We start from the raw sequence: 57,671 nt of genomic DNA on the forward strand, positions 1-57,671 counted from the left end.
GGCTGAAGGCAATCCAGAAAGCCGCAACCACAATGAGCCACCGGTAACTGGGGAATATCAACGCGAGCGCCGCCGCGAGCGCGCCAATCGTCGTTGAATGCCCGGACGGAAAACTGGTGAAGTCACTGTCGAGCGCCATGAAATCGAAATAAACGGGGCCCAGTTCCTCGTAGAGCTTGGGCCTCGCCCGCCCGAGGGACCATTTGAACACGATCGCCAGGATGCCGGTCGCCGCCACGGTGAAGAAGATGAACCCGGCATAGGTAAAAAGGACCCCAACCGTCATCCGCAGACGGAAAATCAGTTTTTCCGCATCCAGCGCCAGCAGGAAGAGACAGATCAGGCCGCTCGACCACAGAATCCAGTGGGCCTTGCCAAGATCCGTGAACGCATTGAAGGTCACCCAGTACTCGCCAGGCAAGGATCGAATCCACGGATAGGCGGGAATGTCGAATGCCAGAACCGCGATTCCGACCGTCAAGATGAGCACCGCCAGAATATCCTGCGGTCTCTGGCCCGGCCGCAGGGGATCGCAATAGCTGGCTGCCCGGCCCTTACGGTGAGAGATGGTTTGCCGGACACGGCGCATGTTGGCGCGCATTCGGGACGCAACGGTCTTCGCCGTTTCCAAAAGCCCAGTCTTGGTCTGCCGGCCTTCGTTCATTGCCCACCTTGTCTCGACGCATTGGTTGGTTGAGCGAGATAAAGACCGATATCGACTTGATCTCCGCCATTGATGTTGAGGCCCTGTACATTGCCAGCGGTCCTGGTTTCAAGACCGGCGGCCTCGGCAGCCTCCAAAAACGCCGCCTTTTCCCGGCTTTCTATGGCAGCAATGCGGCAGACGCCCGCGTCCAATCCCTCTTGAAGAAACTTCACCGCTTCCGCGTGATAAAGGATCCTTGTTCCGGTTCCTTGCAGGAAAATAAAACTGGGTTCGTGAAAACCGCGGATGGCGACCTGCGGGTCCGGACAGTCCGGGACCGCGTCAATGGCGGCTGCGAGACGCGGGCTTACCCAGATTGGCGTCAAGGCAGGCCCAACGAACCCCCAAAAGCCAACCATCATGAAGGCGCCGGCGGCAAGACTGGTGGCCACAGCCTTCATCGGCAATTCGCGCAGGATCTGGGAGGAGGCGGCAAGGGCCAGCACGGCCGCGATGGCTGACAGGACGGCGCCGGGCGGCGACGGCCATACCCCGAGCACAAAGGGACCCGCGAACGCCGCGATGGCGACCCCCACAACGGGCACCGCAAGCACGACGGCGGCGATCCGCCTCAACCCCTTTGAGCCAGCCGTTCCGGCCCCGTCGACCAGGGCAGCGGACACCGCGAGCGCCAGCGCAGGCAGGATTGGCATGGTGTAATGGGGAAGTTTGGTCGCAACCATCTCGAACACGACCCAGGTTGGCACAAACCAGGCGGCGGCGAAAACAACGAGCGGGCTTTTCCGTTCCCGCCAGATAGCCGGGGCCGCCAACAGCGCAAAAGCTGGCAGCGGCCAGAACACCGCGAACATGGCGGCCAGGTGGGTGAGTGGCGGCGCGCCGTGGCTTTCTTGCCCTTCCCCGATCTTTCCGATGAGATCCCGGCCGATGGCTTCGGCGAAAAACGCCCCGTCGGTTGCCAGGCCGATGGCGATGAACCAGGGGCTCGCCAAGGCGAGCATCCAGACTAATCCCAGAACCGGCGTGGCCGACTTGACCCACCGCCAGGAACGTCCGAGCAACATCAACCCGGCGACCGTGAAGCCGACCACCATCGGGCCGACTGGCCCCTTGATCAGAATGCTCGCCGCAAGCGAGGTCCACAGCACGAAAGACAGCCCCCACAAACGGCTTTCACCGTGGGTCAGCCAAATCCGGGCCAATGCCCCCTGGGCGAGTAGAATGGTCAACAGAAGCGCGGCGTCTGTTTTGGCCAGCCGCGCCTCGACACCCAGAATGATCGCAGCCGCCAGGAAAGAGCCAACCAGCAGGGCGCCCGCCGGCCCCATGAACGCCCGAGCAAGCCAGAAGCCCGCCAGTACGGCGAGAACCGCGCTGATCAAAGACGGAAGACGATAGACCCAAAGTGGACTTTGCTCCCCGCTGCCGATGGTCTTGGCCGCGACGGCCTGAAGCCAATAAATACCGACCGGCTTCTTGTGGCGTGCCTCGTCCTGGAACCGGATGTCCACATAATCGCCAGTCTCCAGCATCTGCTTGGTCGCCTGGGTGTAGCGCGGCTCGTCCCGATCCAGTGGGGGAACCGTCCATTGGCCCGGTACGAACATCACAAGAGCCAGGACCAACAGGAACAGCAGCGCGGACAAATCGTGTCCGAATAGCCGGATCCAAAGCGGCTTGTTAGCCGCCGCCCCGGACCGGGCAGGCTGGGTGTCGGCGGTTGCAGCGCTCGTATCCTGATCTGGGTTGGGCGTTTCGGTCGCGCTTTTTTCAGTCATCTGATTGGATCCGGCCTAGTCATTTCGCCACCCGGCCGCCACAGGCAGGTGCGCTGCTTCTCCTACATGAGCTTGCGGAAAAGGGAAACACACTCTTGTCTGCCCGGGTGGGTCCGCTATCGTCCCGGCGCGAACATTCCGGAGACATAACGGTCCATGACCCTGCTTGCCCAAATCACCGATCTTCATCTGCGGCCGCGCGGCCTCGCCTGCTACCGCGTCAGCGATACCAACATGTTCGCCGAACGCGCGGTGCATGCGCTTCTGGCTTTGCCGCAGCGCCCGGACGCCGTTATTGTGACCGGCGATCTGACCGACCGTGACGATCCGCGCGAATATGCGCTCGCCCGAACCCTTTTGGGGCGGTTGCCGATGCCGGTCTATGTCCTGCCTGGCAACCACGACAGTTCGGCGGGCATGCGGCAGTCTCTCCATGATTTTCCCGGGATCGTTGATCTCGAACCGGATCAGGGCAAAATCCACTACACGGTCGACGCCGGGGATCTCCGGATTGTCGGCCTCGACACGCATGTTCCCGGTCAACCCTACGGCGAACTCGGTTCCGCCCAGATCTCCTGGCTTGACCGGGTTCTGGGCGAAACGGAAAGACCCACGGTGATCGCCCTTCACCATCCGCCCGCCGCAACCGGGATCACCCATATGGACGATATCGGCTTGCGCGATACCGAAGCCTTCGCGGCCGCCGTCTCCCGCCATGCCCATGTCCAGCGCATTCTCTGCGGCCATGTTCACAGGCCGATCGTCACCAGCTTCGCAGGAACGATCATGACCCTGGCGCCAAGCACGGCGCATCAAATCGCCCTCGATTTCAGCCCTACCGCTCCGGCAATGTTCAACTTCGAGCCACCGGCCTATTTCCTTCACCAGCTTGGAGAGGGTGGAACGCTGACAACGCATCTGGCCTATATCGAGCATTTCCCTGGCCCCCATCATTTTTTCGCCGACGATGGCGTGACCTGGCCGGGAGATGAAGGCGCATGACAAACACTCGATCGATACCGGTCGTTTCCCGGCGCCTGCTGCTCGTTCTGGCAGGCATCACAGTGTTCACCTCCTGCAGCGCCCTGTCTCCAAGCGGCGACCTCACCGGCGCGGCCGAAATCACCACCGTGCCGGTCGACACCCAGGACCTCTTGCAGATGCTGAATGCTTATCGCGCGGCGCATGCCCTGCCCCCATTGCGCATCGATGGGACGTTGAACGTTGTTTCGCTCAGCATGGCGCGGCATATCGCCGAGCGCGATAGCATGAAAACCCGCGAGCATAGCCCTCAGGGCTTGTCCAACCGGTTGTCCGCTGCCGGATACCCGAACTATGCTGCCGCGGAAAACCTGGGCGCGGGCTATGCGAGCCTTGCGGCCGCTTTCGCCGGATGGCAGGGATCGGATGGGCACGACAAGAACCTTCTGAACCCCTATGTCACCCGGGCAGGCATCGGCAGAACCCGGCGCTCCAACGGCAAATGGCGCAATTTCTGGGTTCTCACCTTGGCCCGGCCGGAAGCTGACGGCAGACCGGTGCTCCGTTGATAAAGGTCAAAAAAAATGGCGGGCAAGAGCCCGCCATAAAGTGGTTTCCAGAGACCCCGAAGGGCTTTGGCAATCGCCAGTGAGACGAAAACTCAAAACTTGAGTAAAGTGCTCATGTTTTAATTACGCCCGGTTTCCAAGCCTGTCAACAGCCGCCTGTTTTCAAAATGGAAACGGACGGGCCTCATAGGCGGATTCGAACGCGGAACGGCGCACCGGATCTTCATAGACGGCGCCGGGATAAAGACGCTTCTTTCCGAAGCGCGCCTCCCATGAACAAAGCTGAGGTGAGACAACCTTCGCACAGGGCACTTTGATCTCGGGATGGGTCGCATCCAGAACCCAAAGGTCGATGCCAGCATCCAGGCAAGTCTCCATGAGGGTTTCGAACGAAAAGACCTGTTCCACCGAGGCCGGGCAAGCCATCGGGACGTGATCAAGACCAAGATCTTCGACAATCGATGTGGTCCGGCCGTAGGCCACCGCCCGCGAAACGCGGGGAGTGTTCCCCCGCGCGCTATCCCGTTGGGCCGCCCAGGTGGTCCATGCCTGGGCCTTTTCCGATTGCAGCATTTCACAGACTGCCGATCGCAAGGCCAGCGCAAAGCTCGGCGCGGCACAAACGCCGAGCGCAGCCATGTAACCGCCGCTGTCGCAAGAGAGGGACACGGCAACCTGCGCCGAAAGATCTGTCTCAAGGCGGTAGAACCGGGTCTGACGGGGCCGGGCTTTCAGGAAATCCGCTAAATAACTGCCCAAATATTTGGCAGAAATACCGGAATCAACCCCACTTATCCACAAGCGGTTGTGCCAGGCGCGCGCCATGGCATCGCGCTCCACCAGTTCCCATGTGGCACGCCGGACCGCTTCTTCAAAGGTGGTATAGACAGCTGCCCCGAGAGTGGAGCCGAAATCCGGCAGACCAGGTTCCCCGAGCGGATTTAGCAGCACACCAAATGCGGGCAATTGCGCTGTCCGCCCGGTCGCCAAATGGCGGACGGTGACCCGCGCTTCGGACAAGCCGTTCCAATCGATCTTGCCATCGGGCAATCGGAAGCCGGCAAAATGCGCGTTTCCCGCCCTGTGTTCCTGGGTTGGACTGAAGCCGAAAAATGGGCCGGCGGCCAGATCCTCAAGGTCGGAGCGGATCGGGAAGATCCGCGGGTCCCGGTTTTGCGGGAGACGGTACAAGCTGAGCCGTTCCGCCATTTCGCCGAGGCACGAGACCGCCGCCGAAACCTTGTCGCGCCCTTGCCCCCCCGCTGGCAACCACGCGGTTTCCATTCCCTTGGAATCGGCATTGCTGTGCGGTGCCTCGATCAACCCGGTACAAAGATGAACCGGCTCATCATCACCCGAGATCCGTTTCAACCTCGGCCGGCGGGAGGCCAGAAGCGGAGCAAACAATGTCAAGGTCTCATTCGAAAGCGTGAGCGCGGGCAGATAATTCTCGCCAGTCCGCCGCAGCAGGCCCACATCCAGAAGGCCGCTCAGGCACACCTGAGCTTCCGGCACTTCCCTTTGGGAAGGCACATCGAACATCTTGAAATAACCATATTGGTCCAATGCAATCGTCATAGATATTACTTCCCAGACAGAAATAGCAACCTGTAATTTTAACAATGACGAAACATACAAATACCCTTGATCATCGCCGCCAGTCAAAACATTCTCACCCTGCGTGGCAGGTAATAGACAAATTGATGCAGTAAATCAGCGTTTTTACTTGCCGCACCTCACAGATCGAAATCAACACGGAGAGCGGCCATGACAAGTATCCAAGACACCGAAACCATGTATCAGGTGGCGGAGAAGTTCGCGTCCATCGTCGAAAATGACCAGATGCGCGCTCAATTCGTCGGGAACCCGGCCGGGACACTCCCCGAGGCGGACCTTCCCAAAGACCTGACTGTCTATGCCGACACGGCGGACATGGTTCACCTGGTCGTGCCGGCGGCAGTCGACATGGACCGCATCGCCGCCCGGGACGAATCCTATTTCGAAGAACTAGGCAGAGCTGCCTTGGGCTTTTGTGCGTACCGCGATCTGCCAATCCCCGAGTGATCGATCACGGCCGCCGGCATCGCCGGCGGCCCGACCAGTTTTGGAGGCCCCATGGCCCGGTTCCCGTACTACCAAAACAACGTCAAGGACCTCGGACGGCTGCTCGCTCAAGCCTCAGTTGACCCGGAGTTTTATTCCATGCTCCACGCCGATCCGCAGGCGGCTCTTGCCGAAATCGGTTTGCCTGAAGAGACCGTGGCACTGATCAGCTTCAAAATCGTGAAAGCAGAGACGGACGCCCGTTCGATCACCCTCCCCTACAGGGTCGACAAAACGAAAATCAGGGGACGTGACCTCGCCTATCTTTCAGACATTTCCAAAGCCTTATCGGGCCACGGACCCAACTGAGCCTGTCAGCTGGGCACAGTCGGCAAATGGGCAGGTACCGCAAAGCCAATTCCCTCGTCGAATGCAGGGCCTCGACCATGCGCCTTGTGAACCCGCGTTGCCCTAGCCGCCGCGCACGACCGCCTCACGCACGCACAAGGCGCCCTGTTTGAAGCGCTCACGGACAAGCGGATCTTGAAAAAAGCAGATCCGTTCATCCCAGGGGTGATGAGGTTGAAGAAAAAACTCTTTCTTCTTGAACAAGTCCTTGTTCCGCTTGCGGTACAAGTCGAGCACAGACCCGATTTGATCCCCACGGTCCAGCGCGAAAAGACAGGCGACCCGGATAACAACGCCGATCAGTGTGCTGTTTGGCGCGCGCTCGATGTAGTAAAGAGCGGTCTCGTACTCACCATTTGCAAAATATATATTCGCAAGATACTCGTAAAAGACGCGGGGCAAACTGGATTTGATGGTTTGCGCCTTATCCGCGTAATATCTTCCCCCTTCCACATCGCCGGCAATGGAAAGACCTTCCGCGACCGACATCAGGTTCTCGGGCTCAAGAGAGCTCAAACGCCCAGCCTCTTCGAATGCCCTGCGCGCTTCCGGGTAGTGACCGGATTGCAAAAGAGCCCAGCCCATCATCCGCTGATTCATGGACTGCCAAGGGTCAAGACCAACGGCCTTTTCGGTGAGGGCAAGCACGGAAGCGACATCGACCATCTCGGCGCCCGACTTCGAAGGAAAATGCAGCCGATGTTTCATGTGGGATGAGGCCCTGGCCGCGTAAATGGGCGAAAAACTGGAGAACCGGGTTTCCAGATCATCCAGCATCCTGGATGCCCGTTCCTCCGATTCGGGTGTGAAATCCCACATGAGCCGGGAGACTTCACACCAGGTTGAAAAAGCGCTGGGCTTTGCCAGACTGCGGGCCGGGTCTTGAAGATGCGCCTGAATACGCCGGATGGCCTGTGCGGCGGAAACACGCACCTCCCCAGGCTTGGCCAGCATCTCATCCTCGAAAATGTCATGGAACAGAATACGGCCGCTGACCCGGTCCTCGAACTGGAAATAGACCCGCCTTTGCTCGTCATCATATCGAACGCGCAACATGTAGGTTCCGGCCCCCGGATCATCGACCCGGGCAAGGTTGGCGGACCCGGTGTCCAGCTCGACATCCGCCTGAAACAGGTCGACCATGCGCAAAGCCGACAGGCCCGCCAAAACTTCATCCCTGAGCGACGTGGCCGACCTGCTGCGTGAATTGCCCAGCCCCAAGGACGCAATCGAGACATGCGGCAGGACCATGGTTTCCGATACGTGCGCCCCGGTCTTGAACTGCGCCTGATCGGTGACCGGCGTCTTGGAACCGTTCAATTCTGGCAGGTTCTTTGGAATATCCTGCAACAAAGCCCGGGTTTCCGGTTCGGGTTCGGCATCCAGAAGCATTTTGAGTTCACGGGCACATGTCTTGTACTGTGCCACCGCCAACTCGCGTTGGCCGGTTTGCAGAAAGTGCCGGATGAGCACCCGGTGGGCCACTTCGGAGGAGGGGTCGATGGTGAGAAGAAACTGCGCACCAGCCTCCCTAAGACCGTCGGACCGCCGTTCCGGGTGATCGATCCGCCGCATCACATTCGCGGTGATCCAGGAGCACAACCGTTCACGATCAAGACGCAGCCAATCGCCGAAATTCGGATCTAGACTATCGAAATTACCGAGAAACTCGCCCCGCCATAGCCGCCGCGCATCCTCAAAGTCGGCTCTGCCGCCACGCAGGACCAATGCTTCAATGGTGTCAATGTCCAGTTCGAAGGCATCAGGATCGATCGAGACAAACTGGTTCCGCGCTTCGAAGAACGGCTTGCTGATATGCTTCTCGAGCGTCTTCACCTGCCGCAAGGCTTGCCGGAGGGACTGGGAAGCCCGTTCACGCGGAGCCTCACTCCAGAACACGTCCGTAAGCTCTTCCCGAGACACGGTATGGCTTGGGCTTCGGAGGAGATAGACCAGAAGCGCCAGAGACTTGCGGGTTTTCAATGTCACCAGGCCACCCGGTTGGGCGAAGAGGTTAGGCAGCCCAAGGCATTGAAGATACAATTGTCTTGTCATACAGATTGCGACCCAGCTTTACTTGGATGGCCGGGCCCCGCGAAGGGTCTGATCCGATCCTGACCGGCATGTTGGTTGCACGGTTGCCCTAGAAAACCTGCTATAAGAGTATCACGGTAATTTCACGGCTTATAGGGACTGTTTCTCCAACAAGAAGCCAAACAGCCGTTTGAGAGTAATCTGTAACACGGTGGGACCCAATAATGACCAGTACACGCGAAAAGCACACGCTCCCCTCTCTTGAGGCGGAAGATGCACAAGACAGCTTGAAGCGCATGATCTATTTCACCAAGCGGGAAGCCGAAAAGGATGGGCGTTCATTTTGCGCCTACTTCCTGGAAATGGCCCTGAACGCGCTCGAGGAAGACTCCGAAGAAATCAACGAGGCTGTGCGGTCCAAAATTGTCCGCCTGCCAATCGCTCCACAAGACAACGCCAGAAGCGCCTGATTCGCCGGGCGATCGGCAACAGCCTATCGGCCTACACGGACGGCCTTGACGGACGGCCTGGGGCACTTGTACGGAAGAGATGCATCGGCCGGGTTTGCGCACCAAGAGGCGTCCCGGCCGTTTTTCTGTGGACCCAAGCCCAAAAAACTGCCAGCCGCGCAACCAAAACGCAGCGGAAGAACTCGGTTGTCAGCACCGCAAGGGTTTGGAAAGGTTATGTCCGCCGCGCCGGTCAGACAAAACCAGATATCGACACGGGCGCTGTGTTCGGCAGAAAACAAATCACATTTCGGCGCACTTATGTTCAAGGTGCAACAGAGATAAAAGCTTCAACATTTCAATAATTTAATGAATTTTTGGCGACCCCGGCAGGATTCGAACCTGCGACCATTCGCTTAGAAGGCGAGTGCTCTATCCAGCTGAGCTACGGGGCCAGCTCCGGCGGAAGTTCTAGTTCAGCCAAGCGTTCGAGGCAACAGCATCTCTGCCCGAAATCTCTGGCCGGTTTCAAGCCATCCACCCCGACAGGACATATCCCGAGAGGCGGCGCTTTTCAGCCAAATCAAATCTGAGGTGTCGGGCGCTTGTTCAACTGCAGGACACGGGGTCTTTCCGGCCAATACATCGACGCTTCGCTAATGGGTCCAGGGCGCGCGACGGTTGAACTTGAAGTTGTCCGCGTAAGCGGCGCCGCGCACCTTCCGGTCATTGGAGGCATCGACGCGATGGGCGATTCCGTTCCGGCGGGCATAGGCGACAGCCTCTTCCATCGTCTCAAAATAGAGCCGGATCTGCTGTTTCATGTCCGCCGAGGAGGTATATCCCATCAAAGGCTCAATGCCCCGCGCCATTTCCGGCTCATAGTCGAGCACCCAGCGCTGCGTTTTTGCCTTGCCGGACTGCATTGCCGTCTTGGCAGGTTTGTAGATACGAGCGACCATGCCGTTGTGCCTTCTGACGTTTATCGCTGAGCGTGGTGTGTTGCGTCGGTTTTTCGATGGTTTTGCGCCCATGTCAATACGCAATGCGGGGCGTGCTGGCCCAACGCACCTCTAAGGCAACGGTTTACCACGCGGCGAAGTGCCCCCTTCCCTGTCCGCAGAGTTGAGTTAAAGTGTTGCGTATGCCACCGATTGCAGACTGGCAATCCCTGCGAAACTGTCCGGGCGGATAGGCCCAGCCTTTTGCCACCCAACGTGACCAAAGCCGATGCACATGCCCTTCCCATTCGACCGAAACGCCTATCATCACGAACATGAGCGCCCGAGGAATGAACGGCTTGTGTTCTTGAGGTCGGAGGCGGAAAGGCTGCAATTGGTCGACATGTGGGAAATGATCCTGACAGCCGACTACCAGGTGAGCGATATTGAAAAACTGGATTACGAGCGGCGCGAGGAATTTCTTGATGTGATTGAGCTTCTCGTGAAAGCATTCGACGCGTAGTTATAACCGCCACCCGAGGACCGCCGCCGTGCCAGTTGCCACTCAAAGGCCCGTTTTCCAGGAACTTGGAACCCAGACCATCGAAAAAGGTCTGGCCGATCCACTGTTGTCGGCTTTTTACGAGAGCATGATGTCCAGTGCCAACCTCGTGACGGACAAGTTGCGCGAACATATGCCCTACCTGAGCCTGTGCTCGGACAAGCTTGTTGGATGCGGGCCGCCACCGATATTCTATGTGGGGCGCCGGTCGAGCCAGAGACGGTTGTTCGGCGATGAATGGGCCCAACAACTCGGGCAGGCGCTGACCACCCCGGATCCGGATCTCGAATTTGCGTCTGCGGACGGATACCGTGCCGCGCTTGCCGGCAAGCCCTATTACGGCTACGCCCGCACCACCTTGCATTTCGAGAGCGGCCCGGTCGATATTGCTTTTGAGCGCCTGATCATGACCTTGAAACCTACGCCGAATTCGAACCGCCGGTTCTGCGCCTATTTTGGCGTTATTCAGGATCTTCAGGATCTGCGCTAACGATTGTCCGGGCAAGACCGATCAGATCCTGGCGTGTGGCATAGACCAACCAGTCGTCGGGACGAACATGCTCCGGCGGCGCGATCCAATGGGTGCCGCGCGGCACGAATCGCCGGTATCCCACCCGGATTCCGAATCCCTTCTCGGCGTTGCGGGCCGCCATTAATCCATAAAGGTAGTCCGGCGACCATTTCAGGAGGGAAACCAGAAACCCGAGCTGGGTCAAGGCCTCGGCCAGCCCCTTCCCTCTTGCGTCGCGCCGCAGCCAAAGATTGCCATGGTAGACGATCCGGCCCCGCATGAAGAATGCGTCATGGGCATGATCCTCCCCGAGTTGCGCTTGGTTCGATGGATCGACGAACATCCGTCTTTGCTGCTGCTGCCAGAACTCGCCCAAGCTTCGGTCCTTGAGGTTTTCCAGTTTGGCGGCCTGGACCGAAACCGGCTCGCCCGCGCGGTCCCACGCGCCGATCCAAAATGCCGAAGAACCGTGGAGATCGAAGAACCGGCTTGAAAAATCTTCCATCAGATACCGGTCTTCCGTCGCGCGGACCGTATCCTCGAAATACTCGAAATCGGTGCTTTCGCGCATGCTCAGCCCGGAGGCACGAATACGATCATACAAGCGGGCAATGGCCGTTGCGATTTCAAGCGTCACCTCACTGTCGTGATTGACCGGGACCACAGCCTGCCTTTTCCTCCAAAGCCTTGACGCCAAAAGAATCTCACCGGACGTGCAAGATGAACGGGTTACAGCTTCAGGAAAAGCCTTTATGGACCCGGTGCACATGAAAAAAGTGACAAGGTGAATGCAATCGTAAAAAGCTCAAAAACCGAAAACAATCAAGGCGTGCAGGGGCACATCGCTAGCTTCAACGCCTGGGCCGATCAAGATCGGGCAGGAATGGCCCAAAGACCCGCGGCGGATGGACTTGAAGTGGCATTGGGCTCTCAACGGGGCCGCTTTCCTGGCCCGCGATCCAAGACCCAATCGGTCCAGAGCCGCGATGGGCGCCGACGTGCGGGCACCGACGGCGAACGGAAGTCAATGAGAAGGAAGAAATGGTCGGGGCAGCAAGATTCGAACTTGCGACCCTCTGGTCCCAAACCAGATGCGCTACCAGGCTGCGCTATACCCCGATGCCTTGATTTGCCCGGGTTTAAAGGCCCGGGCAGGCGCCGTCAAGGGAGAACAAAGAGTGAAATTCTGGCATTTACGGACAAAGGATGACACAGGAGTACCGAAATAGTCCCGAAATCCGTTCCTGACATGTTCCAGATCAAGCGCAAATCGTGATGCGCATTATTTTGCGCACTCGCTTGACATCGCAGCTACAATGCGTATATATATACGCATAGCGGGGAACGAGACGCATGGAAACCAACAGCCGCAAGATCATCAGGAAGCTGGAGCAAGACGGCTTCGAACTTGTGAAAATCGCCGGCTCTCACCACAAATTCAAAAAGGGCAACCTGACCGTTACCGTGCCTCACCCAAAAAAGGATCTGCCGCTCGGCACCGTGCGGAGCATCTACAAACAAGCCGGATGGCTCTAAGCGAGGACAAGACCATGCGTTACTACATCGCCCTTGTGCATCAGGACGGCCAGAGCGCCTTCGGTGTTCAGTTTCCGGATGTTCCGGGCTGCTTTTCCGCCGCCGATGACATGAACGACCTGATCGCCAATGCGTCGGAAGCCCTCGCCCTTCATCTGGAAGGCGAGGGCCTGCCCGATGCCCGGCCGCTGGATGCGCTTCGGACCGATCCGGAGATTGCAGAAGAACTTGCGCGCGGCGCCTTTCTGGTCGCCGTGCCATACATCTCCCTGACAGGACGGACCGTCAAGGCAAACATCACCATGGACGCAGGATTGAAGGAAGCGGCAACCGCCGTTGCAGACGCACGCGGCCTCACCCTCTCCTCTTACCTCGCCGACCTCGCGCGGCGCGATATTGCAGGCAAGTGATGCAGGTGGGTTGGCGGATGGCCGGTTGACGCAGCGTTGGCGCGCTGCCGATCCCCCGCGTCACCGGGGAACCACGGATCATGGGTGAAGACCGCAAGCTGCTGACCTGGCGCCGGACTTGGGCCGACACGCCAAATGACGGGCTCGGCATACATCCGGACTGGCCGGACCTGAAAGCCAGGGTTTATCGACAGCCGGGCGGAAGCCGGTGGCTGTGGTTCGTCAATGAGATCGCCTTCATCGGGCGCGGGATCGAGGACAGCAATGACGCCGCGAAGTCCGCCGCAGAGGATGCGGCTGCCGCGTGGATGGAACGGCGCTAGGCGCCCCTCTAAATTTGGGTTGCAGATATCCGAACAAACTGCAACCTTTGAATTTAAAGAGAACTCACTTAAAACCTGCAGAAGCAATGGGGCTTGCAGTGCATTCTGATCTAGACAGCTCTCTCTCTACCTCGGCGGCCTACTCGCCGCCCTTGTTGCTCTGTCGAAGTTGCTTTTGGAGATCGGTGAGCGCCTGCATAAAGTTTGGATCAGTTATAGGACACATAAATCGAAATACATCATTTTTCCAACCGCTTCTAACATCGCACGTTACGGAGGGGTTTCAACCATTGAACAAAAAAAACGAACGTCAATCCATTCTTAATAGACAGATCAAAGCAGAGGTATCCCGTATTTATGTAACTATGATATGCTTCTGCTTTATCTTTACTATCATATGTTCTCGGATTTTATACTTTGCTGGGGTTTCCGACGGAATGCGCTAAAAGGGCATGCTCATCGGTCATCCAAAAACTAAAACATCAGAGAAGCGCATTTTTGATAAGCTTTATCAGACCCGCCGCCGCAACAGACTATGCTGCCCTATACCTTATCACTCCGAAACTCCGGAGCCCGCCCTGATCGATGGAGACCGGACCGCAGCCCCTTCCGCGATGCCTTTCTGGTCGGCAATTCCGGCGAGCACTTCCAGAACGTAAAGCGCGGGGCCGCGCGATGGGATAATCTCCTCGGAAAAAGGCGTCGTGGATTTGGCGATATGGCCGATCCTGCCGCCGCTCCGGATGAAGACGATGTCCAGGGACAACGGCGTGTTCTTCATCCAGAAATGCCGCTCGCCTTCATTTTCGAACACAAAGAGCATCCCATGGTCTTCCGCCATGTCGCGGCGGAACATGAGGCCCCGCGACCTGGCCTCTGGCGTCGCAGCCACCTCCACGGTGAACTCAAGCGGCCCGTCCGCCGTTTCGACAGTCAACACCTCGGTCGGCAGGTCAAGCGGCAGCGGATCCAGCGCACGGACGGGCTGCATCCATCCATGCCCCGCCACGAGGACAAGCGCAAAAACTTGCAAGAGAACCATCCGAAAAAGCGTCATGGGCCAATCCTGCGTGTATGAATTGGCACACCATGCCCGCATTTTTACCATGGGTCCAGACCCCAGACCCCAGATCCAAGGGCGTCCTGTCCGTAGCCGTTCGCGGGTTAATCCCTGTCAGGTTGAGGCGGCACACTCCAGCCTGAAGGCTGGGCGGTGCCCGCACTCTCAAATCGGAAGAGCAGGTTTTCGCGGCTCGATGGATTAAGTATCAGCTTCATCTTGTCAGAAGAAGCCCGGCGGACGCCGCCCAAGGCATTCCTCGGACACATCCTTTAAAAGCCAGCCGTTGCAGCGTTTAGTGGGATGCGGGGATATGGGTTCCGCTGCCGATCGGGCGGATTTCCGCAGCCATCTTGCCCTTGGGCCCGGTCCCGAAACGAACGAGCACTTCCTGACCCGGACGCAGTTCGGCAATCCCGAACCGGCGGAGCGTTTCCATATGAATGAAAATGTCTTCCGAATCTTCGCCCTGGGTCAGAAAGCCGAATCCCTTCACCCGGTTAAACCATTTGACGGTGGCCTTTTCGAACCCTGTCTCGGGCACAACTTGCACATGCGTGCGGGAGGGCGGAAGCTGAGAGGGATGCTGAGCCGTCGATTCGTCCATCGACAGGATCCGGAAGGCCTGCAGCCCGCGGGGCCGGTCGAGCACTTCGCAAACGACACGCGCACCCTCATAGGCGGTTTGGTAACCGTCCCGCCGAAGACACGTCACATGAAGCAGGATGTCCGTTTCGCCGTTGTCGGGCACAATGAAACCATACCCTTTTCCAACATCGAACCACTTGATCGTTCCGGCGATCTCGAAGACATCAACGGCGACATCGTCCGCTGCGGTTTCGAGTGCGCGGGCATCCGTTGCGGTTTTAACCCCCATAGCCAAATGTCCCGTGTCTGATCCGCACCAAATGTCAGCAAATGGCAAGCGACTCACCGACTGACTGATTCCTGAAGAAAAGGATAACATCCGCACCAAAGTCGAGAAGGATCTTTCTGGCGCTAACCACAGCCCATTTTCAGCCGGTCTCAGCTCAAACCGGAACACCGGCGAAGGATTCGGCGATCGGCGAACGGATGAGCATGTTCGCCAGGGGGTCGAGCGGTGTTTCTTCCCGATTGACAATCACCAGCTCCGCGCCCGCGTCGGCGGCCATGGCCGGCAAGGCCGCCGCGGGATGAACAAGCAGCGACGACCCGATCACGATAAACCGGTCACACCGCAGGCTGGCGGATGCAGCGCGGGACAGCTCGGCTTCCGGCATGGACTGCCCGAAACTGATAACCGCCGCCTTCAACAACCCGCCGCAAGCCTCGCAGCACGGACTGCGGCCGGTTTCATAGTGCGCACGCAAAGGGGCAATCGGTGCCGGCTTGCCGCAAGACAGGCATGTCGCGTAGGTGCTGTTGCCGTGGATTTCGATCAGGCGGGCCTCAGGTGTTCCGGCGCGCTCATGGAGCCCGTCGACATTCTGGGTGATGAGCAAATCAATCAGGCCTTCCCGGGCCAATCGGGCCAACGCGAGATGGGCGGCATTGGGTGTTGCGCGTTCAAAGAAGTCCAGCATTTCGAACCGCCGCTGCCAGTCTTCCAGACGGGCGTCTTCGCGCGTGAGAAAGTCCTGATATTGAACCGGCTGCCGGGTTGACCATATGCCGCCGGGAGACCGGAAGTCGGGAATGCCGGACTCCGTTGAAATGCCGGCGCCTGTCAGAACAAGGGTGCGTTCCCCGACACCGGCCTCGAAAAATGCCTTGAGAAAGGTTTGCGCCTCCCCGGAGGCTGTGATTTGTCTTGGCATCGAAATCCTTTACCGGACCTCCGGTCCGTTCATTTGAGACCAGGGACACACCATGCGCTATCTTCATACAATGGTCCGCATCTCCGACGTGGACGCTTCCCTCGATTTTTATTGCAACAAACTCGGGATGAAGGAAGTCCGCCGGCACGAGAGCGAACAGGGCCGGTTCACGCTGATCTTTCTCGCTGCGCCCGAGGACGAGACGGCCGGACGAGAGAAAAAGGCCCCCCTTCTGGAGTTGACCTATAACTGGGACCCGGAGAGTTATGACGGCGGCCGCAACTTTGGCCACCTCGCCTTCCAGGTTGACAATATCTATGAGCTTTGCGCCAGCCTTCAGGAAAACGGCGTGACGATCAACCGCCCGCCGCGCGACGGCTATATGGCCTTTATCAAATCGCCGGACGGCATTTCCATCGAGTTGCTGCAAAAGGGCGATCCCCTCGAGAAACAGGAGCCCTGGGCCTCCATGGCCAATACCGGGAGCTGGTGACCAACGCAGCGTGGAAAAAGAGGCCGGATCCGCCCGGTCTCTTTTTTTAAACAAAGCTCTTGCGGGGCAAATCAAACCCGCATATAAGCGCCCCCACGACGCAGACGCGTCGACCGCGCGCCCATCGTCTAGCGGTCTAGGACGCCGCCCTTTCACGGCGGAAACACGGGTTCGAGTCCCGTTGGGCGTGCCAATTTCCCCAAGCTTCCACAAGTCGCGAAATTGGTCCGAGACCGGGTCCTCAATTCCCCGGCTCACGATTGATCGGTGTCGAGCCGCGAGCCGCGGGGCCGAAATGTCCGGGTGTTTGTGCGTATCGGACGTTTGTTTGGAGCGCGCAAAGATGCGCGGCCACTCAACAGGCGTTCAGCTTAGGAAGAGGCGATCAGCTTAGGGCGTGAAATCGATTCCAATGAAATGCCCACTGATCTCAGCGGCAAGCACGCTCCCGACGATGCAACTCCAAACCCAGAGCCGAAAGCGTTCCACAGCCTGCGGCATATAACGCGCCTTGGCGCTTTCAAAGACTGGGCCAGCGCATTCGCTTCGCCGCCGCACGTCACCTTGGCATTCGGCCTTTTGTGAAGGTGTCAGGACGGTTTTTTGCTCTCATAGGCGAGAATGGCGGCCGCAAGGTCTTCGAGCGCCGCGCCAACGGATTTGAACAGCGTGATCTCCTCCTCCGACCGCCGGCCGGGATGCTTGCCTCTTGTAAGGCTGTAAAGATCCGCGGCGATATCTTCTGGTCTCAAAGCCCCGCTCTGGATGGCTTGAACGATGTCGCCACCCTCCTTGCTGCAGCCGGCGAGCGTGTCGACAAACACCGTGGATTTCCGGATCGCCGCATCGTCGCTCTCGCGCATCTCCGGCTTGAAGGCGCCAACAAGATCGACATGCGTGCCCGGCTGAACCCAGTCGCCCTTGATGAGCGGATCGGTCGACAGAGTTGCCGCAGAAATGATATCGGCGCTGCGGCATGCGGCTTCCAGGTCATCGCTGGCTGCGGCGGCAACCCCGTAAAGATCCCCGGCCTGCCGGGCGATCGCGGCAGCCTTTTCCAGCGACCGGCCCCAGATGGTCACCTTGGAAATCGGCCGGGCGGCCTTGTGGGCGCCGATCAGATTGAGCGACAGCCGCCCCGTTCCGGCGATCACCAGATGCTCTGCGTTGCCCCGGGCAAGAAACCGCGCGGCCAGCGCTGAGGCAGCGGCGGTTCTGCGAGCCGTCAATTCACCGCCGTCAATCAGGGCAAGCGCTTGCCCGGTCTTTCCATCCGACAGGAGGTAGGACGCGGACACGGCGGGCAAGCCGCGATCCGAATTGCCGGGGACGACCGTTGCGATCTTGACCCCTGAATAGGAACCGGGAACCCAGGCAGGCATCAACAGGAGCGTCGCATCCGGCTCGCCCGGCACCTCCATGTCGTGATGGTGTCTGACCGGCATCTCGCAGCCCTGTTTGAACATCGCATCGAGCGCGTCGATCAAACCGGAAAACGGAAGTGCATCACGGGTTTGATCTTCAGACAACAAAAGCACGGCCGGATCCCCTCAATAAAAACGAAGTCTGCCCCGGCATACCGCTTTTTCGGGCGGGTTGTCATCCCGGCCGGCAACAGGCAAGACAGGATCCAAAAAAACGGCGCCCTCCCCACCGGAGAGGGCGCCGGCTACAGAAAAGCCGCCCGGACTTGCCCGTCAGATGGCGAGATACTCCTGGCGCAGCTCCGCATTGTCGAGCACATCCTGGGCCGTGCCGTCGAACACGACCTCGCCCATGTCGAGAATGACCGCGCGATCAGCCAGATGAAGCGCGGCGATGGCGTTTTGTTCGACGATGATGGTGGTGATCCCAAGCTCCTTGACGCCCTCAAGGATCCGCTCGATCTCCTGCACGATAACCGGCGCCAGACCCTCATAGGGCTCGTCCAGCAGCAACAGCTTGATATCGCGGGCGAGAATCCGCGCAACGGCCAGCATTTGCTGCTCGCCGCCCGACATGGTCACGGCTTCCTGGGCACGCCGTTCGGCCAGCCGCGGGAAGTGTTCATAGATCCGCTCGATCGACCAGCCTTTCGGCTCGGCGATCTGGGACAATTCCAGGTTTTCCTGCACCGTGAGCCCGGGAATGATCCGCCGGTCCTCGGGCACCAGGCCGACACCGAGCTGGGCGGCCTGATAGCTCTTCATCTCGTGCAGCGGCTTGTGATCGAGCCAGATTTCACCATGTGTGAGCATGGGATCGTCCATCCGCGCGATCGTCCTCAGTGTCGAGGTTTTTCCCGCACCGTTGCGGCCCAGCAAGGCCAGGATCTCACCCTCGCGAACATCGAAGTTGACACCCTGCACGATGTAGCTTTCGCCATAGTAGGCTTGCATTTCCCAAGCCGAGAAAAACGCGGGAGCACCGCCTTGGGCCTTGCGCGGCGGCACGCTCGGCGCGGTCTTGCCCGCAAACTGATCGTCAAGAAGGGTCATAGATGCGCTCCCCCGAGATAGGCTTCCTGAACGCGCGGATCGCCTTTGATGTCCTCCGGCTTTCCTTCAGCGATAATTGTTCCTTGTGCAAGGACCGTCACTTTATCGGCCAGCGAGAACACCACATGCATGTCGTGCTCGATGACAACCTTGGTGATCCCCCGGTCGCCGATCCGTTTCAAAAGATCGATCGTTTTATTGGTATCGGCCCGTGACATTCCCGCCGTCGGCTCGTCCAGCAAAAGCAGCTTCGGGTCCTGGCTGAGGCACATGGCCAGTTCCAGACGCCGCTTGTCGCCGCGCGACAAGCTGCTGGCGGTCATGTCGCGCTTGTTCTCAAGGTTCACATCCTCGAGCATATGCATCGCCTTGTCCCGGATCTCCGCATCATGCTCCATCCGCTTGAACGGGTGCAGGGCGTACTCCCCGTCCCGCTTGGCAAGGCTGGGAATCATGACGTTTTCAAGTAGTGTCAAATCACCGAAAATCTCCGGCGTCTGAAACACCCGGGACACGCCAACCTGATTGATCTCGTAGGGTTTCATACCCGTGAGCGAGATATCGCCAAACATCACGGTGCCGGTGTCGGGCGCAAGGCGCCCGATCATGCAGTTCAGGAAGGTCGACTTGCCGGCTCCATTCGGTCCAATGATGGCGTGTTTCGCCCCCTGTTCGACCGAAAAGTTCACGTTGTTGAGGGCCTTCAGTCCGCCAAAGGATTTGTTGACCCCTTCAACCGTCAGTATCTTCATGGTCTGGTCCTTATTCGGCTGGAGCTGCGGCCGGCTGCGACGGCTCATTGGTTTTCTTCTTCCGTGAGACCAGCGCTCCGAGACGCTGAACCCCCTCGAGAAGGCCTCCCGGCAGGAAGATCACGATCAGCATGAACATCAAGCCAAGTGTCATGAGCCACCCGTCACCCACAAACATCTGGGCAACCGTCACGAGCGGGGCCTGAATAAAGTCTGGCAGGAACCCGAACAGCGCGTTCAGATCGGACTCGTTGAGGCGGGAGAAGATGTTCTCGAAATACTTGATCATTCCGGCGCCGAGTACCGGTCCAAGCAACGTGCCAACGCCGCCCAGAATGGTCATCAGCACGACCTCGCCGCTGGCCGTCCAGAACATGCGGTCCGCGCCCGCAAGCGGATCGACCGCAACCATCAGCCCGCCTGCCAGACCGGCATACATGCCGGAGATGACAAAGGCCGCCAGCATGTAGGGCTTGGAGTTCAAACCCGTATATCCCATCCGCTGCTGGTTCGATTTCACAGCCCTCAGCATCATCCCGAAGGGCGAGCGGAAAATGCGGATCGAGATGTAGAACGCGATCAGCATGAACACGGCGCACAGGTAGTAGCCGAAGTTGAACGTGAAGACCCAGTCCCCGACCGCCCAGTCGAAACCAGACCGCATTTCAAGTCCGAAGAAGTTCGCGGCCGGGATCGTGCCGCTCGCATTGGCGGCCTCGAGGATCCTGGGGTCGGCAAGCGAGAGCTGCAGCCCGGTTTCCCCGGCGGTGATCGGCGTCAACACCGAATAAGCCAGTGCAAACGACATCTGCGCAAAGGCCAGCGTCAGGATCGAGAAGTAGATCCCAGACCGGCGAAGGCAGATATAACCGATAACCAGGGAGAAGATCCCGGCAACGACTATGGCCGCGATGAGCGCCGGAACAATGTTCACGGTGAGCAGCTTCATCATCCACACGCCGGCATAGGAACCAACCCCGAGAAAGGCGGCATGGCCGAAGCTAAGATATCCGGTAAGACCGAACAGGATGTTGAAGCCGATGGCGAAGATCCCGAAGATCACAAAGCGTTGCATCAGGTCGGGGTAGCCGGCGTTGAACCGGGCGAGATCCGAGCTTTCGGGGAACGGGTTCAAGATGAACGGCGCGAACACGATCAACGCCAGAACAAACAGGAACAGACCCGTGTCTTTTTTATTCAATCCGAGCATGTCCTAGTCCTCCATCACGCCCTTGCGGCCCATAAGCCCGCGCGGCCGCACCAAAAGCACGACGATTGCAACAAGGTAGATGATCACCTGGTTGATGCCGGGCACGATATCGATCACCGCGGCCATGGAGGCGAAGCTTTCCAGAATGCCGAGCATGAACCCGGCCAGAACGGCGCCCGGCAGGGACCCCATTCCGCCGACCACCACGACGACGAAGCTGAGCACCAGGAAGTTCATGCCCATGTTGTAGTTGGGCGCAACGATCGGCGTGTACATCACGCCCGCCAGCCCGGCGACAATCGCGGCGATCGCGAACATGATCGTGAAGCGACGGCCGATATTGATGCCAAGCAATCCCACGGTTTCCCGGTCGGCCATCCCGGCCCGCACGACCATGCCAAAGGTTGTGTAGCGCAGGAAGGCGAACACCGCGGCAATGATGACAAGCGAAAACAGGAAGTAGACCAATCGCCAGTAGGGATACATGATCGAGAACGGATCAAAACCGAGCAAAACCCCGAAATCGTACGTTCCGACGAACGCATCGGGGGCAGGCATCGGGATCGGGTTGGCGCCGTAGAAGTATTTCACGACCTGCTGCAAGACGATGGCCAAGCCGAAAGTGACCAGAATCTGGTCGGCATGCGGACGCTTGTAGAAGTGCTTGATCAGCCCGCGTTCCATCGCGAGGCCGATGGCTGCCATCACCGGGATGGCGATCAGAATCGAAAGCGGCACCGACCAGTCGATGATCGCGTTTCCGGTGGCCTCGCCGAACCACTCGACGAGATAGGGTATCTCGACACGCAAAGGGTTGCCAAGAAAGTCGGTCCGCGACGGATCGATGACTTGGTGCGATAGCGTGAAGAGCGCGTTGAGGGTCACGGCACAAAAGGCGCCCAGCATGAACAGCGCGCCATGCGCGAAGTTCACCACCCCAAGGGTCCCGAAGATAAGGGTCAGACCTAGGGCAATCAGCGCATAGGCCGACCCCTTATCCAAACCGTTCAGAATTTGTAAGATTATCGCGTCCATAGCTCAGCCTGGATCAGGGCGCGCGAGCATAAGCCCCCCGCGCGAGAAGGTCCCAAAAGACAGCAGATCCGGTGGGGCGGACATTTCCGCCCCACCGGTTCGGATGCGCGTCAGGCGCCCGGGTTACACGTGCCCAGGGCACCGCCCGCGAATTGCGGGTGATCGTGCGGGTAGGTGACCTGCTCAGCAGGGGTGATTTCCACGATCTCGAGAAGGTCGAATTCCGAGGTCGGGTTTTCCTTGCCCTTCACGACCAGAACGTCCTTGAAGCACTGGTGGTCTTCAGCGCGGTACAAGGTCTTGCCGTTGCCGAGGCCGTCGAACTCGAAGTCCTCGAGCGCTTCGACAACGCCGCACGGGTTGAAGGTGCCGGCCCGCTCGCAGGCATCGGCATAAAGCAGGGTCTGGCAGTAGACCGTGTGCGCGGCCTGGCTCGGCGGGAAGCCGTACTTCTGGCCGAAGGACCGGGTGAACGCCTGCGAGCCTTCGTCCTGCAGGGACCAATGCCAGTTGGTGGAACCGAAAATGCCCTTGATGTTCTCGCCGGCGCCGCGCGCCATGAGGCGGGAGAACAGCGGCACGACGATCTGGAAGTCCTTGCCGTTGGCCTGGGCTTCGCGCAGACCGAACTGAACCGCGTTGGTGAGCGAGTTCACCATGTCGCCGCCGTAGTGCACGAGGACGAGGGTGTCAGCTCCCGACTGAAGCACCGGCGCGATGTAAGACGAGAAGTCGCCTGCGCCCAGCGGGGTCAGAACCTTGTTCACGGTGTTCCAGCCGATCGCCTCGGTTGCTTCCGAAATCGCCTGCTCGGTGGTGTAGCCCCAGTTGTAGTCGGCGGTCAGATAGTACGCGTTCCGGTCGGCGCCGTAAGCATTCTTCAACACCGGTGCCAATGCGGCGCCGGACATGTAGGAGTTGAAGAAGTGGCGGAAGCCGTTGGCGCGGCGGTCCTTGCCCGTCGTGTCATTGGCGTGTGTAAGGCCGGCCATGAAAATGACCCCGGCTTCCTGGCAGAGCGCCTGAACGGCGACCGCGGGGCCGGAGGACGATCCGCCGGTGATCATGATCGCACCGTCTTTTTCGATCATGGAACGCGCGGACGCACGCGCGGCATCTGTTTTGGTCTGCGTGTCGCCCGTGACATACACGACCTTCTTGCCGAGGATCCCGTTCCCCTTCAGCGCTTTCGACGAGAAGGTGTTCATCATCCCGCCATCGCCCTCGCCATTGATGTGCTCAACGGCAAGCTCATACGCACGCAGCTGGTCTGCGCCTTCGTCGGCATACACACCGGACTGAGGCACGTTGAAACCGAGGGTAACCGTCGAACCGGTTGGTTCGTTGGTGTAGCTCTGCGCCCATGCACGGCTTGTGAAGATCGTCGGTGTGGCGAGCAGCGCACCACCGGCTGCGCCTGCACGCAAGACGGAACGACGGCTCAACGGTTTACGAATTAGGGTCATGCTTTCCTCCCAGAAAGGCCCGAATGCCTGTGAGTTGATGCAGGTTGGACCTGCAAATGCCCGCAGAACTCCGAACGCCGAGCGCCCGACAAAAATGGCTCCTCCACCACGTATCTGCAGACAGGCGGGACATTAGAAACATTCGCGTATAGGTGACAATACGACCTTCGGCTCTATTACTCACCGGCGCCGAGTAGATCGGAGAAACAAAACTGGAGAGGAGACAAGACACCCGATCAATATTGCAACGCAAAAATAAAAAAACCTTTTTTTCCATATTTTTAAGAAAAATATTTATGCATTGCACCATTACTTTTACGTAATAGTCAAAAAAGACAATGCCTACCGCCATTAGACGAAAGTCATAGTCGATCTACAGTCTTTAGGATCTTTGAAAGAAACAGACACGCTGCGCTACAGTCGCTTGTGATCCAGATTCCCGAAGCTTTAGGACCATCGCCATGTCGTTCATTGCCTCTGTTTCCGAGTTGGAAACGCACTATGGAGCGCCGGGAGAGGCGTCTTTGATCAAAGAAGTCGATCATCTGACGACCAAGTACCGGGTAGTTGTCGAAACCGCGAAGTTCTGCACGCTGGCCACGACGGGGCCAGAGGGAATCGATTGTTCTCCGCGCGGAGATGCCGAACCGGTCGTCCGGATCGCGGACGACCGTACGTTGCTGCTGCCCGACTGGCGGGGCAACAACCGGATCGATTCCCTGCGCAACATCGTCGAAGACCCCCGAGTTGCGCTCATGTTCATGGTCCCAGGCTGGAACAACGTTTTGCGAATCAACGGATCGGCGAAGATCTCTGTCGATCGCGACCTGCTTGCCTCATTCGAAATGGAAGGCAAACACCCCCGCTCCGTCATCGTCATTGCTATCAAACAAGTGTATTTTCAGTGCGCACGGGCGCTCATGCGGTCAGACTTGTGGAACCCTGACCAACGCATCGATCCAAACTTCTTGCCCAAGCCCGGCCACATGATGCAGGAAATCAAGGCGGCTTTCGATGGCGCACAATACGACAAGGACTGGCCTGGGCGCGCAAATGCATCCATGTGGTAGAGATGCGTCACTTACCCGTCGCGCTTTTCTCTTGTCCTCGGCGGCCTTTACAGCCGGACCATTGACCCCGTACGGACATATAGCGATGAACCAGGCGCAGGCTGCAGTCTACGGGTTGCCTTCCGGCTTTTATGTTCCGCCGGAAGACGCACGGCATGAGCGCACTTTCATGCAGTGGCCGGTGAACCGGGCGGTTCATTCCGATCAATGGTTCTTGGAGGATCTGCAGTCGACAATCGCCGATATCGCCAACGCCATCGCGAGCTTCGAACCCGTTGTCGTGTTGATGCCCGAAGCGGCGATCAAAGCCGCGCGCAAAAAACTGTCGGACACCGTCGAGATCTGGGACATCCCGACGGACGATCTTTGGGCGCGGGACTCCGGCCCGCTCTTCGCAGTCAATGGGACTGGCGACCTCGCAATATCCAATCTGAATTTCAATGGCTGGGGCAACAAGCAGGTGCACCCGCACGATGGGCGAGTGGCCCTGCGGGTTGCGGAGCGCCTTGGCATTCCCATCTACAACAGCGGAGTTTCCGGGGAACCGGGCGGCGTTGAATGGGACGGGCACGGGACGCTGATCGCCCATGAAAGCTCGTGGGTCAACCCGAACCGCAACACCCTGTCGCGCAGCGAGATCGAGGCGCGCCTTCTGGCTGCGTACGGGGCTGACAAGATGATCTGGGCGCCCGGTGTGACCGGACATGACATCACCGACGACCATATCGATGCCCTCGCACGCTACACGGCCCCCGGCCACGTCGTCATTCAGGTCCCCTATCCTGAAGATCGTGACGTTTTTTCGAAGTCCGCCCGTCAAACGCTAGCAATCCTGAAGACGGCCACGGATGCCAAAGGGCGCCGTCTCGAGATCACGGAAATCCCCTCACCTGTCCGCCCAAGGATTTCCTCCGAAGACTTTCTCGCGTCCTATGCCAACTTCTATGTCTGCAATGGTGCTGTGATCTGTTCCGAATTCGGAGACCGCGACACGGACGAAACCGCCAGATCAGCCTTCGCACGCCTGTTTCCAGGGCGAGAGATCATTGCGCTCAATGTCGACGCGCTCGGCGAAATTGGCGGCGGCATTCACTGCGCCACACAGCAGCAACCTGCCACTTGATCCTGGGCAGAGCACCACCCCTTTGACATCCCAAGGCATTTCACCATATCCGGGCGTAGACCGATGAATAAGGACACAAGACTTGTCTCACAATCCGCTGCTTGCCGACTGGTCCACGCCATTTGACCTTCCTCCCTTCGATGCCATCACCCCAGACCATTTCCTGCCGGCTTTCGAGGCCGCGATGGCGGAGGGAAAGGCGGAGATCAACGCGATCGCGGGACAGGATTCAGACCCGACTTTCCAGAACACGATCGAAGCTTTGGAGAAGTCGGGCAAAACCCTCAGCAAGGTCGCGCGCACCTTTTTCAATCTGACCGGTGCCCACACGAACCCGGATCTTCAGAAAATCGAGCGCGAGGTCGCTCCCAAGCTCGCGAAACATTCCTCCGACATGCTGCTTAACGCGGATCTGTTCCGCCGCATCGATACGCTCTGGCGAAACCGGAATGAGCTTGAGCTTGATCCAGAACAGAGCAAGGTCCTGGAGCGGTATCACATTATCTTCCAGCGCGCAGGCGCCGGTCTTGACGACAACGCCAAGACCCGAATGGCCGAGATCTCACCGCAACTTGCAAGTCTGGGAACCGCGTTCGCCCAAAACATCTTGAAAGACGAGGCCGACTATCACCTCGTTCTGGAAACCGAAGAGGACAAAGCGGGCCTGCCCGGCTTTCTCCTGGAAGCAGCGGCATCGGCCGCCAGGGAACGGGGCCTGGACGGAAAACATGTGATTACGTTGTCCCGCTCGCTGATCGAGCCGTTTTTGCAATTCTCTGCAAATCGGTCCCTACGCGAGGAGGCGTTCGCGGCCTGGATCGCCCGGGGCGAAACCGGCGGCGAGACGGACAATGCCGACATCATCACCAAGACATTGAAGCTCCGTCAGGAAAAGGCCCGTCTTCTCGGCTTTGAGAGTTTCGCCCATTTCAAGCTCGATGACACGATGGCAAAAAACCCGGAGGCCGTGCGGAACCTCTTGATCAATGTGTGGACACCCGGTGTGGCGCGCGCCCTCGAGGAGGCGGCCGATCTGCAGGACCTGGCCGTCCGCCTTGGAGACAACATCGAAATCGCGCCGTGGGACTGGCGCTACTACTCGGAGAAGGTCCGGAAGGAAAAATACGACCTCGACGAGACGGAGCTCAAACCGTACCTGCAACTCGACAACATCATCCGGGCCGCTTTCGACACGGCCACCAAGCTGTTCGGCCTGACCTTCGAGCAGCGCACCAACCTTCCCGTCTATCATCCGGATGTCCGGGTCTACGAGGTTCTTGGCCCGGATGGCCGGCACGTCGGCCTCTTCATGGGCGATTATTTCGCGCGGCCCTCCAAACGGTCCGGAGCCTGGATGAGCGGGTTTCAATCCCAAAGCCGTGTCGATGGCGTCAAGCCGCCAATCATCGTGAACGTCATGAACTTCGCCAAGGGCGCGGATGGCGCGCCATCGCTGCTGACCTTTGACGACGCGCGGACCCTCTTCCACGAATTCGGGCATGCCTTGCACGGACTTCTGTCGGACGTGACCTATCCGATCCTGTCCGGAACCAGCGTATCCCGCGACTTCGTCGAACTGCCTTCCCAACTCTATGAACACTGGCTCAGACGCCCGGAAGTGCTGTCGCGCTATGCCGTTCATTACAAGACGGGCGATCCGATGCCCAAGGAACTCCTCGACAAGGTTCTCGCGGCGGATACGTTCAATCAAGGCTTTGCGACGGTGGAGTACACAGCTTCCGCTCTGGTTGATCTCGAGCTTCACCTGCTAACGGATCTGGAGGATTTCGATCCGGCCAGGTTCGAGAAAGACGTTCTGGCAAAGATCGGGATGCCCGGCATGATCACGATGCGCCACCGGGTGCCGCACTTCGCCCATATCTTTGCCGGGGACGGCTATTCGTCGGGCTACTACAGCTACATGTGGTCGGAAGTCATGGATGCGGACGCGTTCGGGGCCTTTGAGGAAGCCGGCGACATCTTCGACAAGGCGACCGCACAACGGCTTCACGATCACATCTATTCGGCGGGCGGCAAACCGGACCCGGACGCGGCTTACGAGGCTTTTCGGGGCCGCGCGCCGCGTATCGAGGCCCTTCTGGAACGGCGGGGGCTCAAGGCAGCATGAAAACCGCGGCGCGGACACAGCCATGAACGACACCGCAAGAAACACTCCCCCGGGCGTACCGATCTGGCCCTTGCGGGCAAGCCTAGTGTTGTCCGGGGTCATGGGCGGCCTGGGGGTGGCGCTTCTGGCAGCTTCAGCCCATGCCGATCCCAGCGGCATGAGCGGAACGGCTGCGGAAATGCTGCTGTTTCACGCGCCAGTCGTGCTTGCCCTGGGCATTCTGGCCGAGCTTCGCAAAGTGTCGCTTGTTCCCCTGGCTCTTGGACTGCTGTTGATCGGCCTGACACTTTTTTGCGGCGACCTGGTCAGCCGGGCGTATATTGGCTTGCGGCTTTTCCCCATGGCCGCTCCGACCGGCGGTCTATTGATCATTGCCGGCTGGGCTGCTATCGCCCTTTCAGCGTTTTGGATCAGGCCAAACCGGGTCTAGCGCAGTTTTCACCGCTCCCGACCGCTCGCTCGGGCCTTGTTTGAGGATGTGCGTTGTGACGGCTCCCATTGCCCCTGTTTCTCCCGCGCTTGAAGACCCATTCGTCCCGCCCTACCCGTTTCGCCACGAAAAAATGCCCCCGGTCTGGAAACTGATCGGCATAGCCAGAAAGAATTTTCTCGCGATCTGGGGCCATGCCGATTTCAAGGGCCGCTTGCGCAGCCAGAAGGTGCTGGCCCGCGAAATCGTGGTCTGCAACCGGCCGGATGTCGTTCGGGAGGCGTTTCAGGTCAATCATGCCGCCCTGCAACGCAAGAGCCCCCAGATGCGGCATGCACTGGAGCCCCTGCTCGGAGACGGTCTGTTCATCAGCGACACCCAGACCTGGGCAGATCGCCGCAAGGTCGTTGCGCCGATCATCCATGGCACGCGGGTTCCCGGCTTTGCGCCCATCATGGTGGAAACCATCGAGGAGAAAAGGAGCGAGTGGACCCGCAAGGGCGCGGGTGCGCAAATCGATGCATTGGCCGAAATGGCCCATCTGACGGCCGAGATCATTTGCCGGACGATCTTCGGACGTACCCTGGGCCGCAATTACGCGGCCGAGGTCGTCGAAGGCTTTTCCGACTACCAGCGGCGGATCGATCAGGTCGACCTCATGTCCATGATCGGATTGCCCGAGTGGCTTCCCCGCTACCAAAGCCGGGCCGTCCGTCTGTCGGTGAAACGCATCATGAGCGTGATGGACGAGATCATCGACAGCTATGCGGCGCAAAAGGCTGGCGGCGAGGCGTCGGTCATTGGCGGTTTGCTGGAAGCGCGCGACGACGATGGCCAGCCGCTGAGCCGCGAAGCGATCCGCAACGAAGCGGCTGTGATTTTCATGGCCGGTCATGAAACCACCGCGAACACGCTTGCCTGGACGTGGTACCTCCTGTCCCAATCGCCGGGTGTGCGTCAAAAACTGCATGCCGAGGTGGACGCCGTGCTCGGCGACCGGACGCCCGACTTCAAGGACGTTGCGAAACTGCCTTATTGCAAGGCGATTATCGAGGAGACGCTCCGCCTGTATCCGCCTGTGCCGATCCTTGCCCGGGAAGCCATGGAGGACGTGCAGATCAGCCACAAGCCGATCGCCAAGGGGTCGTTGGTCATGGTCGTGCCCTGGCTGATGCACCGCAATCCGGAACTGTGGGACAATGCCGACGCGTTCATTCCCGAACGTTTCATCGACCCGGATGCAAAAAAGCCGAACAAGTACGGCTATGTGCCTTTCAGTATCGGACCACGCATCTGCGCCGGACTGCAATTCGGGATGACCGAAGCCATTCTCAGCCTTGCCATACTGGCGCGGCATTTCGATCTCGCGTTGCAACCGGGCACCGACGTTCAGCCGGTGGCGCGTCTGACCTTGCGTCCCGGGGACGACCTGCCCATGTCGCTCCACCCGCGCGCGGCGTGAGTTGCCATGGCGAGCGGGCAAGACAGGACACCGCCGGTCCGGCTGCGCTCGCCCCGCGCTTTGCGCCTCAAGGATATCCCCTTCGAGGAAACCCGGCCGGACGAGCCCCTGCCCCCTGCCTTTCGCGATCTGTGGTCAAAGGACCCGGAGGCCAAACACGCGGCGAACCTGTATTGGAACCGCCACTTCGTCGATGGCACGCTCAACAGCCTGACCCACCACGCCCTCAAGCTCTTGCCCGTGGACGCGGTTTCGCGGTTCGGGGCCTGGGCCTCGGCGCTGGCTTACGCCCGCTATGAAAACCGGATATTCGCGCAGAGGATCAAACGGAATTTCGGCGCCCTGACACTTGGCCGCTGGCAAAACCCGGACGAACGCCAAACGGGTCTGAAGCGCTGGTGGTCCAATATCGGGCGCAGCAATGCCGAGTTTTCCGTGGTCAACCGCCTCTGGCGCGCGGGCCGGATCGAGGTAATGGGCGCCGAGCATATCGCGGCTGTCCGCGCGGCCGGAAGACTTCCCATGTTCGTGTCGGTCCACCTCGCCACCTGGGAAGCTGTCTTTGTCGCCATCCATGAAGGCCTTGCCGGGCCCAGCATCGGCCCGTTCCAGCCGGAACCGAACCGGTTTTCCAACCGGATCGTTCACAATCTCCGCAAGGCCAGAAACCAGTACCTGTTTCCGCCGGGGCAGCGCAGTGCCTATCGCCTCCGGCGCCTGTTGTGCGAAGGCGAAGCCACCTTGACGATCTTCATTGACGAGGTGCGCGACCACCAGGTGCATTTTCCCCTGTTTGGCCGCCCGGCCCCCGAGCGGGGCAACGCCGTGGTGGCCGTCAAACTGGCCAATGCCGCCAACGGGTCTTTGTTGCCTGTTCATCTGGCGCGCCTCAGCGATGCGCGCTTCCGGCTAACCATCTGCCCGCCCATCCCGCGGTCCGACATGCCTTACGATATTGCTGGGACGATCGAGCAGTTGAACAGCGTGTTCGAACCGGAGATCCTCGCCAGGATCGAGGAATGGTACATGATGGCCGAACTGAGACTGCCAGACGATTTCGAAACCAGCGCCTATGCATCGCAGTTGCACCGGAACTTCGCGGATCACTGAAACTCGAACATCTTTCTGAAGATGCCGGGTGCGATCGCGGACACCGGATTCACGGTCAGGACCGGGTCGGTCAACGGCCCGGACAGCCGGTATGTCACACCCAAAAGCCCTTCTCCGGTGTTCCCGCCGAGGGCAAATCCAAGCACAGGAATATTCGCGAAGATATTGTTCAAGGCGTAGATCGGGACGAAGGTGCCGCTCAAGTTCATCTGCTGCCCGGCAAGGTCCACTTGCCCGCTGACGGTACCGCCGAACACGGCGCCCTGGAGAGCACCCCGCGTGATCGTCAACGTGTCACCGGAACGGGTGAAAGCCAGTTCCAGCGTTTCGAAGCCGGCGTCGCCCGCCGCCTTGTCCCGGCCGGGGATCAAAACGCGCCCCATGCGCTCATCCGTGAGAAGGTCCTGCCGCTGGCGCAGTTTCTCGATCGCCGGGTCATTGGTGATCGACAGGTTACGAACGCTGAACAAACCGGTCCAGTCCTTGTCGCTCCGCATCGAAATCTCAAGATTGCCCGCGCCGCCGCGCATGCGTTCGTAAAGATCGAGAAAAGACAGGAGGACCCCAGTATCGCCAAAACGGCCATCGGCCCGGCGTCCGCCATCGACCGCGGCGAGGGTGAACTCAAACGGCTCCCGGCCATTCAACTGGCCGCTCATTTGCGCTGTTTGCAGCCTATCCGCGCCAAACCGAAGACGGCCGTTGACGCCGTCAATCCGCGCGCCGTTAAATCCAAGGACGCGATCGACGGCCAAGGTGACATCCAGCGTCCCTTCGAGGCCTTTTCCCGTGCCTTCGGGCTCCCCGGCCCGCATCTGCCGGATCAATCCGCGCGCGTCAAAGCGTTGCCCGGCCAGCCGGACCTGATAGCCGTCTGGAACACTCTTCGCCTCCAGCGCCACCTGATCATCCGGTCTCAGATGAAACCGGTCGAAGGTCAATTCGCGCAGGCCACCATCCGGGGACAGACGCAGTCGTCCGGTGATCTCCACCCCATCGGCGGTCAACCGGAACGCATCGATACGCTGATCTGCGCCTTGATCGTCAAGCATGAAGGACGCCTGTGCGGGCACACCGCGTTCCTTGCGCCAGCCGAGTGAGGTTACATCGATCCGGGCCTTGGTCATGTCGATCTCGAATTTCCGGCCCGTTTCGCCCTCACTCACTTGCACCCGCATGGGGCCGGAAAGAAACTCCGTCAGATCAATTCCGCGCTCCTTGAGCTGAGCGGCCGTGACCGTCAAACCAACACCCTGACGTGTTTCGACGCTGGATTCACCGAGTGGAAACTGTAGATCGATATCCGCGTCGAAGCCGTTGAGATTGCCACGACCGTTGATCGACACTTGTGTCGGATCGGCGCGCAGGGTTACGTCCGCGTTTCGGATGATCTGACCTCCGATCGGCTCTTGAGCGGCAAAATCGCGGGAAACGGCCTCCGCCTTCCAGTCCACCTCGTCAAGCGCGATGTCCTCGTCCAGGGAGAAAGCGGCTTCCACGCGCATGGAGCTTTCCCCGCTCACGCCGTTGTTCTGGAGCCCCGCCCGCTCCAAAATCTGGAACGGCGGACTGTCGACAATAGTGCCGATGTCGGAAACGGCTCCATCCAATCGCGCAACAAAACGCGCGGTCTTGCCAACCCGAAGCGGCAAATCGAAAATCTGAAACGAGACGTCCTCAAGGGCGAGCGGTTTTTCGGGCGAGCTGAGACCCATCACGGCATCTTGTGCCGACAGGGTGAGGGTCTCATCGGCGACCGTCAACGTGCCGGACAGCCCGACCGCGTCCGGCACCTCCCCGATCGGCGTGATGCGTCCACCGGAAAACCGCATGTCCATCCGGATATCGTTTCCACCCCATCCGGGATCCGGATCATCGCTATCGAAGACCGGGGGCCGCAGGGCACCGGTGAAAGAAATCTCCTCGATCAGCCCTTCATGCACATGCTGGATCACCCAATTGCGTGCCGGGGGCACCAGCGTGATCGGCCAGACCTGTTTGGCGAGCGCGACAGAAAACTCGTTTGCATGGGCCGCGAGGGCCAGATATGGCCCATCCGGCGCGACATCGACCGACCCGACCGCGAGCAAATCGGCCTCGCCGGCCCGCAGCCGGAAACGGTCGATGAAAACCGACCGCTCCAGCGGCTGAACACGTGCGTTCACCTTCAGGGTATCGATCCTCATCGGCGGGCCGGGAATGTCGGCCGAACCGAATTGGGCATTGTCCGATCCCACAGACACTGTCCAGGCGCCGCCGGGGACTTCGGGCGGGGTCACAATACCCTCAAGTTCGATCCGCGTTTGCCCCTGCGCCAAGTGGGACCGGGTGATCTCGATGGTCTCGCGCCCGGACTGCCACAGAAGGGACAGGGCCGCGTCTTCCACCGCGACCGTTGTATCGCCAACCTGAAACCAGCCGTTCCGCATACGGCCAACAAGGTTCGCCGCCTGGAAGCCGCCCGCGCCCGTCAGATAGCTGTCGAAAGTGAGATCGACAGGAAGCCCAAGGCCTTTTCCCGCGTCCGATTGAACGTCGGGATCGAGGAACTCGCGAATGGTGATATCGCGAACCGAAAGACCGATCCGGCGGAACCCCTGTTCGGGCTCATCCGGTTGGCGCACGAAAGTCAAGTCCCAGGGGCCGGCCTGCCCGGCAACATCGGCCTGGGCGCGGATCCGCCCCTCGGCCGATCTCTCGACCATGGCATCGATCCCGGAATATTGGCGGCGAACTAGACCCTCGAACACAACCTCGCCGTTGACGACCTTGATGGAGGTGAGTTCACGCCGGGCAAACTCCTCGTCGACAACCGCGCTCACGCGATCCACAGCTTCCACCAGCGAGGCCATGTCCGGAACGGCCGGGGTGTCGGACACACTGGCCCCAAGCCGCACCTTTGGCTGGTCCAGCAGGAGAGACTGGAAATGCAATTGGCCGGTCAGAAGGGAAAGCAGGTTCAGCGGCGCTTCGACACGGGGCAGAAAAACCTCGACGGTCGTTTCCCCACTGACCGTCAAATGCGCCTCGCGGACTATGATTTTCAGCCCCTCTTGGCGATTGCGGGCCAGAGCCGCATCGAAGACCTTCAGCTGAACAGTCCCCTCGCTCGCCGCATCGCCCATGTAGCTGGCCAGAAACGGGACGGAGACGGGGCCCGTCGCGAGACGAAAACCGATGAACGCCGTCATGGCCACAACGACGAGCACCATCACGAGGAACAGCCGCAGTCCCCAATTGAGAAAGGTCCGCCGTGTTTTGTGCCTGGTTTTCGCCATCCGGTCTCTGCTGTTGAAGCGGCAAGTGACCGCTTTTCGCCCATGCGGACGGTCATCATCCGCAAACGGGAGTGTTGGCCGCCGACCATTGAATCAGCCGGTCGCGGGCCTAAGATAACGCGAGTCGGTCAAGTGTTGCGACTGAACCCCGCGTGAAAGCGTGGAAAGTCGCCGCGCCCGCTGGCATAAGGATTTCAAAACTTTGACAATAGGAAGGCGACCCATGAGCGAACTGTCAGTCGGCATGATGGCCCCGGACTTTGATCTGGAAGCGGACGGTGGAGACCGCATTTCCCTCAGCGGATTAAAGGGCAATCCGGTTGTGGTCTACTTTTACCCCAAGGATGACACGCCCGGTTGCACGAAGGAGGCAATCGCGTTCTCCGGATTGCAAGACGAGTTTGCGGCGCTGAACACGACAATTGTTGGCATCTCGCCCGACACGGCGGCAAAACACGATAAATTCAAAGCCAAGCACGACCTCACCGTCAGACTTGCCGCCGACACGGAAACACTTGCCGCGCAGGCCTATGGCGCTTGGGTCGAAAAGAACATGTACGGCAAGAAGTACATGGGTGTGGAACGGTCTACCTTTCTGGTGGACGGACATGGAAAGATCGCTCAGGTCTGGCGCAAGGTTAAGGTCCCAGGCCACGCGGAAGCCGTTCTGGAAGCCGTAAGGGCACTTTGATGCATGACCGCGCAACCGGAGGATAGCTGCCGGGTCAATCCGCCACCTTCGCGGAAAAAATCCGATTGCTGCCACACGCCCTGCCAGTTCCCTCGAAACTGATCTAGGCCCGGCCCTGTTAAGGACCCCAACCATGTCAAACGAGGAAGATGTCCCGGTGCCGGAAACTCTGGTTGCCGGTGCCAGGGCAATCGTGGCGGCGCGGGACACGAAAACGAAGACGGCCCTCGCCTACAAGACCGCGCGGGCCTGGTTTCAGCGGAAACTGGCTGTTGGATCCACACGCCTTTGTGGCCCCATGCCGGACAGGCCCGGACGCCCGGACAAACCTTTGCTTCTTCCGCCGCGCGACATGCCGAAACGGAAAATGGGTGGCGCGGCCGGCCGGATCGCCTTGATCCATTCCCTGGCGCATATCGAGCTCAATGCCGTTGATCTCACCTGGGACCTGATCGGCCGGTTCGCGGACGTCCGCCTCCCCCGCTCCTATTATGACGATTGGGTGCGGGTGGGTCTGGAGGAGGCCAAACACTTCTCAATGCTGGAAGATCGTCTGTCCCGGCTGGATGCGGCGTACGGTGATATGCCGGCCCATGACGGGCTTTGGGAAGCAGCCCAGGATACGGGACAGGATCTGGCAGCCCGGCTTGCGATCATACCGCTTGTCCTGGAAGCGCGGGGCCTTGATATCACGCCCCCCATGATTGAGAAGGCCCGGTCACTGAACGATCATGAGACAGCCCGCTGCCTGGAAATCATTTATCGCGACGAGAAAAATCATGTCGCCTTTGGCGCAAAATGGTTCCGCTACCTGTGCGACCGGCAAGGCATCCGGCCCGAGCCCGCGTTCCAGCAATATGTCCGGCGGCATTTCCGCGGAACACTGAAACCCCCTTTCAACGATCGCGCCCGGTCCGAAGCGGGACTGACACCCGGATTTTACAAGCCTTTGGCGCCCCTGAAGGGCTGAGCTTCCGCGCGGGAAAGGAAATTATTAACCTTAACCAACTCTAATCATGACCAGCCGCAAACGAGCTGAAACGAGTCGAAGTTCGGTCATGATGAAGCAGAACGCTTTCCATTCCCAAGTCCCAGATGATCTATCTGTCCGCACCTGTTCTGCCAGCGCGCAGTACCCCAACGGTTTGGCCCCGCTGAACAGCGTTCAGAGATTGGGCTTGGTCACTGCCCTTTGCGCCATCATGGGCGTTGCGATGCTTGGAACGGGGCTGGCCACCTATTTCTTCATGAAAAGCGATCTCGTCGCCATTTCGAGCCGCGAGAAGGACGCGCTCGAACTCCAGTATCAGGACCGGATCGACCGGCTGCGCACCGAAATCGAGCGCCTTACCAGCCGCCAGATGGTTGACCGGGAGAGCGTCGAGCTCAAGGTCATGGAAATCGTCCGCCGCCAGCAAGCCATCGCCCGCCAGCACGACCTCGTGACCGACCTGATGGACCGTGCCGAGCGCAGCGGGATTCGCATCGCGGCAGCCACCCCTTCCCCGCCGGAAAAACCTGTTGTTTCCGAATTCACCTCCGACGAGGGTGGTTTCGACCCCCTTCTGGCGATTGGCGGCGAGCCTGAGCCCCTTGTCGATCCGCTCAAAATTCTCGGCCTTCGGGGAAGTTCCCAAGCCCCTTCCGGAGCGCCGTCAACGGACCAGCCACCGGCCCTGGTGCCCCACGAAACTTTGGGTCAGGGCAATTCTGAAATCGATGCGGACAAAAAGGCCGCCCTGGACGAGATCAACGACACACTCATGGCAATGGATCGCAACAGCGCCGCGGCTCTGGATGCGCTGGCATTGGCCGCCGAACAGGAAGTTGAAACGCTCGTTTCGGCCATCACTCCGCTCGGCGTCGATCTCGATAAGGCGGTCGGCATTTCCGGCCTTGCGGCCGGAGGCCCCTTTATTCCCTACACCGGCACGGGCTTTGACCACCGGGTCCGCCGGGCCAGCCTGGCAATGGAAGCGCTGGACGATCTCAAGGACGCGGCCGGCCGTCTACCGATCCACCGCCCCGTGCGGCACGTCAGCATCTCCAGCGATTTCGGTCCGCGTCTTGACCCCTTTTTGAACCGGTGGGCCATGCATAGCGGTATCGATTTCCGGGCCTCTCACGGAACCCGGGTTTACGCCGCAGCACCGGGAACCGTGGTCCATGCGGGCTGGAGCGGCGGCTATGGCAAGATGGTGGAAATCGAGCATGCCAACGGCTATGTGACCCGCTATGCCCATCTCAGCCGTCTTCAGGTGAAGACAGGCAACCACGTCCTCACCGGCGATGTAATCGGCAATATTGGCTCGACCGGCCGGTCGACGGGGCCCCATTTGCATTACGAGTTGCACGAACCCGGGGGGCCGGTGGATCCGGCACACTTCATCGGCACGGGCGATCGTCTGGCAAGCCTGTTGCGCCGCCGCTAACGTCCTCACATCAAACAAAAAACCGCCCCTTGGGCGGTTTTCTGCCCATTTGCCAGACTTGACGGCTATTCCACGTCCTCGACTGCTACAGGCTCACCGCCAAAAACCCGCTGTGCGAGTGCGGCTTCCATGAAGCGGTCCAGATCGCCGTCCAACACATCGCCCGGCGAGGTGCTTTCCGTGCCTGTCCGCAAGTCCTTCACCAGCTGATAGGGCTGAAGGACATAAGATCGGATCTGGTGGCCCCAGCCAATATCGGTCTTGGAGGCCGCCTCGGCATTGGCCGCTTCCTCGCGCTTCTTCAGCTCCAGCTCATAGAGCCGCGCCTTGAGCATCGACCACGCCGTCGCCCTGTTCTTGTGCTGCGACCGTTCAGACTGGCACTGAACCACGATTCCGGTGGGCTGGTGCGTGATACGCACCGCAGAATCGGTGGTGTTGACGTGCTGTCCCCCAGCACCGGAAGCCCGGTAGGTATCGATCCGGCAATCGCTTTCATTGATCTCGATCTCGATCGAATCATCGATGACCGGATAGACCCACACGCTGGAGAAACTGGTGTGGCGTCGCGCGTTGCTGTCATAGGGTGAAATCCGCACCAGGCGGTGAACACCGGATTCGGTCTTCATCCAGCCATAGGCGTTTTCGCCTTTGATCAGCAAGGTGGCCGACTTGATCCCCGCTTCCTCGCCGTCATTGTATTCCAAAAGCTCGACTTTATAGCCGTGCTGCTCTGCCCAACGCCGATACATGCGCAAAAGCATGGAAGCCCAGTCCTGGCTTTCCGTGCCACCTGCCCCGGAGTTGATCTCCACATAGGTGTCGTTCCCGTCGGCCTCGCCGGACAAGAGCGATTGAAGTTGCAGCTTGTTGACCTTGGCTTTGAGTCCGCGCAGCGCGTCTTCCGCCTCGGACACCACGGAAGGATCGTCTTCCATCTCGCCGAGTTCGATCAGTTCCATGTTGTCGGCCAGATCCTGTTCCAACTCGCGCAGACCGCTGATTCCGTCATCCAGTTGCTGGCGCTCGCGCATCAGTTTTTGCGCTTTTGCCGGATCGTTCCACAGCTCCGGGTTCTCCGAAGCCGCGTTCAACTCGTCCAGTCGAACAAGGGCTTGATCCCAGTCAAAGATGCCTCCTCAGCAGGCTTATGGCCTGCTTGATTTCATCGACGATCGCTTCCATTTCAGCGCGCATCGGTTACCTCGCGTTCGTAGGGTGAAAAAGGCCCGGCCCTTTGACAAGGACCGGGCGCGTTCGATCGGGGCCGGACATTAGCGGCGCGGTCCCATGGTGTAAAGTTCTCTCATCGGGCGCGGCCGGGTCGAGGCGCGGTCTCAGTAAAGCCCGCCTGTGCCGCTCAACACCGCCTGTCCTGCCTCCGGCGAAACCGTGCGCGGGATGCCCATGTCATCCTGGAAACCGATGACAGAGTAACTGTCGGGTGGCGCCATCCCCGGTTTGAACGCTTCCAGAATGGCGCCCGGTGCCCCGGCGGCGACCCGCAAGCCGGTGCGTTTGTCGATCGGGATGAGCTGCAGCCCGGGAGGCACACGGAACTCCACCGGTGGCTTGCCCTCCAAGGCCTTGGAGACGAAATCGGTAAAGATGGGAGCCGCCACCTGACCTCCGGTCGCACCCCGGCCCATTGCGCGAGGATTATCGAAGCCGACAAAGACCCCCACGGCAAGGTCGGGGGTGTAACCGACGAACCAGGCGTCTTTTTCGTCATTCGTGGTCCCGGTCTTTCCGGCAACAGGACGCCCTACCGCGCGCACGCTGGTCGCGGTGCCGCGGATGACCACGCCTTCCATCATCGAGGTAATCTGATAAGCCGTCATTGGATCGAGCACCTGCTCGCGGTCATCGATCAATTGCGGTTCGGGCTGGCCTTCCCAGACGTCCTGGGTGCACCCGTCGCAAATCCGGCTGTCATGTTTGTAGATGGTCCGGCCGTAGCGATCCTGGATCCGGTCAATCAAGGTCGGTTTGATCCGGCGTCCGCCATTGGCAATGGTCGCATAGGCCGCTGTCAGCCGCAAAACCGTGGTTTCGCCCGCGCCAAGCGACATGGACAGAACCGGCAACATATTGTCATAGATCCCGAATCTTTTGGCATACTCGGCAACCAGCGGCATTCCCATGTCCTGGGCCAGCCGGACCGTCATGACATTCCGGGACAGTTCAATCCCGGTCCGCAGCGTGGAGGGTCCGTAGAAGTTGCCGCCATAATTCTGCGGACGCCAGGTTTCCAGCCCTGGACCCTGACTGATTTCCAGCGGAGCGTCCATGACAACCGATGAAGGCGTGTAGCCATTGTCGAGCGCCGCCGCGTACAAGAACGGCTTGAACGAGGAGCCGGGCTGACGCCAGGCCTGTGTGGCCCGGTTGAATTCGCTTTGATCGAAACTGAACCCGCCGACCAGAGCCAGCACACGGCCCGTGTAAGGATCCATGGCCACCAGCGCGCCGGAAACTTCCGGCACCTGCCGCAATTCATAACTGCCCGGTGCAACGTCACTCGCCTGAACATAGACCACATCGCCCACATTCAGGACATCCGAAACACGGCTGGGCGCCCGGCCGTCGACCCGGGCCCATTTCATGGTCTCGAGGAACAATTTGCCACTCACCCGCTCGTCGGACAAACGGCCCGACACAAGCCGGCCCGGACGCAGACCAACCTCGGCCTCGTTGTCCCTGACCTCCAGAACCACAGCCAGAGACCATTCCGGAATGTCCTCAAGCATCTCGACCTTGGACAGGGGCACACCCCAATCAGCCCCAAGCTCAATCGCGTCAACCGGTCCCCGCCACCTGCCGCGTTCGCGGTCGAACTTGATCAACCCCCGCTTCAGGGCGTCGCGGGCCATGATCTGCATTTTAGGGTCGAGCGAAGAGCGAACCGACAATCCGCCTTCGTACAACCGCTTCTCACCGAAGATATCCGCGACCTCGCGGCGAACTTCCTCGGTGAAATATTCGGCCGCAACCAGACGTGTGCCGGTTTCGCGCGGATTGACGTCCAACGGGCGTGCCTTGGCGATGTCGGCCTCTTCCTGCGTGACATATCCATTGTCGATCATCCGGTCGATGACCCAATTCCGGCGCCCGATTGCCCGCTCCGTCTGGCGGAAGGGATGATAATTGTTCGGCGCCTTGGGCAAGGCGGCCAAATAGGCCATCTCATCCAATGTCAATTCATGAACAGACTTATCGAAGTAAACGAGCGACGCGGCCGCCACGCCGTAGGCGCCCAGCCCCAGGTAAATCTCATTGAGGTACAGTTCGAGAATTTCGTCCTTGGTGTAGGCCTGCTCGATCCGCAGGGCCAGGATCGCTTCCTTGATCTTTCGCTCGACCGACACCTCGTTGGTCAGCAGGAAGTTCTTCGCGACCTGCTGCGTGATTGTGGAGGCGCCTTCGGGCCTCCGGCCGGTGCCGAAGTTCTGCACGTAGCGGACCACGGCCCGGGCGATGCCTTCAGGATCCACGCCGATATGATGATAGAAATTCTTGTCCTCGGCCGAAAGATAAGCGTGCTTGAGCTGATCCGGCATGGCCTGGATCGGCAGGAACATGCGCCGCTCACGGGCATATTCGGCCATCAGGCTGCCATCGGCGGCATGAACGCGGGTCATGACCGGCGGCTCATAGTTCTTGAGCGCCGTGTAATCTGGAAGATCCTGGCTCAGGTGGTCAAGATACATCCACACTCCGGCCGCGACCAGCAAACCCAGCGCTGCCCCGATCCCGAAAAAGTAGCCAAATAGCTTTACGAGGAATTTCATTCTGCGAGCTCGTCTTTCCCGGCTCCGGTGTGCCCTATCGCACTGTATAACATATCTGGGACAGTCACGGCACCATTCGGTGCATTCCCAACGCTCCAGGCTCTCTTCCTAGACCATTATGGCGATGCTGAGGCACATGGCAAACCCCCAAGCGGATTTCGCCAGTTGACCGGCGTTGACGTTGCTTCACTGGACCGCCTGGATCCCCTCGCGGGCAAAGCGTGGACGGAAGAACCCATCGACGGCCGCCACAATGGCATTGGCCATCCGCTCGCGCCAGGCATTGGAGACCAGCAGCTTCTCGTCATGCTCGTTCGACAAATAGCCAAGCTCGAGCAGGACGGACGGGACATCGTGCGCCCTCAATACCTGGAAACCGGCGGAGCGATGCGGATTCTTAATGAGCTGAACGGCGCTTTCGAGTTCCGCGACCAAAGTGCGCGCGAAGTGGACGGAAAAATTTCGGGTTTCGCGGCGTGCAAGGTCGACCAGAATGTCGGTGACCTCATCGGTCTTCGTGACCAGTTCAACCCCGGCGATGATGTCGGACCGGTTTTCCCGCTCGGCAAGTTCCTGGGCAAGGGCATCCGATGCGCGGTCCGACAGCGTGTAGACGGAGGCGCCACGAACCACGGTCCGGCCCTGCCGCACCGAATCGGCATGAACCGAAATAAACAGATCTGCGGCGGTGTCGTGACCGAACTGAACCCGCTCGTTCAAGGGGATGAACGTGTCATCCTCGCGGGTCATCTTCACCTCATAGCGTCCCGTCGCTTCCAGCTTCTCCCGCAGCAGTCTGGAGAAATCGAGCACAACCGCCTTTTCCAGGGTGCCGCCAACCCCGACCGCTCCCGCATCGATTCCCCCGTGTCCGGGGTCCAGAACCACGAGTGGCCGGTCACGTTCCGGCTTGGCTGGCATTCTGTCGCCTTTCCCGAGGTTTTCCGCCGCACGCTTGTGGCGCAGCTGGCGCGTTTCCTCCGCAAAGGAAAGGAAATCATTCCGCGTGGCTGTGACGATATCCACCACCAAGCGGACCGGCTGGTCGTCGATCGCAGGAAGAAGAAACGTCTTGTCCAGCGCCACCGGACCATTGACGTCGAGAACGATCCTCGACTTGCCTTCCGCAAACACTCCGTACCGCCAGGCCGACACCAGCCCGCGGCCGGCCATGCCCGCTTCGGGGGGCAAATCGAAATCGAGTTCGGGAAAATCGATGATAAGCCTATAGGGGTCGGGAAGGGCCGAGATGGCGGGTACAACTTCAGCGTCGAGATCCAGGACGAATCGCGTCCGCACTTCATCCCCCGCCACGCGGGCCCCGGAAACCCTTGGCAGTTTCTCGAAGGCGCCTCCGGCGGGCTCCGCAAGCGTTTCCGGAGCGAGCACAAACAGCCCGAGCATTGCCAGGAAAGCCGGCAGAATGGCGCGCACCGTGCAGCGCCGGATCGCGACGCCCAATCGACTGAAAATGGATGTCATCACCACCATGCCGTGGTCCCGGGATCATGTGCCAGAACTTGCTCTTGGCAGACTGTCTAATCCAAAAGCGCCAATAGGGTAAATTGTTTTGTGCCCTTCACATTGCTTGCATTGCCGTGCGGCGGGTCGTACAAGTAGCTTACGGATTTAGATCCTGTTCCGGTATCGGCCCGGATGGCTTTGAGTGTAACTTTCCACATGCCATCTCGTCGAGGTTGGTCCGCGGGGAATTTTTCGCAGACTTGAGGCCGTCTGCTCTCCCCCCGGCCCCCCGCGTTACGGCGCCGGTCCGGCTGCAGGATCGGACACCGCCGAGCGGCACTGATTCTCTGTTCTTCAAGACAGCACGGAATGAGCGCCAGTGAAGGCGGGACGGTCCATGGCGTGAGCGGCGGCCCGCTGGTTTTGTCCAGTACGCTGCCTCACTAACGAAACAACGAGCTTACACTTGGGGCCTGTGCCGCCCTTCGAAGGACCCGCGCGATGCACATGATGATCGACAAACCGGCTTGCCCCGCCCGTGCGGCGGCTGCCTTCGATCATCAGTCCGCGCCGGCCACGGATCCCATTCTTTTTCTTAAAACACGTTCGGCAACCGCTACCGAAGCAGTCGGTGGGCGCATCGAAGGCGCACCCACGTGCGTTGCCGTGGAGACTCTCATCAATGGCAAACAAAATGCTGATCGACGCGGCCCACCCGGAAGAAACCCGGGTGGTCGTGGTGCGTGGCAACCGGGTTGAAGAATTCGACTTCGAGGCAGCTAACAGGAAACAACTTCGCGGGAATATTTATCTAGCAAAAGTCACGCGCGTCGAACCCTCCCTCCAGGCGGCATTCGTCGAGTATGGCGGGAACCGCCATGGCTTCCTGGCGTTCAGTGAAATCCATCCGGACTATTACCAAATCCCGGTTGCAGACAGGCAGGCGCTCCTCGAAGCCGAAGCGGCCGAGCGTGCGAATGACGACGCAGGCGATGCGGATGAAAAGCCGAAACGCCGCCGCAGATCCCAACCGGCGAAAAACGAAACACGGGATGATGTCGTTACTGGCGACGTCGAGGACGGCACCGACCAAGATGCCACCGAGGCTTCGGGCACACCCGATTCCCCTGAAGACACCGGCGGCGGAAACCAAACAGATACTGAACCGGCGGACACCGGTTCCGGAGAGGACGGGGACAACGAGGCTTCCGCGGACGAAGACGGCGCTGAAGACGATGTGGACGTTGAAGCCGGAAGCGAGGCAAGGGACAGCCGGTCAAGACCGCGCAGAAACCGCCGCACCCGCTCACGGCGCAAGCCCGATGACGAGGATGAGGACGCCGATGCCGATGGCGACGACCATGTGGAATCGGTCGGTGCCGAAGACGCGATGGAAGAGGTGCCGGAACGGCGCCAGGTCCTGCGCCGTCAATACAAGATCCAGGAAGTCATCAAGCGGCGCCAGGTGATCCTGGTGCAGGTTGTCAAGGAAGAGCGCGGCAACAAGGGGGCCGCCCTCACGACCTACCTGTCACTGGCAGGCCGTTACTCTGTGCTGATGCCCAACACCGCGCGAGGTGGCGGCATATCGCGCAAGATCACGCAGCCGACCGATCGCAAGCGCTTGAAGAATATCGCTTCTGAACTGGATGTGCCGGAAGGCATGGGGGTCATCTTGCGGACCGCGGGTGCCAGCCGGACGAAGGCGGAAATCAAGCGCGATTTCGAATACCTGATGCGCCTTTGGGAAAATGTTCGCGAACTGACCCTTCAGTCGAGCGCACCCAGCCTCGTCTATGAGGAAGGTAGCCTGATCAAGCGCTCGATTCGCGACCTTTACAACAAGGACATCAACCAGGTTCTTGTGGCCGGGGACGAGGGCTACCGAGAGGCCAAGGACTTCATGCGCATGCTGATGCCCAGCCATGCAAAGAATGTTCAGCCCTATCGCGACCCCTCCCCGCTGTTCATCCGCAACGGGGTCGAGCCGCAACTCGACGCCATGTTCTCACCTCAGGTGACGCTGAAATCCGGCGGTTATATCGTCATAAACCAGACGGAAGCGCTGGTTTCCATCGATGTGAACTCCGGAAAGTCGACCCGGGAACACAATATCGAGGACACGGCGCTCCAGACGAACCTTGAGGCCGCAGAGGAAGTGGCACGCCAGCTCCGGCTTCGGGACCTCGCCGGTCTTGTTGTGATCGACTTCATCGATATGGAGGAGAACAAGAACAACCGTAACGTCGAGCGCAAACTGAAGGAATGCCTGAAAAATGACCGCGCCCGGATCCAGGTCGGCCGGATATCGCATTTCGGGCTTCTGGAGATGTCGCGCCAGCGCCTGCGCACCGGCGTTCTGGAGAGTTCAACCACGCCGTGTCCGCACTGCAATGGCACGGGGATGATCCGCTCTGTCGAATCGGTTGCTCTGCACGTTCTTCGCTCGATCGAGGACAATCTTCTAAAGGGCGCGACCCACAATCTGGTGATCCGGACAAACGCGACCGTCGCGCTTTACATCCTCAACCAGAAACGTCCGCATCTTTCAGATTTGGAACGGCGTTTTGCCGTCGGGATCTCGATCGAGGCAGGAGAATTGGCCAACGGTCAGCTCTATGCCCTTGAACGGGCCGATCCCGTGGACCGCGAACGCTTTCCAGCGCCCGAGCTGCCGACCATCCAGATCGACACCATCGATCCAGAAGATGAAGACGAACAGCCGGATATCGTCGAGCAGGAGGACCTCGAAACCGAAGACCGGACCGAGGACCGGGCCGAAGACCGGGCGAACGACCGCAAACGACGCCGCAGACGCAAGCGCCGCCGGCAGGAGGACTCGGATCAATCGCCAGCCCCTGCGCACGGTAGCGGCGACGAGACCATTGGTGACGACGAGGTGGAGAAGGCAGCGGACTCTGCTGAAGGACCCGAATCCGATGAAGATCGTGCGGGAGACGATGAACGCCGCCGCAAGCGCCGCCGTGGGCGCCGGGGTGGACGGCGGGGCCGCCGCGATGGCGACATGACGGACACGACGTCTGCAGAAACCGCGGGCGCTTCGAGCGGCGAAGAAGCTGACGATGCAAACGCGACACAGCCGGACGCCGAAGCGGACCAGGGCTCCGCTGACCAAGAGACGCCCGAAGAGGGCAACGCACCGGTCGCCGCGGACCTTCAACCGGCCAATGCAGCAACCGAAACCGGCCAAACCAGCGCGGAAGATCCCGCCTCGGCGCCGGAAAGCGTCAGCCCGGACGATACGGGCGCGGACACCGTAGCTGCGGAGACCGCGCCGCTCGAAACGGCGGCGGATGGCGGAGACGCGCCGGCCGATATCGGAACCGTCCAACCGGCCGCCTCGGAAGCCGGAACGGAGACGGGCGAGACCGCGCAGCCCGAAAAACCGTCCGCACCGGCCGAACCGGTTTTGACCAGCCAAACGTCGGAGGGCGAAGAGGACACGCCCAAACCCAAGCGCGGCGGATGGTGGCAGCGCCGCTCGTTCTTCTAGGACACCGGGTGCGGGGTGCTCATGACACGCCCTCTTCCCGGACCGAGCCGCCGCCCGGCTTGGTAGATCCGAACGGCAAAAACGAAGCCCGCGGCCATGGGACCGCGGGCTTTGTTTTGGATCCGCCAGATAAAGGCCGGTTCAGGCGAACAGTCGCTCGGCATGCCAGGCCATGTGATCAGCTCCAAAGCTCGACACGAAATAATAGGAATGATCATAGCCTTCCTGCATCCGGATCACCGACGGCGTGCGGGTCTCGAAGAGGGCGGACGCAAGCGCTTCCGGGTTCAGGAGATCCAGGAATTTGTCACTGGCTCCCTGATCGACAAGGATGTCGCCCTTCCAGCCCTTGGTCTTCAACAGCGCGGTGGCGTCGTGATCGGCCCACAGGCTTTCGTTCGTGCCAAGATACGCGGCCAGTTGCTTGCGTCCCCACTCGCTTCGGGTCGGGTTGGAGATCGGCGCGAACGCCGACAGCGACTGGAACAGATCGGGATGATTCATGGCCAGCGTCAACGCGCCATGCCCGCCCATCGAATGACCGGTGATCCCGTGCCGGTCGGCCACCGGAAATTCGGCTTCAACCAGTGTGCGCAATTCCCGGACGATATAGCTCTCCATCTTGAAGTGCGCCGCCCAAGGCGCTTCCCGGGCATCGACATAAAAGCCGGCTCCTTTGCCCAGATCGTACGCCTCGTCATCCGCGACCTTGTCGCCGCGCGGGCTGGTGTCCGGAAACACGATGGCCAGCCCCAGTTCCGCTGCATGCGCCTGCAGGCCGGCCTTCGTCATGGCGTTCTCGTGCGTGCAGGTCAGCCCGGACAGGTACCACAGGCACGGGACCGGGCCGTCTTTGGCCTCCGGCGGCAGATAGACCGCGAATGTCATGTCGCAGGCGCACACGCTCGATGCATGCATATAGACGCCCTGGACCCCGTCGAAGCATCGGGTTTCGGAGATGATATCCATGAATGGCCCCACAATCGGCAAATGGTGAAGAGTTCAAAAGCCTTACAGCTTCCGGTACATGACGAGGGCATCGACATAGCCCTCGTGTGGATGGAAAAACGCATCCGGCAAGCGGCCGACGGTATCGAAACCGTACCGGGTCCACAGATTGATCGCACGTGTGTTCGCCGAGATGACGAAATTGAACTGCATCGCCGCGAACCCGCCTTCTTTCGCCGCGCCGAAAGCATGTTCCAGCATCAACCGGGCGATGCCCATCCCTTGCGCCGATGCCGCGGTCACGAAGCCGCAGTTGCACACATGCGCGCCGCCGCCCCCCTGATTGCGGACAAGATAGTAGGTTCCCAGAAGATCGCCGCCGCCCCGCTCCGCCACGAAGACCTTTTTTTTCCCGCCCGTCCAATAGGCCAGCGCCCCGGCCCGGTCGATATCCGGATCGATGGCGTAGGTTTCTCCGGCAGCGAAGACCGGTTGCAGAATGGCCCACAACCCGTCGCCATCCTGCTCCTCCGCGGACCTGATCGAGACGTCCGTCATGTCCTCAATAGACCACGACCGACCGGATCGACTCCCCGCGATGCATCAGATCGAAGCCGGTGTTGATCTCCTCCAGGGGCATCGTGTGGGTGATCATCGGATCGATCTCGATCTTGCCGTCCATGTACCAGTCCACGATTCTCGGAACATCGGTCCGGCCGCGCGCGCCGCCGAATGCCGTTCCCCGCCAGGACCGTCCGGTCACAAGCTGGAACGGGCGCGTGGAGATCTCGGCTCCGGCCGGGGCCACTCCAATAATGATGGATTCGCCCCATCCTTTGTGGGCCGCTTCCAGCGCGGTGCGCATCACGTTCACATTGCCCGTTGCATCGAAGGTGTAATCCGCCCCACCCTTGGTCAGATTGACCAGATAGGGCACCAGATCTCCCTCGACCTCGGACGGGTTGACGAAATCGGTCATACCGAAGCGTTCCGCCATATCCTTCTTCGCCGGATTGAGGTCCACACCGACGATCTGATCCGCGCCGACCAGACGCAAGCCCTGAATGACATTCAGCCCAATGCCACCGAGGCCGAAAACAATCGCCCTCGAGCCTGGCTCCACCTTCGCCGTGTTGATCACGGCGCCGATGCCCGTCGTCACACCGCAGCCGATGTAGCACACCTTGTCGAATGGTGCGTCCGGGTTGATCTTCGCAAGCGCGATCTCCGGGACGACCGTGAAGTTGGAGAAGGTGGACGTTCCCATGTAGTGCAGGATCGGATCCCCATCCAAGGTGCTGAAGCGCGACGACCCGTCGGGCATGAGCCCCTGCCCCTGGGTCGAGCGGATGGCCTGACAGAGATTCGTCTTCGGGTTCAGACAGTACTCGCAAGTGCGGCATTCGGGCGTGTAGAGCGGAATGACATGGTCGCCAGGTTTCAGAGTGGTCACTCCCGGCCCCACTTCGACGACAACACCGGCGCCCTCATGACCCAGGATGGCTGGGAACAAGCCTTCAGGGTCCGCGCCTGATAGTGTGAATTCGTCCGTATGACAGATACCTGTCGCTTTAACTTCAACCAAAACTTCAAAGGCACGCGGGCCTTCCAATTTGACCGTGGTTACCTCGAGCGGCTTGCCCGCTGCGACGGCGATGGCTGCACGTGTTTCCATGAAATGGCCTCCCGCTTTGGAATTTTCGAAGAGTGAACCCGAACTGTTTGAGCTATCGTGATATAGAACCGGCCGCGCTCTGGAAACCGCCTTGTTTGCGGCAGGCGCCTTGTCAGAACCGGAACGGACGGCGGACGGTGATCAAGTTGACCGGTGCTAGAACTGGCAGGCAAGGCGGTGGCATGGACACGACAGAGGCATGGACATGTCGCATTTGAGCAAACAAGCGACTGAAACCCGGTAGGCAGCACAGCTTTCAATCGTGATGATGCGCAAGACTTGGGACGTGCGGCCATTCGGCCGCTTGCCTGCCGCATGCCCGATGAAGCACCCTGATTTTCCGGCTTGATCCGTCGCGCACGGCAGCCCCCCTCGGACCTTTTGGAGCACCGGCTTCATGAAACACTACTCGTTTCTGGAATTGGCCAAGAATGCCTTTTCCGCGCACCAGAACTGGGGCCGTCAATGGCGTGCACCGGAGCCCAAGGCGGAATATGACATTGTGATCGTTGGCGCAGGGGGACATGGGCTCGGCACGGCCTATTATCTCGCCAAGGAACACGGGCTGCGCAACATCGCCGTTCTGGAAAAGGGCTGGCTGGGCGGCGGCAACACCGGCCGGAACACGACGATCATCCGATCGAACTACCTGTGGGAAGAGAGCGCGGCACTCTACAATCATTCGGTCAAGTTATGGGACGGCCTTTCCCAGGATCTGAACTACAACGTGATGTATTCCGCGCGCGGCGTCATGATGCTGGCGCATACGGTTCACGACATCCAGGTGTTCAAGCGCCACGTTCACGCCAACCGCCTCGCCGGGGTGCAAAACGAATGGCTGACCCCGGAAGAGGCAAAGGAATACTGCCCGCCGCTGAACATTTCCAAAAACATCCGGTACCCGGTTGTTGGAGCCGCACTGCAACGGGTGGGCGGCACCGCGCGCCACGATGCGGTGGCTTGGGGCTATGCGCGCGCGGCCGATGATCTGGGCGTCGACATCATTCAGAACTGCGCCGTCACGGGCATCCGCCGGGCCGCCGACGGGTCTGTGGAAGGGGTGGACACCGCCAAGGGCTTCATCAAGGCCAAGAAGGTTGGCGTCGTCGCGGCCGGTCACACGAGCGTCCTGATGGAGATGGCCGGTATCCGCATGCCGCTGGAATCCAACCCGCTGCAGGCGCTGGTCTCCGAACCGGTCAAGCCAGCTTTTCCGTGCGTGGTCATGTCGAACACGATTCATGCCTACATCTCCCAGTCCGACAAGGGCGAACTGGTGATCGGCGCGGGCACGGACCAGTTCGTGTCCTACAGCCAGACGGGCGGGATCCACATCACCAACCATACGATCGACGCGATCTGCGAATTGTTCCCGATGTTCCGCCGGATGCGGATGCTGCGCAATTGGGGCGGCATCGTGGATGTCACACCGGACCGCTCCCCGATCATCGCCAAGACCCCCGTCCCGGGACTTTTCGTGAACTGCGGCTGGGGGACCGGCGGCTTCAAGGCGACACCGGGCTCGGCCCATGTGTTCGCGCACACCATCGCCAAGGACGAGCCGCATCCCATCGCGGCGCCCTTTTCACTGGAGCGCTTCCGCACCGGACGCCTGATCGACGAGGCGGCAGCGGCCGCCGTTGCGCACTGACGAGGGATTTATCGTGCTATTGATCCAATGCCCCTATTGCGGTGTCGAGCGCCCGGAACTGGAATTCTCCTGCCGTGGCGAAGCCCATATCGCGCGCCCTGCCGATCCGTCAGCCACGACCGACGAGCAATGGGCGGAATACCTCTATCTCCGGACGAACCCGAAAGGTGTAATCGCCGAACGCTGGCGCCACATCCACGGGTGCGGACGCTTTTTCAACGCTCTGCGCGACACGGTCAGTGACAAGTTCCTGATGGTTTACAAGGCCGGCGAACCGAAACCGGATCCTGCCCAGTTTTCCAAGGAGGCCGGACGATGAGCCAGCCATTCCGCATTGAAAAGGGCGGCCGCATCGACCGCGCCGCATCCCTGTCTTTCACGTTCGATGGCGAGCGCCTGAGCGGTCATGCCGGCGACACCCTCGCCTCGGCCCTTCTGGCGAACGGTATTCATCTGGTCGGCCGCTCTTTCAAGTATCATCGCCCCCGCGGTATCCTGACAGCCGGCTCCGAAGAGCCGAACGCACTTGTCGGCATTTGCCGGAAGGGCGACCAGACCCCCAACCTTCGGGCAACCCAAGTCGAAGTCTACGAAGGGCTGGAGACCGTCAGTCAGAACCGGTTTCCCTCTCGCGGCTTTGATGTCGGCGCGGTCAACGATCTGCTCTCGCCGCTGTTTCCGGCCGGTTTTTATTACAAGACCTTCATGTGGCCAAAGGCGTTCTGGGACCGGGTGTACGAACCGGTGATCCGGGCCGCCGCCGGTCTTGGAAATCCGCCGAAGAACCCCGATCACGACACCTATGGCAATCTCTACGCCCATTGCGATGTTCTGGTGATCGGATCCGGTCCGGCGGGACTTGCGGCGGCGTTGGCAGCGGCGGACAGCGGCGCACGGGTCATTCTGTGCGACGAGCAGGCCGAGTTCGGCGGTTCCCTGCTGACCGAGACAGCGGCAACGATTGACGGCACTGCGCCCGCCCAGTGGGTTGCGGACACGCTGGAAAAACTGTCGGCGAACGGCAATGTCACCTTGCTGCCGCGCACGACCGCCTTTGGATATTTCGCACAGAACTTCGTGGCCCTGGCGCAGCGCATCACGGATCACGTGTCCGAACCCGACCCGCGGCTGCCGCGCGAGCGCTTGTGGCAGGTGCGCGCCAGGGAAGTGGTGATTGCGGCGGGCGCCATCGAACGGCCCATGGTGTTTCCGGAGAATGACCGCCCCGGCATCATGCTGGCAGAAGCCGGCCGCACCTATCTGAACCGCTACGGCGTCAAGGTGGGCCACAACGTACTGGTGGCCACTGCATGCGACACGGCCTGGCAGGCGGCATTCGATCTGGCGGACCATGGCGTGACGATTGCCGCAATCGCGGATGTTCGCGAAAACCCGCCCGAAGCCCTGCAATCCATCGCAAAAGCGCGCGGCATCCGTGTCGAAAAGGGCTGTGTTGTGACCGGAACAACCGGCCGCAAGCGCATTTCCGCGGCCCTGCTGGGTCGCCTTAGGGGCAACGGCGTCGCCGCCGCCGGTGAAGTGGCCTGCGATGCCTTGCTGATGTCGGGCGGCTGGACGCCGACGGTGAGCCTCTACTCCCAATCGCGTGGCAAGGTTGTCTGGAACGAGAGCCTCGGCACCTTCGTGCCCGGCCAGAGTGTCCAGAACGAACGCTCCGCGGGAGCCTGCCTGGGGATTTACGGTCTCAACGCAGCACTGGAGGACGGTTATGCGGCAGGCGAAAACGCTGCCAAGGCGGCGATCGGCAGAAGCGGCACCGTTTCCCGGGCGCAGGCCCACGGCGCGGATGCCGGCGAAGGCGGAATTCTCGGCGCCCTTCCCCACGACCGCGACCCCTCCAAGGTCAAGGCTTTCGTTGATTACCAGAATGATGTGACCGCCAAGGACGTTAAGCTGGCCGTGCGCGAGGGCATGCATTCCATCGAGCACATCAAGCGCTACACCACCACCGGCATGGCCACCGACCAGGGCCGATTGTCGAACCTAAACGCGCTTGATATTGCCTCCAAGGCGCTCGACAAACCGGTTACGGATGTGGGCCTGACGACCTTCCGCCAACCCTACACGCCAACAACCTTCGGGATCTTCGCGAACATCTCCCGCGGCGACTTTTTCGACCCCGTCCGCAAGACACCCTCGCACGATTTCGTGGCTGGCCAAGACGCCGCGTTCGAGGATGTCGGCCAATGGAAGCGGGCCTGGTATTTGCCAAAGGATGGCGAAGACATGCATCAGGCTGTCGCGCGCGAATGCGAGACCGTGCGCAAGTCCGCTGGCCTGTTCGATGCTTCGACCCTGGGCAAGATCGAGGTGGTCGGCCCGGACGCGGCCGAATTCCTGGAACGCATGTACACCAATCCCTGGAAGAAGCTTGCGCCCGGACGCTGCCGCTACGGCCTTCTCCTGAACGATGCCGGGTTCATCATCGACGACGGTGTTGTCGGACGATTGGCCGAGGACCGCTTCCACGTGACGACGACCACCGGCGGTGCAGCCCACGTCTTCGCCACGATGGAGGACTACCTGCAGACCGAATGGCCGGACCTGGATGTATGGATCACCTCCATCACCGAGCAATACGCGGTGTGCGCCGTTCAAGGCCCGAAAGCGCGTGACATCATCGCCCCGTTCGTCGAGGGGATCGACCTGTCTGCCGACGCCTTCCCCCACATGAGCGTGGGCAGCGGCACGTTCTGCGGTGTGCCCTGCCGCCTGTTCCGCATTTCCTTCACCGGCGAGCTGGGCTTTGAAGTGAACGTGCCCCGACGCCATGGCAAGATGGTTTGGGACAAGCTGGCCAAGGCCGTCGCCGAGCAGGAGGGCGTGATCTACGGCACGGAAACCATGCACGTTCTGCGCGCCGACAAGGGATACATCATCGTCGGTCAGGAAACCGACGGCACGGTGACCCCGGACGATGTCGGCATGAACTGGGCCATCGGCAAGAACAAGGCAGACTTTGTCGGCAAGCGCGGGCTTGCCCGTCCGGATCTTGTGGCCGGGGGCCGCAAGCAGCTTGTCGGCCTTCTGACCAAGGACCCCAAAGTGGTTCTCGAGGAAGGCGCTCAGGTGACGAAGCTGGCCAATCCGCCGGCTGGAACACCCGCCGAAGGGCATGTGACTTCGGCCTATCACAGCCCGGCCATGGGCCGCTCCATCGCCCTGGCCCTTGTCAAGGACGGAAGGCGCCTGACCGGCGAGACACTGAACATCCCCATGCCCAACGGCGCCATCCCGGTGGAGGTCGTCGAACCATTCTTCTATGACAAGGAAGGAGCGCGGCTCAATGGCTGACATCCTGACCAGCGAACTCTATTCCGCCGATTCATCGCAAGCTCCGCTGCTGGTGCTGCCCGATGTGACGATCATGCCAGCGGCTCCGGCCGCCCGTGTGTCGCTGCGCTGCCGGGAGACCGGGCTCGCTCTGGCGGCGAAGGCCTTCGGCACACCGATCCCCCAAACACCGCTCACGGCGGAAACCGCCGCGAACCGGGCCGCCTTCTGGTTGGGGCCAGACGAATGGATGCTCGTCGCGCCAGAAAGCCAGCTCGCGGCTATCCTCTCCGACCTGGAAACCCACCTTGACGCCGTTCCCCACTCGGTGGTCGATATTTCGCATCGCCAGGACGCGGTGCTGGTGTCCGGGCCCCGCGCGGGTTGGCTCTTGAACACCGGCGTGCCGATCGACCTGCACGAGAGCGCCTTCGCTGTCGGAACGGTGACCCGCACGCTGTTCCACAAGACCCCGATCATGCTGTGGCGCACCGGGCCGGACAGTTTTGTCGTCGAGGCCTGGGGCTCTTTCATGGACTATGTGACCGGTTTGCTGGTCCAGTCGGCGGAAGAGTTGAAGGCGGCATAGGCCAAGCAAACAATCAGGGGCCCGGAACGGCGCCTGGCAGGTGCCGTTCTCGACGAATATCGAACCTCGCTCTCGTCATCCCCGGCGCAGCGCAGCGGAAATCTGGAACCGGGTGACCGAGACACTTGTTTCATCAAAAAAAGACGGTGTGGCTCGCCGATCCCGGCTCGTCCTGCATTTGGCCGGGATGACCGGAAGGCGCGTCCCGTTTGTCATCAAACTCGAAGCGTGCTTTGCGGACAGCGTTTTTTCACACGCGTTTTCCGTGATCCAGGTGTGATTTCCGTTTGGGAATGCTATGGGATATGCCCAATCAGAAAGCATCCTTAAAGCATTTCCCGCTATTCAATCCGCATGATCAAAATCGGGTCCTACAACATCCAGAAAAGCATCGGTGTCGACGCCCGCCGGAAACCGGAACGGATTCTAGAAGTCCTGAGGGAAATGGACTGCGACATCGTCGCCTTGCAAGAGGCAGACCGGCGCTTCGGCCCGCGGGAAACAACGATTGATCCCGAACTCATTGCCAGCACCACCGACTACAAGATTGTCCCGCTGGCAACCCGGCAGCTCAGCCTGGGATGGCACGGCAATGCCATTCTCGCCCGCACGGATGTCAACATCATCGACTTCAAGCGCCTGGAACTGCCGGCCCTCGAACCGCGCGGTGCGGTCATGGCCGACCTCAAGGTGAACGGCGCGCTGATCCGGGTTGCCGCCATGCATCTGAGCGTGGTGTCAACTTTCCGGCGCCGCCAAGTCGCCTCGGTCATGCAGCAACTTCACGAGCACGCCTACCAGTTGCCAACGGTTCTGGTTGGCGATCTGAACGAATGGCGGGACACCGGCCGGAGCCTGAAGACATTCAGTCCGCATTATGAGGTGACAACTCCAGGCCGCAGCTTCCCTTCCCCTTTGCCGATCGCAAGCCTCGACCGGATCATCACAAGCCCGGAGTTTTCCGTGGAGGAATGCGGTGTGCACCGGACCAAAATCGCCAAGATCGCTTCGGATCACCTGCCCATCTGGGCACGGCTGTCGCTGGCCGATCATCCGGCGCAAAGTACCTCCTCCGGGGCGGAGAGCGTTTGCCAATAAGCGAGGCCCTCTTTTTCGGCCCAAGTGGTATCATTCAAAAAGCGTTCGACGGTGAGCGCCCCCACTGCCGGCCGCTTGGGCTTCACCACGGATCCCCGCCCGTTTGAAGCAGATCCGGTCAACGCATAAAGCACTGCGGAAGAGGCGTGCTTGTTGAAGGCCGCCAAGCCGTCTACACGTTATCCAATGGGGCAAAGATCCGCCGGGCAGCGAAAACCGGCAGTTTCGGCGAAGCGAACCGGCGAGCCCGCAAGACGGAGCGGCGTGATGGATCATATCCTCAATCACTTCGAAAGCTACGCGGCCCTCTACGTGCTGCTTCAGTCGATCGCGCTTTGGGTCACGCAAGGCTGGTGGCGGGTACTGGCTATGGTGCCCTTGGTCCCTGTGCTTGCCGTCGTGGGGTTGGTGATCGCCGCCTCCGGAAGCGGCGGAAACGTGACGCCGATCCTGTTGTTCTTCGTGCTACCGCCCGCGCTGATCTTCATTGTATTGCTGCTTCTCCTCTACGGTTTGTTGCGCTGGCGGGGATTCGCAGACTGAGCGCGCACGCCATGAGAGCCTTTGGCGGGCACTGCAATTGTTAACGGTCCGGCTGGTATCCTCGCCTTTCAAACCGAGGAACCCGGCCATATGTTGCGCGACTATCAAGAACTCCGCCTTGCCGAACTGCTTGGGGCCTTGAGCCACGCGCTGGACATTACCGAAGGCCAGCCCAAAGGCCACTGTGTCCGTGTATGCTGGATCGGCATCAACATTGGCCGCGCCCATGGGCTGAGCGAGGCCGATTTGTCGCACCTCTACTACACCTTGTTGCTGAAGGATCTGGGATGCTCCAGCAACGCGGCCCGGATCTGCGAGCTCTATCTCACCGACGACCTGACCTTCAAACGCGATTTCAAGGTGATGGCGGACAGCTTGCCGGCCGCACTGCGTTTTGTGCTCGGCCACACGGGGCTCAAGCACGGCCTTGCCGAACGGGTTCGGGCGATCATCAACATCTTGCAGAACGGCGGAGACATCGTCAGCGAAATGATCGAAACCCGGTGCCAGCGCGGTGCCGACATCGCGCGGCAGATGCGGTTTCCCGATCCTGTGGTCAACGGAATATACAGCCTGGATGAGCACTGGAATGGGCAGGGCCGCCCGCACGGGCTTCAAGGATCACAGATCCCGCTGTTTTCCCAGATCGCCCTGCTGGCCCAGATCATCGACGTCTTCCAAGTGCATTCAGGCCCCGACAGCGCCCGCCAGGAAGCCAGGATCCGGGCCGGCAACTGGTTCGACCCTCAGCTTGTGGCGACCTTCGAGCGGATCGCAACGGACCCGGTGTTCTGGTCGGTTCTGACCACCGAAGCTCTTGAAGCAACGGTCTATTCCCTGGAACCGGCGCGATTGGTCCGTTTTGCCGATGAAGACCACCTTGATGAGATCGCCCTTGGCTTTGCGTCGGTGATCGATTCAAAAAGCCCCTACACCGCCGGCCACAGCGAACGGGTCACCCTGTTCACAGACCTGATCGCGGAGCGCATGGCCTACAGCGACCGGGACCGTCAGCTTCTCCGGCGCGCCGCGCTGTTGCATGACATCGGCAAGCTGGGTGTCAGCAACGCCATCCTCGACAAGCCGGCCAAGCTGGACGAGGTGGAATGGGGGCAGATCCGTCAGCACCCCGTGTTCTCGGATGAAATCCTGTCCCGGATCGCCGCGTTCAAGGACTTGTCCAAGATCGCGCGCGGCCATCATGAACGGCTTGACGGGACGGGGTATCCGGACGGCCTGACCGCAAGCCAAATCGCCATGGAAACCCGGATCGTGACGGCAGCCGACATTTTCGATGCCCTGACCGCGGCCCGCCCCTACCGGCCTGCCATGCCCCTTCACAAGGCGCTGTCGATCATGGAAGGCGATGTTGGAACAGCCATCGACCCCTTGTGTTTTGCCGCCCTGAAAGATGCGACCCGGGGCTGGGAGGAAAAGGACGCGGCCTGATCCCTTTCACCGGGGAACCGGACGGCTGTGCCGTTGCTTGCCGGCAACTTGCCACGAACCGGCGCGCAGTTTGCCTTCGGTATGGTGGACAGGCTCCATAAGGGCCTGTCCACTCGTTGTACGTCATTGGCGGCTCAGGCGATGCGCAGCCGACCATCGAGACGAATGCCGTTTTCTGGCGTCACAGTGCCCAGATCACGGATATGGGCGATGACTTCATTGCGGTAGACCAGACCAGTGTGATTGTAGGACCAACCGCGGATGTCCAGACTTGCGATATTACCCGCCACGCCGCCAGAAATCGGCGCACCGTTCCAAGCCTCACCGAACGCGCCAAGCTGGATATAGCTGTTGATCGCAAGGGAGAAAGTCTTGTCAAGTTGACTTTCCAACGGCTGGCCTAGCACCTCCACCTTGACTGCGCGCG

51 protein-coding genes and 3 tRNA genes (2 of these 54 running past the window's edge) are annotated in these 57,671 nt (G+C 60.3%); 29 read left to right on the forward strand and 25 right to left on the reverse strand.

Annotated elements, in window-relative coordinates; genetic code table 11:
- Together F0184_RS08285 and F0184_RS08290 are read right to left on the reverse strand one after the other, a co-directional pair.
- Positions 1-664 carry the 5' portion of a phosphatase PAP2 family protein gene (locus tag F0184_RS08285; protein ID WP_172972041.1) on the reverse strand. Its footprint begins 269 nt before the window's first position, so 664 of the gene's 933 nt are visible here — the first part of the coding sequence; its start codon is at positions 662-664; the stop codon falls past the left edge of the window.
- Positions 661-2,445, reverse strand: a complete 1,785-nt coding sequence (locus tag F0184_RS08290) for an ArnT family glycosyltransferase (RefSeq protein WP_150495705.1) — start codon at positions 2,443-2,445, stop codon at positions 661-663. Before F0184_RS08290 ends, F0184_RS08285 begins: the two co-directional genes overlap by 4 nt.
- Before the next feature lie 156 nt (positions 2,446-2,601).
- Here F0184_RS08290 and F0184_RS08295 point away from each other — a divergent pair, with 156 nt between their 5' ends.
- Positions 2,602-3,447, forward strand: a complete 846-nt coding sequence (locus F0184_RS08295; RefSeq protein ID WP_150495706.1) for a phosphodiesterase — start codon at positions 2,602-2,604, stop codon at positions 3,445-3,447.
- Positions 3,444-3,995 carry a CAP domain-containing protein gene (locus F0184_RS08300; RefSeq protein WP_150495707.1) on the forward strand — a complete coding sequence of 184 codons (552 nt, stop codon included), beginning with the start codon at positions 3,444-3,446 and terminating at the stop codon, positions 3,993-3,995. Before F0184_RS08295 ends, F0184_RS08300 begins: the two co-directional genes overlap by 4 nt.
- 162 nt (positions 3,996-4,157) lie before the next feature.
- Here F0184_RS08300 and F0184_RS08305 read toward each other — a convergent pair whose 3' ends face one another.
- The gene (locus F0184_RS08305; RefSeq protein ID WP_150495708.1) at positions 4,158-5,573 is read right to left on the reverse strand and encodes a YcaO-like family protein; all 1,416 of its coding nucleotides are present in this window, start codon (positions 5,571-5,573) and stop codon (positions 4,158-4,160) included.
- A gap of 189 nt (positions 5,574-5,762) precedes the next feature.
- Between F0184_RS08305 and F0184_RS08310 the strand changes: the two genes are divergently transcribed.
- Complete coding sequence (locus F0184_RS08310; RefSeq protein WP_150495709.1) at positions 5,763-6,059, forward strand: hypothetical protein; 297 nt, start codon at positions 5,763-5,765, stop codon at positions 6,057-6,059.
- Between the two features lie 51 nt (positions 6,060-6,110).
- Complete coding sequence (locus tag F0184_RS08315) at positions 6,111-6,407, forward strand: hypothetical protein (protein WP_150495710.1); 297 nt, start codon at positions 6,111-6,113, stop codon at positions 6,405-6,407.
- Between the two features lie 102 nt (positions 6,408-6,509).
- Here the strand turns inward: F0184_RS08315 and F0184_RS08320 are convergent, their stop codons facing one another.
- The gene (locus tag F0184_RS08320) at positions 6,510-8,435 is read right to left on the reverse strand and encodes an AfsR/SARP family transcriptional regulator (RefSeq protein ID WP_172972042.1); all 1,926 of its coding nucleotides are present in this window, start codon (positions 8,433-8,435) and stop codon (positions 6,510-6,512) included.
- 269 nt (positions 8,436-8,704) lie between these two features.
- Between F0184_RS08320 and F0184_RS08325 the strand changes: the two genes are divergently transcribed.
- Complete coding sequence (locus F0184_RS08325; RefSeq protein ID WP_150495712.1) at positions 8,705-8,950, forward strand: hypothetical protein; 246 nt, start codon at positions 8,705-8,707, stop codon at positions 8,948-8,950.
- A 357-nt stretch (positions 8,951-9,307) separates the two neighbouring features.
- On the opposite strand, the gene F0184_RS08330 is transcribed toward F0184_RS08325, so the two are convergent.
- Positions 9,308-9,384 (reverse strand) — tRNA-Arg (locus F0184_RS08330).
- Between the two features lie 201 nt (positions 9,385-9,585).
- Complete coding sequence (locus F0184_RS08335; RefSeq protein ID WP_150495713.1) at positions 9,586-9,891, reverse strand: ETC complex I subunit; 306 nt, start codon at positions 9,889-9,891, stop codon at positions 9,586-9,588.
- 274 nt (positions 9,892-10,165) lie between these two features.
- Between F0184_RS08335 and F0184_RS08340 the strand changes: the two genes are divergently transcribed.
- Both F0184_RS08340 and F0184_RS08345 read left to right on the forward strand, forming a co-directional pair.
- Complete coding sequence (locus tag F0184_RS08340) at positions 10,166-10,393, forward strand: hypothetical protein (RefSeq protein ID WP_150495714.1); 228 nt, start codon at positions 10,166-10,168, stop codon at positions 10,391-10,393.
- A gap of 28 nt (positions 10,394-10,421) precedes the next feature.
- Positions 10,422-10,922: a hypothetical protein gene (locus F0184_RS08345; RefSeq protein WP_150495715.1), complete on the forward strand. Its 501-nt coding sequence runs from the start codon at positions 10,422-10,424 to the stop codon at positions 10,920-10,922.
- Here F0184_RS08345 and F0184_RS08350 read toward each other — a convergent pair.
- Together F0184_RS08350 and F0184_RS08355 are read right to left on the reverse strand one after the other, a co-directional pair.
- Complete coding sequence (locus F0184_RS08350; RefSeq protein ID WP_208998383.1) at positions 10,894-11,607, reverse strand: hypothetical protein; 714 nt, start codon at positions 11,605-11,607, stop codon at positions 10,894-10,896. The two genes, F0184_RS08345 and F0184_RS08350, sit on opposite strands and share 29 nt — an antisense overlap.
- 378 nt (positions 11,608-11,985) lie before the next feature.
- A tRNA-Pro gene (locus tag F0184_RS08355) sits at positions 11,986-12,062 on the reverse strand.
- A gap of 234 nt (positions 12,063-12,296) precedes the next feature.
- Between F0184_RS08355 and F0184_RS08360 the strand changes: the two genes are divergently transcribed.
- The 3 genes from F0184_RS08360 to F0184_RS08370 all read left to right on the forward strand — a co-directional run bounded on the left by F0184_RS08360 (position 12,297) and on the right by F0184_RS08370 (position 13,212).
- Positions 12,297-12,479, forward strand: a complete 183-nt coding sequence (locus F0184_RS08360) for a type II toxin-antitoxin system HicA family toxin (protein ID WP_150495717.1) — start codon at positions 12,297-12,299, stop codon at positions 12,477-12,479.
- A gap of 14 nt (positions 12,480-12,493) precedes the next feature.
- Entirely contained in the window at positions 12,494-12,889 is a 396-nt protein-coding gene (locus tag F0184_RS08365; protein WP_150495718.1) for a type II toxin-antitoxin system HicB family antitoxin, read from the forward strand.
- 80 nt (positions 12,890-12,969) lie between these two features.
- Positions 12,970-13,212, forward strand: a complete 243-nt coding sequence (locus F0184_RS08370; protein WP_150495719.1) for an ATPase — start codon at positions 12,970-12,972, stop codon at positions 13,210-13,212.
- 553 nt (positions 13,213-13,765) lie between these two features.
- On the opposite strand, the gene F0184_RS08375 is transcribed toward F0184_RS08370, so the two are convergent.
- The 3 genes from F0184_RS08375 to F0184_RS08385 form a co-directional block, all read right to left on the reverse strand.
- Entirely contained in the window at positions 13,766-14,269 is a 504-nt protein-coding gene (locus F0184_RS08375) for a DUF192 domain-containing protein (RefSeq protein ID WP_172972043.1), read from the reverse strand.
- Between the two features lie 298 nt (positions 14,270-14,567).
- A complete protein-coding gene (locus F0184_RS08380; RefSeq protein WP_150495720.1) occupies positions 14,568-15,149 on the reverse strand; it encodes a cold-shock protein in 582 nt (193 codons plus the stop codon).
- A gap of 154 nt (positions 15,150-15,303) precedes the next feature.
- Positions 15,304-16,071, reverse strand: coding sequence for an SIR2 family NAD-dependent protein deacylase (locus F0184_RS08385; protein WP_150495721.1), 768 nt, complete (start codon positions 16,069-16,071; stop codon positions 15,304-15,306).
- A gap of 52 nt (positions 16,072-16,123) precedes the next feature.
- Between F0184_RS08385 and gloA the strand changes: the two genes are divergently transcribed.
- Both gloA and F0184_RS08395 read left to right on the forward strand, forming a co-directional pair.
- Positions 16,124-16,564, forward strand: coding sequence for a lactoylglutathione lyase (gene gloA, locus F0184_RS08390; protein ID WP_150495722.1), 441 nt, complete (start codon positions 16,124-16,126; stop codon positions 16,562-16,564).
- Between the two features lie 117 nt (positions 16,565-16,681).
- Positions 16,682-16,757, forward strand: a tRNA-Glu gene (locus tag F0184_RS08395).
- Positions 16,758-17,154: 397 nt separating this feature from the next.
- On the opposite strand, the gene lhpI is transcribed toward F0184_RS08395, so the two are convergent.
- The 6 genes from lhpI to F0184_RS08425 form a co-directional block, all read right to left on the reverse strand.
- A complete protein-coding gene (lhpI, locus tag F0184_RS08400) occupies positions 17,155-18,102 on the reverse strand; it encodes a bifunctional Delta(1)-pyrroline-2-carboxylate/Delta(1)-piperideine-2-carboxylate reductase (protein WP_150495723.1) in 948 nt (315 codons plus the stop codon).
- 159 nt (positions 18,103-18,261) lie between these two features.
- Positions 18,262-19,041, reverse strand: coding sequence for an ABC transporter ATP-binding protein (locus tag F0184_RS08405; protein ID WP_150495724.1), 780 nt, complete (start codon positions 19,039-19,041; stop codon positions 18,262-18,264).
- Complete coding sequence (locus F0184_RS08410) at positions 19,038-19,793, reverse strand: ABC transporter ATP-binding protein (RefSeq protein WP_150495725.1); 756 nt, start codon at positions 19,791-19,793, stop codon at positions 19,038-19,040. The genes F0184_RS08405 and F0184_RS08410 overlap by 4 nt, the downstream gene beginning before the upstream one ends.
- A 10-nt stretch (positions 19,794-19,803) precedes the next feature.
- Positions 19,804-21,003 carry a branched-chain amino acid ABC transporter permease gene (locus F0184_RS08415; protein ID WP_150495726.1) on the reverse strand — a complete coding sequence of 400 codons (1,200 nt, stop codon included), beginning with the start codon at positions 21,001-21,003 and terminating at the stop codon, positions 19,804-19,806.
- 3 nt (positions 21,004-21,006) lie between these two features.
- A complete protein-coding gene (locus F0184_RS08420) occupies positions 21,007-22,038 on the reverse strand; it encodes a branched-chain amino acid ABC transporter permease (RefSeq protein WP_150495727.1) in 1,032 nt (343 codons plus the stop codon).
- Between the two features lie 110 nt (positions 22,039-22,148).
- The gene (locus F0184_RS08425; protein ID WP_150495728.1) at positions 22,149-23,504 is read right to left on the reverse strand and encodes a substrate-binding protein; all 1,356 of its coding nucleotides are present in this window, start codon (positions 23,502-23,504) and stop codon (positions 22,149-22,151) included.
- A gap of 461 nt (positions 23,505-23,965) precedes the next feature.
- On the opposite strand from F0184_RS08425, the gene F0184_RS08430 reads away from it, so the two are divergent.
- From F0184_RS08430 to F0184_RS08455, 6 genes are all read left to right on the forward strand, one after another.
- Positions 23,966-24,574, forward strand: coding sequence for a pyridoxamine 5'-phosphate oxidase family protein (locus tag F0184_RS08430; protein WP_150495729.1), 609 nt, complete (start codon positions 23,966-23,968; stop codon positions 24,572-24,574).
- A gap of 85 nt (positions 24,575-24,659) precedes the next feature.
- A complete protein-coding gene (locus F0184_RS08435) occupies positions 24,660-25,697 on the forward strand; it encodes an agmatine deiminase family protein (protein WP_150495730.1) in 1,038 nt (345 codons plus the stop codon).
- Between the two features lie 82 nt (positions 25,698-25,779).
- The gene (locus tag F0184_RS08440) at positions 25,780-27,825 is read left to right on the forward strand and encodes a M3 family metallopeptidase (RefSeq protein WP_150495731.1); all 2,046 of its coding nucleotides are present in this window, start codon (positions 25,780-25,782) and stop codon (positions 27,823-27,825) included.
- A gap of 22 nt (positions 27,826-27,847) precedes the next feature.
- A complete protein-coding gene (locus F0184_RS08445) occupies positions 27,848-28,255 on the forward strand; it encodes a DUF423 domain-containing protein (RefSeq protein ID WP_150495732.1) in 408 nt (135 codons plus the stop codon).
- A gap of 55 nt (positions 28,256-28,310) precedes the next feature.
- Positions 28,311-29,717, forward strand: coding sequence for a cytochrome P450 (locus F0184_RS08450; protein WP_208998384.1), 1,407 nt, complete (start codon positions 28,311-28,313; stop codon positions 29,715-29,717).
- A gap of 6 nt (positions 29,718-29,723) precedes the next feature.
- Positions 29,724-30,827, forward strand: a complete 1,104-nt coding sequence (locus tag F0184_RS08455) for a lysophospholipid acyltransferase family protein (RefSeq protein WP_150495734.1) — start codon at positions 29,724-29,726, stop codon at positions 30,825-30,827.
- Here F0184_RS08455 and F0184_RS08460 read toward each other — a convergent pair.
- The gene (locus F0184_RS08460) at positions 30,821-34,105 is read right to left on the reverse strand and encodes an AsmA-like C-terminal domain-containing protein (protein WP_150495735.1); all 3,285 of its coding nucleotides are present in this window, start codon (positions 34,103-34,105) and stop codon (positions 30,821-30,823) included. The genes F0184_RS08455 and F0184_RS08460 overlap by 7 nt on opposite strands.
- A gap of 223 nt (positions 34,106-34,328) precedes the next feature.
- Between F0184_RS08460 and F0184_RS08465 the strand changes: the two genes are divergently transcribed.
- The 3 genes from F0184_RS08465 to F0184_RS08475 all read left to right on the forward strand — a co-directional run bounded on the left by F0184_RS08465 (position 34,329) and on the right by F0184_RS08475 (position 37,228).
- The gene (locus F0184_RS08465) at positions 34,329-34,796 is read left to right on the forward strand and encodes a peroxiredoxin (protein WP_150495736.1); all 468 of its coding nucleotides are present in this window, start codon (positions 34,329-34,331) and stop codon (positions 34,794-34,796) included.
- Positions 34,797-34,929: 133 nt separating this feature from the next.
- A complete protein-coding gene (locus tag F0184_RS08470) occupies positions 34,930-35,766 on the forward strand; it encodes a ferritin-like domain-containing protein (RefSeq protein ID WP_150495737.1) in 837 nt (278 codons plus the stop codon).
- Positions 35,767-35,974: 208 nt separating this feature from the next.
- Positions 35,975-37,228 (forward strand): M23 family metallopeptidase, encoded by a 1,254-nt coding sequence (locus tag F0184_RS08475; RefSeq protein WP_172972044.1) that lies wholly within the window; start codon positions 35,975-35,977, stop codon positions 37,226-37,228.
- Positions 37,229-37,293: 65 nt separating this feature from the next.
- Here the strand turns inward: F0184_RS08475 and prfB are convergent.
- The 3 genes from prfB to F0184_RS08490 all read right to left on the reverse strand — a co-directional run bounded on the left by prfB (position 37,294) and on the right by F0184_RS08490 (position 42,510).
- Positions 37,294-38,425 (reverse strand): peptide chain release factor 2 gene (gene prfB, locus F0184_RS08480; protein WP_150495739.1). Its coding sequence is split into 2 segments (ribosomal slippage): positions 37,294-38,355 and positions 38,357-38,425, totalling 1,131 coding nucleotides; the frame shifts between segments, so codons are not numbered across the junction.
- A 140-nt stretch (positions 38,426-38,565) separates the two neighbouring features.
- A complete protein-coding gene (locus tag F0184_RS08485) occupies positions 38,566-41,019 on the reverse strand; it encodes a penicillin-binding protein 1A (RefSeq protein WP_150495740.1) in 2,454 nt (817 codons plus the stop codon).
- A 186-nt stretch (positions 41,020-41,205) separates the two neighbouring features.
- A complete protein-coding gene (locus F0184_RS08490) occupies positions 41,206-42,510 on the reverse strand; it encodes an N-acetylmuramoyl-L-alanine amidase (RefSeq protein WP_244299067.1) in 1,305 nt (434 codons plus the stop codon).
- Positions 42,511-43,165: 655 nt separating this feature from the next.
- On the opposite strand from F0184_RS08490, the gene F0184_RS08495 reads away from it, so the two are divergent.
- Positions 43,166-45,997, forward strand: coding sequence for an Rne/Rng family ribonuclease (locus F0184_RS08495; protein ID WP_150495741.1), 2,832 nt, complete (start codon positions 43,166-43,168; stop codon positions 45,995-45,997).
- Positions 45,998-46,138: 141 nt separating this feature from the next.
- On the opposite strand, the gene fghA is transcribed toward F0184_RS08495, so the two are convergent.
- From fghA to F0184_RS08510, 3 genes are read right to left on the reverse strand one after another with little or no spacing between them, the layout of a single operon-like run.
- Positions 46,139-46,966: an S-formylglutathione hydrolase gene (gene fghA / locus F0184_RS08500; RefSeq protein WP_150495742.1), complete on the reverse strand. Its 828-nt coding sequence runs from the start codon at positions 46,964-46,966 to the stop codon at positions 46,139-46,141.
- Positions 46,967-47,008: 42 nt separating this feature from the next.
- Positions 47,009-47,503 carry a GNAT family N-acetyltransferase gene (locus F0184_RS08505; protein WP_150495743.1) on the reverse strand — a complete coding sequence of 165 codons (495 nt, stop codon included), beginning with the start codon at positions 47,501-47,503 and terminating at the stop codon, positions 47,009-47,011.
- A gap of 4 nt (positions 47,504-47,507) precedes the next feature.
- Complete coding sequence (locus F0184_RS08510; RefSeq protein ID WP_150495744.1) at positions 47,508-48,620, reverse strand: S-(hydroxymethyl)glutathione dehydrogenase/class III alcohol dehydrogenase; 1,113 nt, start codon at positions 48,618-48,620, stop codon at positions 47,508-47,510.
- Positions 48,621-49,017: 397 nt separating this feature from the next.
- Between F0184_RS08510 and F0184_RS08515 the strand changes: the two genes are divergently transcribed.
- From F0184_RS08515 to F0184_RS08545, 7 genes are all read left to right on the forward strand, one after another.
- Entirely contained in the window at positions 49,018-50,271 is a 1,254-nt protein-coding gene (locus F0184_RS08515) for a sarcosine oxidase subunit beta family protein (RefSeq protein ID WP_150495745.1), read from the forward strand.
- Positions 50,272-50,284: 13 nt separating this feature from the next.
- Entirely contained in the window at positions 50,285-50,590 is a 306-nt protein-coding gene (locus tag F0184_RS08520) for a sarcosine oxidase subunit delta (protein ID WP_150495746.1), read from the forward strand.
- Entirely contained in the window at positions 50,587-53,586 is a 3,000-nt protein-coding gene (locus F0184_RS08525) for a sarcosine oxidase subunit alpha family protein (RefSeq protein WP_150495747.1), read from the forward strand. The genes F0184_RS08520 and F0184_RS08525 overlap by 4 nt, the downstream gene beginning before the upstream one ends.
- Positions 53,579-54,154: a sarcosine oxidase subunit gamma gene (locus tag F0184_RS08530; RefSeq protein ID WP_150495748.1), complete on the forward strand. Its 576-nt coding sequence runs from the start codon at positions 53,579-53,581 to the stop codon at positions 54,152-54,154. Before F0184_RS08525 ends, F0184_RS08530 begins: the two co-directional genes overlap by 8 nt.
- A gap of 354 nt (positions 54,155-54,508) precedes the next feature.
- Entirely contained in the window at positions 54,509-55,252 is a 744-nt protein-coding gene (locus tag F0184_RS08535; RefSeq protein WP_150495749.1) for an endonuclease/exonuclease/phosphatase family protein, read from the forward strand.
- 267 nt (positions 55,253-55,519) lie between these two features.
- Positions 55,520-55,795 (forward strand): hypothetical protein, encoded by a 276-nt coding sequence (locus F0184_RS08540; protein ID WP_150495750.1) that lies wholly within the window; start codon positions 55,520-55,522, stop codon positions 55,793-55,795.
- Between the two features lie 90 nt (positions 55,796-55,885).
- Complete coding sequence (locus tag F0184_RS08545; protein WP_150495751.1) at positions 55,886-57,244, forward strand: HD-GYP domain-containing protein; 1,359 nt, start codon at positions 55,886-55,888, stop codon at positions 57,242-57,244.
- 134 nt (positions 57,245-57,378) lie between these two features.
- On the opposite strand, the gene F0184_RS08550 is transcribed toward F0184_RS08545, so the two are convergent.
- Positions 57,379-57,671, reverse strand: the 3' end of a protein-coding gene (locus tag F0184_RS08550; RefSeq protein ID WP_150495752.1) for a bifunctional metallophosphatase/5'-nucleotidase. 1,705 nt of this gene lie beyond the right edge of the window; 293 of the gene's 1,998 nt are visible here — the last part of the coding sequence; the start codon falls outside the window, past its right edge; the stop codon is at positions 57,379-57,381.

Origin of the sequence: Roseibium aquae (assembly GCF_008711285.1) — a bacterium.
GTDB lineage: Bacteria > Pseudomonadota > Alphaproteobacteria > Rhizobiales > Stappiaceae > Roseibium > Roseibium aquae.

What these genes read in the sequence shown, in the direction of transcription:
- F0184_RS08290 (WP_150495705.1), bottom strand. Translation starts at nt 2,445, where the DNA reads ATGACTGAAAAAAGCGCGACCGAAACGCCCAACCCAGATCAGGATACG.
- F0184_RS08295 (WP_150495706.1), top strand. Translation starts at nt 2,602, where the DNA reads ATGACCCTGCTTGCCCAAATCACCGATCTTCATCTGCGGCCGCGCGGC.
- F0184_RS08300 (WP_150495707.1), top strand. Translation starts at nt 3,444, where the DNA reads ATGACAAACACTCGATCGATACCGGTCGTTTCCCGGCGCCTGCTGCTC.
- F0184_RS08305 (WP_150495708.1), bottom strand. Translation starts at nt 5,573, where the DNA reads ATGACGATTGCATTGGACCAATATGGTTATTTCAAGATGTTCGATGTG.
- F0184_RS08310 (WP_150495709.1), top strand. Translation starts at nt 5,763, where the DNA reads ATGACAAGTATCCAAGACACCGAAACCATGTATCAGGTGGCGGAGAAG.
- F0184_RS08315 (WP_150495710.1), top strand. Translation starts at nt 6,111, where the DNA reads ATGGCCCGGTTCCCGTACTACCAAAACAACGTCAAGGACCTCGGACGG.
- F0184_RS08325 (WP_150495712.1), top strand. Translation starts at nt 8,705, where the DNA reads ATGACCAGTACACGCGAAAAGCACACGCTCCCCTCTCTTGAGGCGGAA.
- F0184_RS08335 (WP_150495713.1), bottom strand. Translation starts at nt 9,891, where the DNA reads ATGGTCGCTCGTATCTACAAACCTGCCAAGACGGCAATGCAGTCCGGC.
- F0184_RS08340 (WP_150495714.1), top strand. Translation starts at nt 10,166, where the DNA reads ATGCCCTTCCCATTCGACCGAAACGCCTATCATCACGAACATGAGCGC.
- F0184_RS08360 (WP_150495717.1), top strand. Translation starts at nt 12,297, where the DNA reads ATGGAAACCAACAGCCGCAAGATCATCAGGAAGCTGGAGCAAGACGGC.
- F0184_RS08365 (WP_150495718.1), top strand. Translation starts at nt 12,494, where the DNA reads ATGCGTTACTACATCGCCCTTGTGCATCAGGACGGCCAGAGCGCCTTC.
- F0184_RS08370 (WP_150495719.1), top strand. Translation starts at nt 12,970, where the DNA reads ATGGGTGAAGACCGCAAGCTGCTGACCTGGCGCCGGACTTGGGCCGAC.
- F0184_RS08375 (WP_172972043.1), bottom strand. Translation starts at nt 14,269, where the DNA reads ATGACGCTTTTTCGGATGGTTCTCTTGCAAGTTTTTGCGCTTGTCCTC.
- F0184_RS08380 (WP_150495720.1), bottom strand. Translation starts at nt 15,149, where the DNA reads ATGGGGGTTAAAACCGCAACGGATGCCCGCGCACTCGAAACCGCAGCG.
- F0184_RS08385 (WP_150495721.1), bottom strand. Translation starts at nt 16,071, where the DNA reads ATGCCAAGACAAATCACAGCCTCCGGGGAGGCGCAAACCTTTCTCAAG.
- gloA (WP_150495722.1), top strand. Translation starts at nt 16,124, where the DNA reads ATGCGCTATCTTCATACAATGGTCCGCATCTCCGACGTGGACGCTTCC.
- F0184_RS08405 (WP_150495724.1), bottom strand. Translation starts at nt 19,041, where the DNA reads ATGACCCTTCTTGACGATCAGTTTGCGGGCAAGACCGCGCCGAGCGTG.
- F0184_RS08410 (WP_150495725.1), bottom strand. Translation starts at nt 19,793, where the DNA reads ATGAAGATACTGACGGTTGAAGGGGTCAACAAATCCTTTGGCGGACTG.
- F0184_RS08415 (WP_150495726.1), bottom strand. Translation starts at nt 21,003, where the DNA reads ATGCTCGGATTGAATAAAAAAGACACGGGTCTGTTCCTGTTTGTTCTG.
- F0184_RS08420 (WP_150495727.1), bottom strand. Translation starts at nt 22,038, where the DNA reads ATGGACGCGATAATCTTACAAATTCTGAACGGTTTGGATAAGGGGTCG.
- F0184_RS08425 (WP_150495728.1), bottom strand. Translation starts at nt 23,504, where the DNA reads ATGACCCTAATTCGTAAACCGTTGAGCCGTCGTTCCGTCTTGCGTGCA.
- F0184_RS08430 (WP_150495729.1), top strand. Translation starts at nt 23,966, where the DNA reads ATGTCGTTCATTGCCTCTGTTTCCGAGTTGGAAACGCACTATGGAGCG.
- F0184_RS08435 (WP_150495730.1), top strand. Translation starts at nt 24,660, where the DNA reads ATGAACCAGGCGCAGGCTGCAGTCTACGGGTTGCCTTCCGGCTTTTAT.
- F0184_RS08445 (WP_150495732.1), top strand. Translation starts at nt 27,848, where the DNA reads ATGAACGACACCGCAAGAAACACTCCCCCGGGCGTACCGATCTGGCCC.
- F0184_RS08455 (WP_150495734.1), top strand. Translation starts at nt 29,724, where the DNA reads ATGGCGAGCGGGCAAGACAGGACACCGCCGGTCCGGCTGCGCTCGCCC.
- F0184_RS08460 (WP_150495735.1), bottom strand. Translation starts at nt 34,105, where the DNA reads ATGGCGAAAACCAGGCACAAAACACGGCGGACCTTTCTCAATTGGGGA.
- F0184_RS08465 (WP_150495736.1), top strand. Translation starts at nt 34,329, where the DNA reads ATGAGCGAACTGTCAGTCGGCATGATGGCCCCGGACTTTGATCTGGAA.
- F0184_RS08470 (WP_150495737.1), top strand. Translation starts at nt 34,930, where the DNA reads ATGTCAAACGAGGAAGATGTCCCGGTGCCGGAAACTCTGGTTGCCGGT.
- F0184_RS08485 (WP_150495740.1), bottom strand. Translation starts at nt 41,019, where the DNA reads ATGAAATTCCTCGTAAAGCTATTTGGCTACTTTTTCGGGATCGGGGCA.
- F0184_RS08490 (WP_244299067.1), bottom strand. Translation starts at nt 42,510, where the DNA reads ATGGTGGTGATGACATCCATTTTCAGTCGATTGGGCGTCGCGATCCGG.
- F0184_RS08495 (WP_150495741.1), top strand. Translation starts at nt 43,166, where the DNA reads ATGGCAAACAAAATGCTGATCGACGCGGCCCACCCGGAAGAAACCCGG.
- fghA (WP_150495742.1), bottom strand. Translation starts at nt 46,966, where the DNA reads ATGGATATCATCTCCGAAACCCGATGCTTCGACGGGGTCCAGGGCGTC.
- F0184_RS08505 (WP_150495743.1), bottom strand. Translation starts at nt 47,503, where the DNA reads ATGACGGACGTCTCGATCAGGTCCGCGGAGGAGCAGGATGGCGACGGG.
- F0184_RS08510 (WP_150495744.1), bottom strand. Translation starts at nt 48,620, where the DNA reads ATGGAAACACGTGCAGCCATCGCCGTCGCAGCGGGCAAGCCGCTCGAG.
- F0184_RS08515 (WP_150495745.1), top strand. Translation starts at nt 49,018, where the DNA reads ATGAAACACTACTCGTTTCTGGAATTGGCCAAGAATGCCTTTTCCGCG.
- F0184_RS08525 (WP_150495747.1), top strand. Translation starts at nt 50,587, where the DNA reads ATGAGCCAGCCATTCCGCATTGAAAAGGGCGGCCGCATCGACCGCGCC.
- F0184_RS08530 (WP_150495748.1), top strand. Translation starts at nt 53,579, where the DNA reads ATGGCTGACATCCTGACCAGCGAACTCTATTCCGCCGATTCATCGCAA.
- F0184_RS08535 (WP_150495749.1), top strand. Translation starts at nt 54,509, where the DNA reads ATGATCAAAATCGGGTCCTACAACATCCAGAAAAGCATCGGTGTCGAC.
- F0184_RS08540 (WP_150495750.1), top strand. Translation starts at nt 55,520, where the DNA reads ATGGATCATATCCTCAATCACTTCGAAAGCTACGCGGCCCTCTACGTG.
- F0184_RS08545 (WP_150495751.1), top strand. Translation starts at nt 55,886, where the DNA reads ATGTTGCGCGACTATCAAGAACTCCGCCTTGCCGAACTGCTTGGGGCC.